The organism is Mycolicibacterium sp. 624 (assembly GCF_040548615.1).
In the GTDB taxonomy this organism is placed as follows: Bacteria; Actinomycetota; Actinomycetes; order Mycobacteriales; family Mycobacteriaceae; genus Mycobacterium.
The window spans coordinates 398092-455762 of the sequence record NZ_JBEPRZ010000003.1 but is presented as its reverse complement, the minus strand read 5'-3'; the positions used below and the strand labels follow the sequence as shown (position 1 = coordinate 455762).

General features: G+C 65.6%; 52 protein-coding genes and 3 pseudogenes (2 of these 55 only partly in view). 41 read left to right on the top strand and 14 right to left on the bottom strand.

Translation table 11 applies throughout. The features are described from left to right. Positions 1-88 carry the final stretch of an NAD(P)/FAD-dependent oxidoreductase gene (locus ABIA65_RS15090; RefSeq protein ID WP_354524048.1) on the top strand. It extends 1247 nt beyond the left edge of the window, so the window shows 88 of its 1335 coding nt (coding positions 1248-1335); its start codon lies beyond the left edge, outside the window; it ends in the stop codon at positions 86-88. On the opposite strand, the gene ABIA65_RS15085 is transcribed toward ABIA65_RS15090, so the two are convergent. From ABIA65_RS15085 to ABIA65_RS15070, 4 genes and pseudogenes are all read right to left on the bottom strand, one after another. Next, positions 81-1163, bottom strand: a complete 1083-nt coding sequence (locus ABIA65_RS15085; RefSeq protein ID WP_354524047.1) for an AraC family transcriptional regulator ligand-binding domain-containing protein — start codon at positions 1161-1163, stop codon at positions 81-83. The genes ABIA65_RS15090 and ABIA65_RS15085 overlap by 8 nt on opposite strands. Positions 1164-1169: 6 nt before the next feature. Next, positions 1170-2114 carry a TetR/AcrR family transcriptional regulator gene (locus ABIA65_RS15080; RefSeq protein ID WP_354524223.1) on the bottom strand — a complete coding sequence of 315 codons (945 nt, stop codon included), beginning with the start codon at positions 2112-2114 and terminating at the stop codon, positions 1170-1172. A 60-nt stretch (positions 2115-2174) separates the two neighbouring features. Further along, positions 2175-2366 (bottom strand): annotated as a pseudogene (locus tag ABIA65_RS15075) (helix-turn-helix domain-containing protein); the annotation flags it as partial. 104 nt (positions 2367-2470) lie between these two features. Further along, complete coding sequence (locus ABIA65_RS15070) at positions 2471-4303, bottom strand: acyl-CoA dehydrogenase (RefSeq protein ID WP_354524046.1); 1833 nt, start codon at positions 4301-4303, stop codon at positions 2471-2473. A gap of 1240 nt (positions 4304-5543) precedes the next feature. Between ABIA65_RS15070 and ABIA65_RS15065 the strand changes: the two are divergent. Continuing rightward, positions 5544-5651 (top strand): annotated as a pseudogene (locus ABIA65_RS15065) (site-specific integrase); the annotation flags it as partial. Further along, positions 5647-5894: pseudogene (locus ABIA65_RS15060) on the top strand (hypothetical protein); the annotation flags it as partial. The pseudogenes ABIA65_RS15065 and ABIA65_RS15060, both read left to right, overlap by 5 nt. A 22-nt stretch (positions 5895-5916) precedes the next feature. On the opposite strand, the gene ABIA65_RS15055 reads toward ABIA65_RS15060, so the two are convergent. Beyond that, entirely contained in the window at positions 5917-6819 is a 903-nt protein-coding gene (locus ABIA65_RS15055; protein ID WP_354524045.1) for an amidohydrolase family protein, read from the bottom strand. Between the two features lie 224 nt (positions 6820-7043). Here ABIA65_RS15055 and soxR point away from each other — a divergent pair, with 224 nt between their 5' ends. Further along, positions 7044-7499, top strand: coding sequence for a redox-sensitive transcriptional activator SoxR (gene soxR / locus ABIA65_RS15050; protein ID WP_124713975.1), 456 nt, complete (start codon positions 7044-7046; stop codon positions 7497-7499). A gap of 136 nt (positions 7500-7635) precedes the next feature. Here soxR and ABIA65_RS15045 read toward each other — a convergent pair whose 3' ends face one another. Then, positions 7636-8025, bottom strand: a complete 390-nt coding sequence (locus ABIA65_RS15045) for a CGNR zinc finger domain-containing protein (protein ID WP_354524044.1) — start codon at positions 8023-8025, stop codon at positions 7636-7638. 173 nt (positions 8026-8198) lie between these two features. Here ABIA65_RS15045 and ABIA65_RS15040 point away from each other — a divergent pair, with 173 nt between their 5' ends. The 4 genes from ABIA65_RS15040 to ABIA65_RS15025 all read left to right on the top strand — a co-directional run bounded on the left by ABIA65_RS15040 (position 8199) and on the right by ABIA65_RS15025 (position 10473). Then, positions 8199-8750 carry a YaeQ family protein gene (locus ABIA65_RS15040; RefSeq protein ID WP_354524043.1) on the top strand — a complete coding sequence of 184 codons (552 nt, stop codon included), beginning with the start codon at positions 8199-8201 and terminating at the stop codon, positions 8748-8750. A 332-nt stretch (positions 8751-9082) separates the two neighbouring features. Next, positions 9083-9238, top strand: coding sequence for a hypothetical protein (locus tag ABIA65_RS15035; protein ID WP_354524042.1), 156 nt, complete (start codon positions 9083-9085; stop codon positions 9236-9238). Beyond that, positions 9235-9933, top strand: coding sequence for an AAA family ATPase (locus tag ABIA65_RS15030; protein ID WP_354524041.1), 699 nt, complete (start codon positions 9235-9237; stop codon positions 9931-9933). Before ABIA65_RS15035 ends, ABIA65_RS15030 begins: the two co-directional genes overlap by 4 nt. Before the next feature lie 210 nt (positions 9934-10143). Further along, the gene (locus tag ABIA65_RS15025; protein ID WP_354524040.1) at positions 10144-10473 is read left to right on the top strand and encodes a hypothetical protein; all 330 of its coding nucleotides are present in this window, start codon (positions 10144-10146) and stop codon (positions 10471-10473) included. 708 nt (positions 10474-11181) lie between these two features. Here the strand turns inward: ABIA65_RS15025 and allB are convergent. Continuing rightward, positions 11182-12549, bottom strand: a complete 1368-nt coding sequence (gene allB / locus ABIA65_RS15020) for an allantoinase AllB (protein WP_354524039.1) — start codon at positions 12547-12549, stop codon at positions 11182-11184. Positions 12550-12771: 222 nt separating this feature from the next. Here allB and ABIA65_RS15015 point away from each other — a divergent pair, with 222 nt between their 5' ends. Both ABIA65_RS15015 and ABIA65_RS15010 read left to right on the top strand, forming a co-directional pair. Continuing rightward, positions 12772-14277 carry an NCS1 family nucleobase:cation symporter-1 gene (locus tag ABIA65_RS15015; protein WP_354524038.1) on the top strand — a complete coding sequence of 502 codons (1506 nt, stop codon included), beginning with the start codon at positions 12772-12774 and terminating at the stop codon, positions 14275-14277. An 11-nt stretch (positions 14278-14288) separates the two neighbouring features. Then, complete coding sequence (locus ABIA65_RS15010; RefSeq protein WP_354524037.1) at positions 14289-15011, top strand: aspartate/glutamate racemase family protein; 723 nt, start codon at positions 14289-14291, stop codon at positions 15009-15011. A gap of 52 nt (positions 15012-15063) precedes the next feature. On the opposite strand, the gene ABIA65_RS15005 is transcribed toward ABIA65_RS15010, so the two are convergent. Together ABIA65_RS15005 and ABIA65_RS15000 are read right to left on the bottom strand one after the other, a co-directional pair. Then, the gene (locus ABIA65_RS15005; protein WP_354524036.1) at positions 15064-15879 is read right to left on the bottom strand and encodes a bifunctional allantoicase/(S)-ureidoglycine aminohydrolase; all 816 of its coding nucleotides are present in this window, start codon (positions 15877-15879) and stop codon (positions 15064-15066) included. After that, positions 15876-17153 carry a DUF6986 family protein gene (locus ABIA65_RS15000; protein WP_354524035.1) on the bottom strand — a complete coding sequence of 426 codons (1278 nt, stop codon included), beginning with the start codon at positions 17151-17153 and terminating at the stop codon, positions 15876-15878. Before ABIA65_RS15000 ends, ABIA65_RS15005 begins: the two co-directional genes overlap by 4 nt. 177 nt (positions 17154-17330) lie before the next feature. Here ABIA65_RS15000 and ABIA65_RS14995 point away from each other — a divergent pair, with 177 nt between their 5' ends. The 4 genes from ABIA65_RS14995 to ABIA65_RS14980 all read left to right on the top strand — a co-directional run bounded on the left by ABIA65_RS14995 (position 17331) and on the right by ABIA65_RS14980 (position 22067). Beyond that, positions 17331-18092, top strand: a complete 762-nt coding sequence (locus tag ABIA65_RS14995; protein ID WP_241405370.1) for an IclR family transcriptional regulator — start codon at positions 17331-17333, stop codon at positions 18090-18092. Between the two features lie 24 nt (positions 18093-18116). Continuing rightward, on the top strand, positions 18117-19364 hold the full coding sequence (locus ABIA65_RS14990) for a serine hydrolase domain-containing protein (RefSeq protein WP_241405369.1): 1248 nt from the start codon (positions 18117-18119) through the stop codon (positions 19362-19364). A 111-nt stretch (positions 19365-19475) separates the two neighbouring features. After that, positions 19476-21161 carry a GMC family oxidoreductase gene (locus ABIA65_RS14985; protein WP_354524222.1) on the top strand — a complete coding sequence of 562 codons (1686 nt, stop codon included), beginning with the start codon at positions 19476-19478 and terminating at the stop codon, positions 21159-21161. Positions 21162-21257: 96 nt separating this feature from the next. Then, entirely contained in the window at positions 21258-22067 is an 810-nt protein-coding gene (locus ABIA65_RS14980) for an LLM class F420-dependent oxidoreductase (RefSeq protein WP_354524034.1), read from the top strand. Between the two features lie 141 nt (positions 22068-22208). On the opposite strand, the gene ABIA65_RS14975 is transcribed toward ABIA65_RS14980, so the two are convergent. Beyond that, the gene (locus tag ABIA65_RS14975) at positions 22209-22859 is read right to left on the bottom strand and encodes a TIGR03086 family metal-binding protein (protein ID WP_354524033.1); all 651 of its coding nucleotides are present in this window, start codon (positions 22857-22859) and stop codon (positions 22209-22211) included. 63 nt (positions 22860-22922) lie between these two features. Between ABIA65_RS14975 and ABIA65_RS14970 the strand changes: the two genes are divergently transcribed. The 3 genes from ABIA65_RS14970 to ABIA65_RS14960 all read left to right on the top strand — a co-directional run bounded on the left by ABIA65_RS14970 (position 22923) and on the right by ABIA65_RS14960 (position 25683). After that, a complete protein-coding gene (locus tag ABIA65_RS14970; RefSeq protein WP_354524032.1) occupies positions 22923-23870 on the top strand; it encodes a helix-turn-helix transcriptional regulator in 948 nt (315 codons plus the stop codon). Between the two features lie 280 nt (positions 23871-24150). After that, entirely contained in the window at positions 24151-24618 is a 468-nt protein-coding gene (locus tag ABIA65_RS14965; protein WP_354524031.1) for a DUF805 domain-containing protein, read from the top strand. Positions 24619-24672: 54 nt separating this feature from the next. Beyond that, positions 24673-25683 carry an alpha/beta fold hydrolase gene (locus ABIA65_RS14960; protein ID WP_354524030.1) on the top strand — a complete coding sequence of 337 codons (1011 nt, stop codon included), beginning with the start codon at positions 24673-24675 and terminating at the stop codon, positions 25681-25683. Positions 25684-25870: 187 nt separating this feature from the next. Here the strand turns inward: ABIA65_RS14960 and ABIA65_RS14955 are convergent, their stop codons facing one another. Together ABIA65_RS14955 and ABIA65_RS14950 are read right to left on the bottom strand one after the other, a co-directional pair. Then, positions 25871-26152: a hypothetical protein gene (locus ABIA65_RS14955; protein WP_241405359.1), complete on the bottom strand. Its 282-nt coding sequence runs from the start codon at positions 26150-26152 to the stop codon at positions 25871-25873. Positions 26153-26312: 160 nt separating this feature from the next. Next, positions 26313-27260, bottom strand: coding sequence for an alpha/beta hydrolase (locus ABIA65_RS14950; protein ID WP_354524029.1), 948 nt, complete (start codon positions 27258-27260; stop codon positions 26313-26315). Positions 27261-27338: 78 nt separating this feature from the next. Here ABIA65_RS14950 and ABIA65_RS14945 point away from each other — a divergent pair, with 78 nt between their 5' ends. From ABIA65_RS14945 to ABIA65_RS14920, 6 genes are all read left to right on the top strand, one after another. After that, positions 27339-28028 (top strand): maleylpyruvate isomerase family mycothiol-dependent enzyme, encoded by a 690-nt coding sequence (locus ABIA65_RS14945; protein ID WP_354524028.1) that lies wholly within the window; start codon positions 27339-27341, stop codon positions 28026-28028. Between the two features lie 760 nt (positions 28029-28788). Further along, entirely contained in the window at positions 28789-30171 is a 1383-nt protein-coding gene (locus ABIA65_RS14940) for an LLM class flavin-dependent oxidoreductase (protein ID WP_354524027.1), read from the top strand. Further along, positions 30168-30953, top strand: coding sequence for a methionine ABC transporter ATP-binding protein (locus ABIA65_RS14935; protein WP_354524026.1), 786 nt, complete (start codon positions 30168-30170; stop codon positions 30951-30953). The genes ABIA65_RS14940 and ABIA65_RS14935 overlap by 4 nt, the downstream gene beginning before the upstream one ends. Next, a complete protein-coding gene (locus ABIA65_RS14930) occupies positions 30946-31614 on the top strand; it encodes a methionine ABC transporter permease (protein WP_354524025.1) in 669 nt (222 codons plus the stop codon). The genes ABIA65_RS14935 and ABIA65_RS14930 overlap by 8 nt, the downstream gene beginning before the upstream one ends. 33 nt (positions 31615-31647) lie before the next feature. Further along, positions 31648-32475 carry a MetQ/NlpA family ABC transporter substrate-binding protein gene (locus ABIA65_RS14925; protein WP_354524024.1) on the top strand — a complete coding sequence of 276 codons (828 nt, stop codon included), beginning with the start codon at positions 31648-31650 and terminating at the stop codon, positions 32473-32475. 36 nt (positions 32476-32511) lie between these two features. Continuing rightward, positions 32512-33732, top strand: a complete 1221-nt coding sequence (locus ABIA65_RS14920) for an acyl-CoA dehydrogenase family protein (RefSeq protein ID WP_354524023.1) — start codon at positions 32512-32514, stop codon at positions 33730-33732. A 230-nt stretch (positions 33733-33962) separates the two neighbouring features. On the opposite strand, the gene ABIA65_RS14915 is transcribed toward ABIA65_RS14920, so the two are convergent. Further along, complete coding sequence (locus tag ABIA65_RS14915) at positions 33963-35234, bottom strand: eCIS core domain-containing protein (RefSeq protein ID WP_241405351.1); 1272 nt, start codon at positions 35232-35234, stop codon at positions 33963-33965. 989 nt (positions 35235-36223) lie between these two features. Beyond that, positions 36224-36433 (bottom strand): hypothetical protein, encoded by a 210-nt coding sequence (locus ABIA65_RS14910; protein WP_241405350.1) that lies wholly within the window; start codon positions 36431-36433, stop codon positions 36224-36226. A gap of 232 nt (positions 36434-36665) precedes the next feature. Between ABIA65_RS14910 and ABIA65_RS14905 the strand changes: the two genes are divergently transcribed. The 18 genes from ABIA65_RS14905 to ABIA65_RS14820 all read left to right on the top strand — a co-directional run. Continuing rightward, positions 36666-37355: an AfsR/SARP family transcriptional regulator gene (locus ABIA65_RS14905; RefSeq protein WP_241405349.1), complete on the top strand. Its 690-nt coding sequence runs from the start codon at positions 36666-36668 to the stop codon at positions 37353-37355. Positions 37356-37467: 112 nt separating this feature from the next. Then, positions 37468-39438 carry a phage tail sheath C-terminal domain-containing protein gene (locus tag ABIA65_RS14900; RefSeq protein WP_354524022.1) on the top strand — a complete coding sequence of 657 codons (1971 nt, stop codon included), beginning with the start codon at positions 37468-37470 and terminating at the stop codon, positions 39436-39438. A 3-nt stretch (positions 39439-39441) separates the two neighbouring features. Next, positions 39442-39954, top strand: coding sequence for a phage tail protein (locus tag ABIA65_RS14895; protein ID WP_241405347.1), 513 nt, complete (start codon positions 39442-39444; stop codon positions 39952-39954). Between the two features lies 1 nt (position 39955). Beyond that, positions 39956-40780, top strand: a complete 825-nt coding sequence (locus tag ABIA65_RS14890) for a hypothetical protein (protein ID WP_354524021.1) — start codon at positions 39956-39958, stop codon at positions 40778-40780. A gap of 10 nt (positions 40781-40790) precedes the next feature. After that, the gene (locus ABIA65_RS14885) at positions 40791-41588 is read left to right on the top strand and encodes a hypothetical protein (protein ID WP_354524020.1); all 798 of its coding nucleotides are present in this window, start codon (positions 40791-40793) and stop codon (positions 41586-41588) included. Continuing rightward, positions 41585-42790: a Pvc16 family protein gene (locus ABIA65_RS14880; RefSeq protein WP_354524019.1), complete on the top strand. Its 1206-nt coding sequence runs from the start codon at positions 41585-41587 to the stop codon at positions 42788-42790. Before ABIA65_RS14885 ends, ABIA65_RS14880 begins: the two co-directional genes overlap by 4 nt. After that, positions 42790-44712 carry an ATP-binding protein gene (locus ABIA65_RS14875; RefSeq protein ID WP_354524018.1) on the top strand — a complete coding sequence of 641 codons (1923 nt, stop codon included), beginning with the start codon at positions 42790-42792 and terminating at the stop codon, positions 44710-44712. The genes ABIA65_RS14880 and ABIA65_RS14875 overlap by 1 nt, the downstream gene beginning before the upstream one ends. After that, a complete protein-coding gene (locus ABIA65_RS14870; RefSeq protein ID WP_354524017.1) occupies positions 44709-44951 on the top strand; it encodes a hypothetical protein in 243 nt (80 codons plus the stop codon). The genes ABIA65_RS14875 and ABIA65_RS14870 overlap by 4 nt, the downstream gene beginning before the upstream one ends. Beyond that, positions 44948-45580 (top strand): hypothetical protein, encoded by a 633-nt coding sequence (locus tag ABIA65_RS14865; protein WP_354524016.1) that lies wholly within the window; start codon positions 44948-44950, stop codon positions 45578-45580. Before ABIA65_RS14870 ends, ABIA65_RS14865 begins: the two co-directional genes overlap by 4 nt. Before the next feature lie 32 nt (positions 45581-45612). Beyond that, positions 45613-45918, top strand: coding sequence for a hypothetical protein (locus ABIA65_RS14860; protein ID WP_241405340.1), 306 nt, complete (start codon positions 45613-45615; stop codon positions 45916-45918). Continuing rightward, on the top strand, positions 45915-47039 hold the full coding sequence (locus tag ABIA65_RS14855; protein ID WP_354524015.1) for a phage late control D family protein: 1125 nt from the start codon (positions 45915-45917) through the stop codon (positions 47037-47039). The genes ABIA65_RS14860 and ABIA65_RS14855 overlap by 4 nt, the downstream gene beginning before the upstream one ends. Positions 47040-47067: 28 nt before the next feature. Then, positions 47068-47775 (top strand): phage baseplate assembly protein V, encoded by a 708-nt coding sequence (locus ABIA65_RS14850; RefSeq protein ID WP_354524014.1) that lies wholly within the window; start codon positions 47068-47070, stop codon positions 47773-47775. Position 47776: 1 nt separating this feature from the next. Further along, positions 47777-48076, top strand: a complete 300-nt coding sequence (locus ABIA65_RS14845) for a hypothetical protein (protein WP_241405337.1) — start codon at positions 47777-47779, stop codon at positions 48074-48076. Then, the gene (locus ABIA65_RS14840; RefSeq protein WP_354524013.1) at positions 48073-48522 is read left to right on the top strand and encodes a GPW/gp25 family protein; all 450 of its coding nucleotides are present in this window, start codon (positions 48073-48075) and stop codon (positions 48520-48522) included. The genes ABIA65_RS14845 and ABIA65_RS14840 overlap by 4 nt, the downstream gene beginning before the upstream one ends. After that, on the top strand, positions 48523-51192 hold the full coding sequence (locus tag ABIA65_RS14835; protein ID WP_354524012.1) for a baseplate J/gp47 family protein: 2670 nt from the start codon (positions 48523-48525) through the stop codon (positions 51190-51192). Then, positions 51189-53837 (top strand): baseplate J/gp47 family protein, encoded by a 2649-nt coding sequence (locus ABIA65_RS14830; protein ID WP_354524011.1) that lies wholly within the window; start codon positions 51189-51191, stop codon positions 53835-53837. Before ABIA65_RS14835 ends, ABIA65_RS14830 begins: the two co-directional genes overlap by 4 nt. Beyond that, positions 53834-56314: a hypothetical protein gene (locus ABIA65_RS14825; RefSeq protein WP_354524010.1), complete on the top strand. Its 2481-nt coding sequence runs from the start codon at positions 53834-53836 to the stop codon at positions 56312-56314. The genes ABIA65_RS14830 and ABIA65_RS14825 overlap by 4 nt, the downstream gene beginning before the upstream one ends. A 14-nt stretch (positions 56315-56328) precedes the next feature. Beyond that, positions 56329-57671 carry the 5' end (the start) of a DUF6519 domain-containing protein gene (locus tag ABIA65_RS14820; protein WP_354524009.1) on the top strand. The gene runs 2122 nt beyond the window's last position, so 1343 of the gene's 3465 nt are visible here — the first part of the coding sequence; the start codon lies at positions 56329-56331; the stop codon falls past the right edge of the window.

Sequence of the window (57671 nt, the reverse complement as noted above, 5' to 3'; positions counted from 1 at the left end):
AGTGCACGCCTCGACCGCCGCGCTGAGTGTCGCGGACTACCTCACTGATCGGCGAGCATGTCCACGTAAACGGGAAGACGTCAGCTGATGATGCCCGGTCGGCTGCCGGACGAGGCGTCGGTGCGTTCGGCGCTGGGCGTGCGTCCGGTCCAGCGCCGATAGGCGCGCCGGAACTCGCGCACATCGCTGTAACCCACCTCGGCCGCCACGCCGATGATCGGCATCGACGACAAACGTAAGAGATGAGCTGCCCGCTGACAACGAACCTTGTCGCGCACCTCACCGAACGTCCTGCGCTCCCGCGCCAACCGTCTGTGCAATGTCCGCTCGCTCATGGCAAGGCGGGCCGCAATCGCGGCCATCGTCAGCGGCCGCTGCAGATTCTCCCGCAGCACATCCTCTACCTGTGCCGCGATCCCGACCTGCCGCCTGTCTGCGCACGCCAGTTTCTCCACTCCGTCCATCGCGGCGGCGAGCTGTGTCCGGTTTCCGGTGGAGATGACGTGATTACGCAACGTCCCCTCGAACCGGATCCTGGTGGCCGCCGTACCGAAGAGCACCGGGCAGCGGAAGAAGTCCTGATACGCGTCGGCGTACAACGGTGCGGTATAGCAGAACTCGACCTGTATGGGTCCGGCATGCATGCCCAGCACCGATCGCGTCAATGTCACGATGGCGGAGCTCGCTTCTTCGGCCATGAACTGCAGCAGGTCGGGGACCGGCCACCGTTCGCGCAACTCGAACGTGATGTCGTTCGGAGAGAAATTGGCCTCGACGTCGAGCAGGCTGCCGGCCGCACGATGCAAGCGCGTCCCGACATCGATCGCCTCGGCGACATCCCGGCACGAGTGGATGGCGAAGCCAAGTAATCCCCATGACGCAACGGCGTTTCGGCTGCCAAGGTGCAGTCCGAGCGGTCCCGGCGGAAGGTCTCGAAAGGCTCGCCGCAGGTGCACGATGATCTGACGGTATGACAGTCGCGTCTCGGGGAGTTCGAGCTGGCGGCGGGACAGCCCGGTTCCCGCGAACCACGCTTCGGTGTCCACGCCGTGGTCTTCTGCCACCTCGACGAGAGCAAGGATGACGCTGGGCGCGATGGTGGCCGCGTGCAACGTAGGATCTGCGCCCAGGCCACCCTGGCCATCCGCGGCGACAGGCGACATTGCTGCTCAGTTCTCCTGGTGCGAGAGCAGCATGTGCCCCACGACGCCGCTGATGGCGTCGACGGATTGCGCGGCGGTCCGCAGCCGGTCTACCTGAGACACGGCGTTTATGATCGTCAGCGCGGCATGCACTTTCAAGCGTGCCTGCGCGGGGTCCGTCGAAGGGTCACGCTGCTGGATCAGATGGGTCCATTCGTTGACATAGTCGCGCTGGGCAGTCAATGCGGCTTGGCGGTGGGGCTCGGCGAGGTTGCGGATCTCGGTCATCAGGATGGCCACGAGATCAGGATGCGCGACGGCGAAGCTGGTGTAGGAAGTGATGAGGCCACGCAACCCGTCGGTGGGAGTGCTGGCTCTGGAGAGCACTTCTGCGAGCTGTAGCTGCAGGTAGCCTGCGCCGCGCTGAAGTGCCCGGCCCAACAGTTCGGACTTGCTGGTGAAGTGGTTGTAGATGTTGGGTCCCGACATGCCCAGCGCATCCCCGATGTCCTCGTTACCGACACCGGAATAGCGGTGCTGTGCAAACAATCTGGTCGCCTGGATGAGCAGGGCCTCTCGCCTGGACAGGGGTTCGAGGCCCGCCACCGGCTCTTTCGGGGCAGTAGCAATAGCCAGTCCGGGTGCGACTGGCGATGACATCACACGCTCGAGCAGTGCGACGAGCAACGACCGATAGACGCCGCGGTCGACAGTCACCGCATGAAAGGATGCGCTGAGCAGGACCCCGAGGAGGGACCACGCGAGCAGCTCGCTGGCGGTCGTTTCGAGTTCGGGCCGAACTCGTCGGCAATTGCTCGCCAGTTGTTCGATCATGCGGTAGACGTCGCGGTCAATGGATTTCTGCTCATCGGCGGGAAGATGTCGCATCTCTCGCAGCCACAGCAGGCCGAGATCGGGGTGATCCACTGCCAAATCGGCCAATGCGGTGAGTGCGTTGTCGTCGAACTGCAAATTCAGTGCGTCGACAGCCGCTGTCGCGGGCCTCAGTCCTGCCCGGATTACCTCGGACAGCAACTGCTGCTTGTTGCTGAAGTGCCGGTACAGGGCAGACGGTCCGACATCGACCGCGTCGCCGATATCCCGCAGTGAGACATGCTCGTAACCCTTTGCTCGGATCAGTTCCGCGGCGGCGCTCAGGATGCTGTCGCGCTTGTCGACCCGCCGGGCTCCGCGCCGTGGTGGCGATGATGAGGTCGCTGGCACGTGACCTTCCTACGAGGAGCGCTCCAGGCGAGCGAGCGGCCGGTGATTGTGTTCATGATGGCATCGACTTGGCCGCGCCGGTGGAAAACGCCCGCCGCTCGGTTTCAGAAGGCGGACTCGTCGAGTTCCATGATGTCGTTGTCGATGTGCTCGATCACCACGCGCGTGCTGGTCAGCAGCGGCAGGAAGTTCTTGGCGAAGAAGGACGCGACCGCGACCTTGCCCTCGTAGAATGACTTCTCCGGACCGGTGGCGCCCGCGTCGAGCTTCTCGATGGCGACGGCGGCCTGGCGCTGCAGCAGCCAGCCGATCATCAGATCCCCGACGCTCATCAGGAACCGCACCGAGCCCAGGCCCACCTTGTAGACGCTCTTTAAATCCTCCTGCGCGGCCATCAGGTAGCCGGTAAGCGAGGCCGCCATCCCTTGGATGTCGATCAGGGCGGTCGCCAGCAGCTCGCGTTCGGTCTTGAGGCGGCCGTTGCCGGATTCGTTCTTGACGAAGGTGTCGATCTGGCCGGCCACGTGCGCCAGCGCGACGCCCTTGTTCCGGATGATCTTGCGGAAGAAGAAGTCCTGCGCCTGGATCGCGGTGGTGCCCTCGTAGAGCGAGTCGATCTTGGCGTCGCGGATGTACTGCTCGATCGGGTAGTCCTGCAGGAAGCCCGAGCCGCCGAAGGTCTGCAGGCTCTCGGTCAGCTTGGCATAGCACTGCTCCGACCCTGCGCCTTTGACGACTGGCAGCAGCAAGTCATTGACCTGCCGAGCCAGGGCGGGCTCGACGCCGTGCACACCGGCAGCGACCTCCGCGTCTTGGAAGGTGGCGGTGTACAGGTAGAGGGCGCGCAGGCCCTCGGCGTACGCCTTCTGGGTCATCAGGCTGCGACGCACGTCCGGGTGGCGGACGATCGGGACCCGCGGGGCCTTCTTATTGGTCATCTCTGCCATGTCGGCGCCCTGGATCCGTTGTCCGGCGTAGTCCAGCGCGTTGAGATACCCGGTCGACAACGTCGCGATAGCCTTGGTGCCCACCAACATTCGCGCATGCTCAATCACGTCGAACATTTGCGCGATGCCGTCGTGCACCTCACCGACCAGCCAGCCCTTGGCCGGCACGCCGTGTTGGCCGAACGTGAGCTCACAGGTCGCCGAAGCCTTCAACCCCATTTTGTGCTCGACGTTGGTGACGAAGACACCATTGCGCTCGCCGGGTTCGCCAGTGCGGGAATCGAAATGGAACTTCGGCACGAAAAACAGCGAGAGCCCCTTCGTTCCGGGGCCCGCACCTTCGGGACGCGCGAGCACGAGGTGGACGATGTTCTCGAACAGCTCACCGGAGTCCGCGGAGGTGATGAACCGCTTCACACCGTCGATGTGCCACGAACCGTCCTCCTGCTTGACGGCTCTCGTGCGGCCGGCGCCCACGTCGGAACCGGCATCCGGCTCGGTGAGCACCATCGTTGAACTCCAGCCGCGGGTGGCCGCGAACCTGGCCCACTCCTTCTGCTCCTGGGTCGCAAGCTTGAACACGATGCTCGCCGAACCGGCACCGCCGAGATAGAAGAACAGCGCAGGATTGGCTCCCAGCATCATCTCTCGCAGCGCCCACACCACGACTTTCGGCATGGGCAGGCCGCCAAGTTCTTCTTCGATGCCGAGCTTGTCCCAGCCACCGTCGAGCAGGGCTCGCGCCGAGGTCCGCAACGGCTCGGGCAATGTCACCGCATGAGTCGCCGGATCGAAGGTCGGGGGGCGCCGATCCGCGATCTGGAACGACGCAGCTAGCGGTCCCTCCGAAAGTTGGGCGACTTCGGCGAGCAGTTCGCGGATATCCGCGGAATCGAGGTCGTAGTGGCCGGCGAGGCCCGTCCCTGGCAGGTCGAGGAATTCCAACAGGTTGAATTCAAGGTCCCTCAGCGGGGACTTGTAGTGGTTCATTGGTCCTCCATCCTCGGACCCGTCCGATTCCCGCCATTCGCGGTTCACACAGTCTCGTGGTCGCCGGGTAGGTGCAGAGTGCATCACAAATAACCTCCTAACACAACTAATGCGTCATTACCGCACGTCAGCAGGATTGTGTGAATCGTCAATAACCTGACATCCATGTCGGTGATCGGGGCGTTAGCGCTCCAACTGCGTCGCAACCGTGTGGGTCGAGAGCGCGGGGCCTACCGAGATCGCTTCCGACCCCACATCACCCGGGGCTCAGCCGGAGTTACCCAGTGAACGCAACGCCCGCGGCATCAATCCGTGCGCGACAAGTTTGCGGCGCTGGTCGGGTTCGGGATCGAGATCGCGTTGCTAGAGGAATGCAACGTGGACAGTTCGATCGGTGTTTCCAGGGACCTGAGATCTGCGAGGAACTGATCAAGATCAAGTGGGCGCCGGCGCCACGGATACTCATTGGTGAATTCGACGAACCGGCGGATGAGGCTGCATCGGGCCGTGATGGTGCTCGTTGCGAGACCCCGGCCAGCATCTGAGCGCGCCACCGGTCGACCATGGCCGTCAAGACCGCCTCATCGGCCCGCAGCAGCGATACATCGCCACGCTGGAGGACCCGAGGAATGAACCCCGGCAGCACCTCAGCCATGCGCACGCCCGAGCGCGACGTCGTGCAATAACCCGGAGGGCCACAACATAATTCGTCACTGTGACGAATCGATGGTGAACGGAACCGGAAGGGGCGTGGGGGCGGCAGCGGTCGATCACGCTATCGCCATCGCGCCATTAGCAGCCGGCGACGCGATTGCCGCCCTTGGGCTGGTGTCTGCCGCGAACTGACGGCAATGGAACGCCTTCGTGGATCACCTAACAACTGAATCAAGCACTAAGTGATCGAAATACACGGCGACCTCGGCGTACTGACAACATATGTGCACTCGGCCGGGCGGAGTCTAGGCAGTCAACCGACGCGCTGAGCAGCGCCGATCATTCAATCAGCATGTGGTGTGAGCACTTTCGTTAGATGCAACGCGCAAGCTAAAGTGCCGATAAGCCACATTATGTCAACTTAAGTACGCCGTTTTCATCTGATGAATCACGGGCGTTCCGAATGGCCCTCGCCCGACGCTTGAGGTCGATGTGGCCAAAGCGCTTCGACGCCAACGAGTAGAGCCTCCGTTCGGTCCGGCTGCCGCGACACGCGCTGACGAACGCGCGTTTCGCGGTGGACCTACACTCCTACGGCGTGCGATTCAACGAATTGCGGCACCTGCAGACCGTCGACTTCTCCCGCAACCCGCACGCACCGGAGTTCGGCCGCTACGGCGTCGTGAAGGTCCGCGGCAGGATCCGGCGGCCACGTCGATCACCTGCGCAGCCTGCTGCAGCACCACGGACTGCTCCCCCAACGCGATGAACACTTGGCGCGCTTCGAAGTCTGGCTGGCCGCCAAACTCGACGCCATCGACTCGCCGACTGTCCGCACACCCGTCGAGCAATTCGCGACCTGGCACCACCTGAAACGCCTGCGCAGTGAATCTAACCCGGTCAATTCTCCGACGGGCCAAAGCGTTCGGCCAAACAGGGGGCGATCGTCGTAGAGGGTGTCAGCGGCGGATCTCGGCCCGGATTCGATCCCAGGTACCGGTGGCGATCTTGTCGCGCACGTCATCGGTCAGTTCGGCCTGGGTCAGGAAATTTCGTGCCGCCCCGCTACTGGTTGGCACGTAGGGGAAGTCGGCGGCGAACATGACACGGTCATCGCCGACGACCTCCAACGCCCACTTCAGGTATCGATGGCTAAAGATGCCGCCGGGGGTCAGGAACGCGTTATGGCAGACATAGTCGGTGATAGTGCGTTCCAGACGAGCCACCGCGGCGATGCCATCGATCCGGTCCAGGTAGAACGGCAACATCTCTCCCCAATGACCCAAGATGATTTGCAAATCGGGGAAGCGATCGAACACTCCGGCCAGCACCAGACGAAGGAACTGCAACCCGGCGTCGTAGTGCCAACCCATCCCGTAAGTGGCTAGTCCGGTGCCGACATGGTCGCTCAAGCCCCCGTAGTAGGCCTGCCGAACCGGTGGCGGCGGGGTCTGCGGATGCAGGTATAGCGGCGCCCGCAACGCCTCAGCAGCCTCGAACAGAGGCCAGAATTGCTGATGATCAATGGATTGCCCCTGGACACGGCCAAAGATCAGGGCGCCCTCGAAACCTAGTTCCCGCACCGCACGGTCCAATTCGGCCGCAGCCTGTTCGGGACGTTGTGGCGCCAAGGTCGCAAACGCTTGAAATCGCTGCGGGTGGCGAGACACGGTGTCGGCAATCTCATCGTTGACCGCGGTCTGCAAAGCGACGGCATCGACCGCCGGTAGGTCGAAGAGCCCCGGCGTGGTCAACGACAACACCTGCACGTCGATGCCGGCGTCATCCATGAGCGCCAGCCGCTGTTCGCCCAGGGATGCGAGATTGCGACCCAGGCCCGATGCAGGGTCGAACGATGCCATCGGATCGCGGCCTCGATCGGGCAGGCGCTGCCACGCCGAGGCGACTGACGGCAGGACGTAGTGCTCCTCGAGCGCGCTGATCTTCACGATCTGGTCGCCACTACCGTCGGACCGCTTGTTGCGAGGCTCCCCTGAACGGTACGGCGGTCTCGCGCTGCCGAATCGATACTCATGACGGGTAGGCTATGACTTCAAGTCCAGTTGAAGTCAAGGAAGAGAAGCCGTTGTCGTACAAACCAACCGACATGCTCACCGTCGGTGAGGTAGCCCAACGCGCTGGAATCGCCACTAGCGCAGTGCGTTTCTACGAAGACCAAGGCCTCATCACTTCAGTGCGCACACTCGGGAACCAACGCCGCTATCCCCGTCACGTATTGCGCCGCATCAGCATCATCCAAGCCGCCCGCCGGTTCGGCGTCACCTTGGCCGAGGTCTCCGCCGTCTTCACCGACCTGCCCGACAACCGAATGCCAAGCAAGGCCGACTGGAACCGAATCTCGCGTCACTGGCACGCTCAACTCCAAGCGCGACGCCTCGAGATCGAACACCTCGAAGCAGAACTCACCGGATGCATCGGATGCGGCTGCCTGTCACTGGCAACCTGCCGCATCGTCAATCACGACGACGAACTCGCCCGACAAGGCCCCGGCCCCCGACGACTCATCAGCGCCGCCGACTGACTCGCGCCAAGCTGCCAAAGGGCACGCGTCAACAACGTGTCGTGCCGCAACAGTTGTTGCGGGTCATGACGTTGTTGACGGCGGCGGGGCACGCTGGGTGAGCCTTGTTCTATGGCGTTCGCGTCGTGGCTCGGTGTCAGCGAACGGCGTCGCGGTTGGCGCAGTGGTAGGTGCAGTATCTCTGCGTTCCCGGTCGACTGAAGTCCACAAAAGCGTGTGCACAGTCTTCGGCTGCGCAGCGGTGGATGCGATGCATTCCGCGTTCGGTGAGGTATTGGGCCGCAGCGGCGCTGGTCGCACCGGCCAGGGTGGCGGCGAAGCCCGCGTGGGGATCGCGGTAGTGGAGGTGCCAGCCACTTCCGTCGTGATTGGTAATCGACGGACTGACCGTGAAGCGTGCCAGCATCTCGTTGAGAGCGTCGACTCGGTTGATTTCGGTGGTGGCATCGACGACCCGCGCCCACTCATGGAGGAAGGCCTGCACGTCACGCAGGTCGGCGCCGGTGGCGCGACGCTGGGCTGGCATCCCTAGCTGAGTCCACCGGTCCTCCAATTCCGCGGGTGTCGACGCGCGGTAGTTGTCCCTGGTCAGAGAAGTTGGTCCACACTCAAGACGATCTATCAAATGGAGCGCGGCGGCCTGACCACTCAAAGCGGCCCGACTGCTCCGGGAAACACCACCTGGGTGGACACTATGACGTGGCCCTTTCTGCAACAGTGTTCAAAGTCGAACTTGGCGTCTCTGATGTCGATCACGGTTACTACGCCGATCACGCGCTGACCGTGGCCCGCCATCCCAGTGAGACCGATGAGCGGATGGTGGTGCGGTTGTTGGCGTTTGGGCTGCGCGCACACCGGCTCAGCGACGTCGACGGTGAGTTGGCGTTCGGGGCCGGCCTGTCCACCCCGGGGGTCCCGGACCTGCGGCTCGCCGACTATACGGGCCGCGTCCTGGAGTGGATCAACGTCGGCCAGCCTGATGAACGCGTCTTGGGCAAGGTGGCCAGCCAGGCCGATCAGGTGCTGTTGTTCCCGTTTGCCGCCGGCGTGGCCACGTGGTGGCGCACCGTCGGCCCAAAAGTGGCGGCATGGAAGAACCTGTCGGTGGTGCAGATACCGCACGCACCGGTGCAGCAACTGGCCCAGACTGTCGATCGACGGGTCTCGGCGCAGGTGATGGTGATCGAAGGTCAGGTGACGATGACCGTAGGCGGAGTCGACGTTACCTTCACGCCCGAGCCATTGGAGTGAACGTCTGAGCCCGAGGTGCTAGTCGATGGCGTTAGTGCCCAGTTCTGGAATATATCGATCATTGAAGCTCCCCCGGACTTGGATCCCCGGCAGTCGCCATTGACCGCAGTCATCAGCAAACTGGCGAACGGCCGCCTGGCGGGCCAGGCGTCCTATGGGTATCGATCCGGTTGCCAGGACCGCTCCCCCGGCATCCGGTCACACCAACATCCGACAACGGACAGAATACGGCGGAATCGAATACGCAGGGTTGTCAGTAAACCACCGCATATTGCATCAGATGAATCATCACCCCCTTGTCCGGTCCCGCTTTTGTTGCGAAAGTTGCTGGCATGACAACCTTCGTCATAGAGGCGCCGATGGCCATCGACCTCGCAAGGCGCGGCGCGATCATTCCATCTGAGCACAGCCTGGCGGCTGCCGCGGCGCGTGCATTCGTTGAAACCGTATCGCCTGCCGAGGTCTTGAAGCCTGCAGGAGCGCGATGAGAATCGCCGTCAGCGGTACGCACAGCATGGGCAAGTCCACCCTCGTACGGGACTTTCATGATCTGCACCCCGCGTTCCGGGTCGAAGACGAGCCTTACCGCTATCTCGCGGCCGAAGGTGAACGCATCCACTTTGCGGAACGCGCAAGCCAGCGCTGCAACACCCTGATGACACAGCACGCGATTGCTCGCATCAACGATGCGCGGCAAACGCAACCCGACGTTGACATCATCTGCGATCGCAGCTGTCTTGATTTCATTCCCTACTCGGAGTACGCGGGGGCGATGGGCGGCAAGGAAGGTGTACCTGAAATCGAAAGGCGCAGAACGTTAGAGGTTCGCGCTGACATGCAGGAAAAGAGCGATCTACAGTTTCCTTCGGATATCACCTCCGCCTACATTGAGGAGCTTTGGACGGCTGTTCTCGACAGCGGGGCTCTGCAGAGCTACGACCTGATCGTGTTTCTTCCCCTTACCGGCGACCCAGCGATCGACCCGGCGATGGAAGACGACGGGATTCGTTCGGTGGAATCCTTCTACCGGAACTGGATTGATCGTGCCTTCAAGAGGTTGTACCGCGAGGAGTTACCGAGGCGCTCTCCCCTGGCCTGCCACGTTGTCGAACTCGCCGGCAACCGGCACGAACGGGTTAGCGCGCTGGAGCGAATCATCGAAGGGCGTCTCGACCGCGGGTAATTGAGGACTACGGCTAGGGTGATCGATGGCGAGTGCAGATCCCGTGCGCGTGAGGAATCCTAGATGTACGTAAAGGCAGTACTCGAGTACAACGGTGGCGAGCTTCGAACTGTGATAGGCGGGGTGCGTACCGATATCGGCGATTTTCGAAGGCCCTTACTTGGGCGGGATGGCCGGGATCGGTGGGGATTATCAATGTGGAGACTCGGTATGTTCCCCGGCGGCAAAAACTACGATGAGATGACGGCCGAAGAAATATCTGAGGCGAGTTCAACCTACATTCAATCGGGTGGCTCGGCAGAACGTTTGTCCGTCGAGATTCGACGACGGGAAGGGAATCGCTACCGCCAGTACGTCGTTGGTCATTTTGGCCCGAGCGGCGAGCTGACAACAGAGCGGATTCTTTTAGGTCCGCACGAACCGCTGGTCGTTCGCTCATCCGAGGTGTTCGACGCCGACGAGGCCGCACAGTTGTTCCTGTCCTGGTTCAAAGTTGGCGCCATCCCAGACGGCTACTCGTTGAGAGAACTCAATATCTGACACAAGTTTGAACTGGCTCCAACCCCTTGCGGCAGCGAGAATGCGGCGGCATCAAATACGGCGGGTTTCGCAGTCGCACCTTCCTGGCGGCGGCACCCCGACGAACTCAACCGGGCGCTTGCCGCCCACCGGCCTGACTGAAGAATGGCGGTCGTAAACCGCCCGGACGCCGTTCACCGGTTTCCCGGCCTTCATCGCCTCGCCCACTGCCGGTGATGCAGACCAGCCACACCGGCCCAACCTGTGCCGATGAATGGTTTCGCACTAACGGGGTTTGAGGACGCGCGTCATCGGGCAAGATCAACCTATGCGAAATCTTGTTGGCCGTTCGACCATCGCCGTTCTTGCCGCCGCTCCGATTGCCGCCTTGTCGCTGTTCGGGGCCGGGATCGGTTCCGCAGAGCCCCTAAACTGCATCAACGGACAGTTCTGGGATCCGATCACCAACACCTGCCAGACGCCGCGTCCGGCGGGCGACTGTGCGCCCGGTGAGTACTGGAACGCCTTGTCAAATGTCTGCCGGCCCCTGGGTCAACTCTAGCCCGCTTCACTGCGCGACCCTAGGTCAAAGATCTCTATGCCACCGTGATTGCGCTGTATCACAAGTGGTTTAACGGGTTTCACGGCGGGTTACCAGAAACAGTCGCCGTTTTCATCTGATGAATCATGGGCGTTCTGAGCGGCCCCTACCGCGAGCCTCGCCTTGTGCTACACGCCGCCGCGGCGCAGCATCCGCCCCTGCGCGGTCTGGAAGTCAATCTTCTTGCCGCGCAACCAGGTACTCGTCACGACACCGGCGAGTGCCCGTCCGTCGTACGGGCTGATCGGGTTCTTGTGGTGCAGCTTGTGCACGTCGACGACCTGCGCAGACTCGGGCTCGAAGATCGCGAAATCGGCGTCGTAGCCGAGCGCGATCTTGCCCTTGTTGTTCAATCCGGCGAGTGCTGCGGGTTTGGCCGCCATCCACTCGAGCACCTGCGTGAGTTCTATACCGCGACGCTTGGCCTCGGTCCAGATCAACGACAGGCCGAGCTGAAGCGACGCGACGCCGCCCCATGCAACGCCGAAGTCACCGTTCTCGACGTCCTTCAGGTCGATCGTCGACGGTGAGTGGTCAGAGACGATGCAGTCGATCGTGCCATCGAGCAGGCCCTGCCACAGAAGTTCCCGATTCGACGCCTCACGGATCGGCGGACAGCACTTGAATGCGGTCGCGCCGTTCGGGATTTCCTCGGCCAGCAGGGTCAAGTAGTGCGGGCAGGTCTCGACGGTGATCTTGACGCCGTCGCGTTTCGCGGTGGCGAGCATCGGCAGTGCGTCCGACGACGACAGGTGCAGAATGTGAGCACGGACGCCGGTCCACCGAGCGCGTTCGATAACCTCCGCGATCGCCACGTTCTCGGCGCCGCGCGGCCGTGACGCGAGGAAGCGTTCGTATTGGTTGCCCTCCGCCGAGGGTGCTCGGTCGATGGCGCGGGAGTCCTCGGCGTGCACGATCATCATGGAGTCGAAGCCGGCCAGCACGGCCATGTCCTTCTCCATCTCATCCGCGTCGAGATGCGGGAACTCGTCGACGCCAGAGTGCAGTAGGAAGCACTTGAAGCCGAACACGCCATCGTCGTGCAGGCCGCGCAGATCGTCGGTGTTGCCGGGGATCGCGCCGCCCCAGAAGCCGACGTCGATGTGTGTCTTGCCCGATGCCGCCGCACGCTTGGCGTTGAGTGCTTCGACATTGACCGTCGGCGGAATCGAGTTCAGCGGCATGTCGATCAGCGTGGTCACACCGCCCGCCGCCGCTGCGCGGGTAGCGGAGTCGAACCCCTCCCACTCGGTGCGGCCCGGCTCGTTGACGTGCACGTGCGTATCGACCAAGCCTGGGATCATGACCTGCTCGTCGGCGAGTTCGACGATCTCCGCGCCGATGAGGGCGCTGCCCAGCGGCTCGATCGCGACGACGCGACCGTCGCGGATACCGATCTCGCGGGCAACGATTCCCGCTGTCGTCAGTGTGCGCTCGCCACGGACCACCAGGTCGAACTCGGGTTGGTTGGACCGCTCCCCTGCGTCGGTGGTCATCGGCAGCCCTTCATTGCTACGAGCATAATTCCTCATCGTGGAAATGAAACTCCATACCGTTCGACTCTAGATGTGAGCGTTGACACAGTCAATCGCGCCAAAAGCTTGACAGCCGGTGTGTGGATGCGACTTACTTACTGAATCCGTGGAATATAACTTCCGCACAGTGGAATGTTTGCGGCGGCGTTGAGCGTCGTCGCTCCGACCGTGACAGGCGTATCCATGACCACAGAGTCCACCGGGCTAATTGGCGACTCCAACCGTACCGATGCAGCCCCGTTCGCCGACGTGAGTCCGCATCTGTACAACCCCGATCTCGCGCCCACAAAGCGCGAAGGTCGACGATGGAGTGCGTACAACATCTTCACCCTGTGGGCCAACGACGTGCACAGCCTGGGCAACTATTCGTTCGCCATCGGATTGTTCGCCCTCGGCCTCGGCGGGTGGCAGATCCTCCTGGCGCTCGGACTCGGCGGCATCTTCCTCTTCCTGCTGCTCAACCTGTCCGGGTTCATGGGTGAGAAGACCGGCGTCCCGTTCCCGGTGATGAGCCGCATCGCGTTCGGCATCCGCGGCGCACAGATTCCCGCTCTCATCCGCGGCGCGGTCGCGATCGCCTGGTTCGGCATCCAGACCTACCTGGCGTCCGTGGTGCTGCGCATCTTGATCATCGCGCTCGCGCCATCGGCGGCGACCCTCGACACGAACAGCGTCCTGGGGTTGTCGACGCTCGGCTGGATCTCGTTCGTCGCGCTGTGGGTCGTCCAGGTGATCATCGTCAGCTATGGCATGGAGATGATCCGCAAGTACGAGGCGTTCGCCGGCCCGGTCATTCTATTCACGATGATCGCGCTCGCGATCTGGATGCTCAACAATGCCGACTGGACCATCGCGTGGACGACGCCCGATTCGCTGACCGGCGTCGACATGTGGCTGAAGATCATCGGTGGCGCCAGTCTGTGGGTCGCGATCTACGGCACGTTCGTCCTTAACTTCTGCGATTTCACCCGCAACGCGACGTCGAAACGGGCGATCGTGCGAGGCAACTTCTGGGGCATTCCGCTCAACATGCTGGTGTTCGGCGCCATCGTCATCACGCTGGCCGGCGCCCAGTTCCGCATCGACGGACGCATCATCGAGGCTCCCGCCGACATCGTCCAGGAAGTGCCGAACACCCTGCTACTGGTGCTCGCGGCACTCGCGCTGCTGATCCTGACCATCGCCGTGAACCTGATGGCCAACTTCGTCGCCCCGATCTACGCGCTCAACAACCTGTTCCCCAAGCACCTGAACTTCCGTCGCGCAGCATTCATCTCGGCCGTCATCGGCCTGGTGATCCTGCCGTGGAACCTGTACAACTCCCCTGCCGTCATCAACTACTTCCTGGGCGGACTCGGCGCCATTCTCGGTCCGCTGTTCGGCATCATCATGGCCGACTACTGGCTGGTGCGTCGTTCCAAGATCAACGTCCTGGCCCTGTTCACGATCGATGCGGACGGCGAATACCACTACGCCAAGGGCGTGAACGTGCGGGCCGTGATCGCCCTGGTGATCACGGCGGTGGTGGCCCTGCTGCTGGCGTTCGTCCCGGTGTTCGCGATCGTCTCGGAGTTCTCCTGGTTCATCGGCGCCGGACTCGGTGCGATCGTGTACCTGGCGGTTGCAGACCGCCGTGGACCGTTCAACGATGTCTCCGGCGAGCCCATCGCCGTGGCCAGCACGCACTAGTAGGGACCGCCATGAGAATCCTCGTAGCCAACGTCAACACGACGGTCTCGATGACCGAGGCGATCGCCGAGTCGGCGCGCGGTGTCGCGTCCCGGGGCACCGAGATCGTCGGGATCACACCGCGTTTCGGCGCCGACTCGTGCGAAGGTAACTTCGAGAGTTATCTCGCGGCCATCGCCGTCATGGACGCGATCACGTCCTACCCCGAGCCGTTCGACGCGGTGATCCAGGCCGGTTACGGCGAGCACGGTCGGGAAGGCCTACAGGAGTTGCTCGACGTCCCGGTGGTCGACATCACCGAGGCGGCCGCGTCGACGGCGATGTATCTCGGACACAAGTACTCGGTCGTCACCACGCTCGACCGCACCGTCCCGCTGATCGAAGACCGGCTCAAGCTGGCGGGTCTGGACGCTCGGTGCGCGTCGGTGCGGGCGTCCGGCCTCGGCGTGCTCGAACTCGAGTCGGATCCGGATCGGGCCGTCGACGCGATCGTCCGCCAGGCGCGTGAGGCCGTCGAGAACGATCACGCCGAAGTGATCTGTCTCGGCTGCGGCGGCATGGCCGAACTCGAGGCGAAGGTGACGGCCGCGACGGGCGTCCCGATCGTCGACGGAGTCCGCGCGGCGGTCACCATCGCCGAAGGTCTGGTCCGGATGGGTCTGACCACGTCGAAGGTGCGTACCTATGCGACCCCGCGCAAGAAGAAGGTCACCGGCTGGCCATTCCAGTTGTAGGCCAACGACTTAGACGAGACCGGGCACCTATCCAGGCGCCCGGTCCGTCGTCTCAGAGCATGATCTGGCGGTTGACGTCCTTGTACAGCAGGTAACGGAAGTTCGACGGCCCGCCCGCGTAGCAGGCCTGCGGGCAGAAGGCGCGCAGGGAGAGGAAGTCGCCTTCCTGAACCTCCACCCAGTCTCCGTTGAGGTGGTAGACGGCCTTGCCTTCGAGCATCAGCAGGCCGTGTTCCATCACGTGGGTCTCGGCGAACGGAATTGTCGCGCCGGGCTCGAAGGTGACGACGTTGACGTGCATGTCGTACCCGAGGTCCTGCGGGTCGAGCATGCGTGTCGTGCGCCATTTGTTGTCGGTCCCGGGCATGGCTGACGGTGCGATGTCCTGCTCGTTGCCGAACTTGACCGACACCGGGTGGCCGGCGATTGCCTCATAGCGCTTGCGGATCCACACGAACGTCGCGTCGGCGCCGCCGTTGTTGTGGGCCGACCAGTCGGTGCCCGCGGGAAGGTAGGCGAAGCCGCCCTCGGTGAGTGTCTGCGATTGACCTGCCGCGTCGACCGTGAGCGAACCGGAGGTGACGAACAGGAAGCTCTGCACCTCGGGCTGCGGTTCGGGTCGCTGCGCCCCGCCGCCCGGCTTGACCTCGACGATCGCCTGGAAATACGTCGTCGCACCACCCGCGACCGGTCGGTTGATGATCCATGCGCGGGTATCGGTCCACTCCGGGAACACCGAGGTGACGATGTCCGAGAGGACGCCGCGCGGGATCACCGTGTAGGCCTCGGTGACGATGGCGCGGTCGGTCAGCAGATCGGTCTGCGGGGGCAGGCCGCCGCGGGGCGTGTAGTACGACGCAGTGGTCACTGGTGGCTCCTGGTTGGGCGGCCGAGCGCGATGTCGCGCACGGTGGACATGGAGAGATCGGTGGCGGTCTCGATCTCATCGACGGTGAGGGCGCCGCACACGCTGCCACGATGAATCACGTTGGCGAGGGCGCGGGCGGTGGCCGGCTCGTCCATGACGGTCGAGTCGAGCCGGTGGACGTAGTTGCGCAGGCGTGTCGCGGCGGGCGCGAAGGCACCACGGTAGAACGCGTAGGTCGCCAGGTATCGGGTGACGAGTTGGGCGGGATGCATGTCCCAGCCCTGGTAGATGCCGCGTTCCAGGTGGCGCCGGACGAGGCGCGCGTGCAGCTTCCACGCCATGGCGACGTTGTCGGGGTCGCCCACCGGCAGGATGTTGGTCGAGCCATCGGACAGGTGAACACCGGTGCCTGCCACGGCTAGTTGCATGACGTTCTTGGCGTGGTCTGCCGCCGGGTGCTCCATCGACTGGTATGCAGCGGCGATCCCGAGGGAGGCCGAGTAGTCGTAGGTCCCGTAGTGCAGCGAGCTGACGCGGCCCTGGCCGGCGTGGATGAACTGGGCAACGGGTGCGCGGCCATCGGCGCCGAGGATCGCCTGCGGTGTTTCGACCTGCACTTCGAAGCGGATGCGGCCGGCCGGCAGTCCGTTCGCACGCTCGAGCGCGCTCGCGACGACGACCATCGCCTCAACCTGGTCGACGGAGGTCACCTTGGGGAGGGTGAGGGTGAGGCCGTCGGGCAGACCGCCGGAGTCGAGGAGTCCGCTGACGAACATGTCGAGCGTGCGCAGTCCGCGCGCACGGGTGCCTGCTTCGAAGCATTTGAAGCGGGTGCCGACGAACGGCGTCGAGGTGCCTGCGTCGAGCGCGATCCGCAGCGCGGCGATCGCCTGTGCGACGTCGGCGTCCTCCGTCGCATCGTCGAAGGTACCGTAGCCGTCCTCGAAGTCGATGCGGAGGTCTTCGATCGGCTCGGTGGTCAGCTTGTTCTGGACGAGGGCTGCCAGCGTCTCGGGCGCACAGTCGGTTCCTCTGCTCGCACCGACGAGTGCAGCCACCGCGTCGAGCCCGCCCGCGTCCTTGGCGGCTCCGAGAGCGGTCGATCCCCAGTCAGCGGGCATCGTCGCCGAGTACCGGTTGCCCGGGACGTAGACGGTGTGGATCGGCTGCCGACGGCCGTCATCACCGGGGTATTGGTGCACCAGTTGTGCGTCGGCGGCCGAGAGGCGGCGATCGACGTCGGCCAGCACCGCATCGTCGAGGCGTCGTGTCACAGGTATCCCCTCCCCTGTCCGGAAGTTTCCTGAAAACAGAATTCCACATTGTGGAGTTTAGCGCGAGGCTATCGGCGCATCATCTCTCGATCTTCCAAGGAGCATTTTGTTCCATATTGCGGAAACTATCTTGCGCATGTTTGATGGAACGACAATCGTCGACCGGGGGTGGACTGTATGGCGGAGAAGTCGGGCGGCGTGCAGTCGGTGGAGCGCGCGTTCGAGTTGATGGAATTGATCGGACGTGCCGGAGGAGAGTGCTCGCTGACGGAGTTGTCGGCAGAGTCTCCGTTGCCGCCACCGACAATTCACCGTCTCCTGCGCACACTGGTCGGAATCGGCTATGTGCGGCAACTGCCCAATCGCCGCTACGCACTGGGGCCGAGATTGATTCGGCTCGGTGAAGTGGCGAATCGCCAGTTGGGCGCGGTCGCCGCCCCGGTGCTGCAGTCGTTGGTCGACGAACTGTCGGAGACGGCAAGTCTCGCAGTGCTCGACGGCGACATGGTGATCTACGCCGGACAGGTTCTGCCTCCGAAGCTGATGCGGGCGAACAGTGAGGTCGGCAAGCGCGTCGGGCTGCACACAACCGGCGTGGGCAAGGCGGTTTTGGGTGAGCTGGATGATGCGCGCATTCTGAAACTGGTCACGCAGTCCGGATTTCCCGCACCGACCGAGAACAGTGCGTCGACCCTTTCTGCGGTGTTCGCGAACGTCGAGCGCGTGCGCGTCGACGGCTATGCGATCGACAACGAGGAGTTCGAGATCGGTGTTCGCTCCGTCGCGATGGCGGTGCCCGGCGCTCCGACGCCAATGGCAATCGGCATCTCCGGGCCCTCGGCTCATGTCAGTGCGGAGTTGATCGCTCGAGCTGTTCCCGCACTGAAGAAGGCGACCGGCGTGATCTCGGAAGCCCTGATCGGGGCGAAGGAGCGGTAACCCTCAGCCTGTGCAATCCGTGCTTTGAACCGGAAAGCCCTGCCTAAGAAACTCATTCGCCGTGTCTCCGGGATCTGCACCCGTCCAATACTAGAACGTGTTCTAATTCGGTGTATGTCCAGTTCAGCGGCGGGGCATGCTGACCCCGCGTTTGCGGAAGTGAAAGCCGTCTTTGAAGCCGGTTTGTCCAACGGCGACGACCTCGGCGCCGCGGTGGCGGTATTCGTCGACGGTCGTCCGGTGGTGGATCTGTGGGGAGGCATCGCCGACAGACGGACCGGACGGCCATGGACGCGCGACACCGCTTGTCCGACCTTTTCCTGCACCAAGGGTGTGACGGCGACCGCGGCTCTCATGGTCGCCCAGCAACGCGGCCACGGTGTCGACGAACCGGTGAGCGCCTGGTGGCCGGAATTCGCACAACACGACAAGCACGAGACCACGCTGAGCGACCTGATGGCCCACCGTGCCGGGTTGCCCGTTTTGGAGCGCCCGGTTTCGGTGGCCGAAGCCGCGGATCCCGCGGCGATGGCCGACCTGTTGGCGCGCCAATGCCCGCTCTGGCAGCCCGGGACCGAACATGGGTATCACGCTTTGACTTTCGGATGGCTGGTCGGCGAATTCGTGCGCCGCAATACCGGTATGACAGTCGGCGAGTTCACCCGGCGCCACTTGGGCGATGGGCTGCTCATCGGCGCTTCCGGTACGGCGGTGCGCGACGTTGCCCGGATCAGTTCGCCACCGCCCGAGCAGCGTGTCTGGAGCGTCGAGAACGCGCCGCCGATACCCGACGACACAGTCGCCGAGATGGTGGCCGCGATCGCCGACGCAGAATCGCTGTTCCTCCGGGCATCATCGAATCCCGTTGCATCCTATAATGATCCAGAAGTACTGGCGGCCGGCTGGCCCGGGGCTGGCCTCGTCACCACCGCTCGTGATCTGGCCAAATTCTATGGCGACCTGATCGGCGGAACCCTGGTCGGCCCGGGTCCTCTGCGGGAAGCGATCACAGAACGCGTACGCGGCCGCGACCGGGTGCTGCGGTTGGAAAGCGCATTCGGCCTCGGCTACATGCTGCCGTCGCAGAACTTCGTGGTGCCCGAACCCGCGCAATCGTCTGTCTTCGGTCACCCGGGGGCCGGTGGCTCGGTGGGACTGGCAGATCTCGAACACAAGGTCGCTTTCGCCTTCGTGCCCAATCTGCGCCGTGACTGGCTGGCCGGCGATCGCCGTGCCTATCGGCTCATCGCCGCGGTGTACGACGCGCTGTGACACCGCGACGCAACTGACACGCGCGGTGCTCCATCCCCCGTACCGCCTCTCCCCCAAACTCAATCGCGGCGCGCGTGCGATGGTGGACGGCATGGAGGAACGATGCCGGAAATGAGCCCCGTCGCCGAGTTCGACTTCGTCATCGTGGGAGCAGGCAGTGCCGGCTGCCTGCTCGCCAACCGGCTCAGCGCCAACCCCGATCACCGTGTGCTCTTGATTGAGGCCGGCGGCGAAGACAACTGGTTCTGGATCAAGGTGCCGGTGGGTTACCTGTACACAATTGCCAACCCCCGCACCGACTGGTGCTTCACGACCGAGGCCGACCCAGGTCTGGCCGGTCGCAGCATCCACTACGCGCGGGGCCGCGTGATCGGCGGCAGCTCGTCGATCAACGCCATGATCCATATGCGCGGACAGGCCAGCGATTACGACCTGTGGGCCCAGGCCACCGGTGACGAGCGATGGCGTTGGGGTGGCCCGAACGGCTCCGGCGAGACACTGGCGATCTACAAACAGTTGGAGGACTACTTCGGCGGGGCCGACGACTGGCACGGCGCCGGTGGCGAGATCCCTGTCGAGCGGCCGCGGGTGCGCTGGAAGATCTTGGATGCCTGGCAGGCCGCCGCTGCCCAGGTGGGCATTGCCCCGATCGACGAGTTCAACCGCGGTGACAACGCCGGCAGTGCGTACTTTCATGTCAACCAACGGCGTGGCCGTCGCTGGTCGATGGCCGATGCCTTCCTGCATCCCGTCGCCCAACGACCAAATCTCACCATCTACACCCACACCCAGGCCTTGCAGCTGCTGACGGATGACCAGGTCCAGGAGGATCAGCGTCGCGGGGCCTGGATCACAGCTCAGCGCCGCGCCACCGGTGTGCGGCTGCTCAAGGACGGCCAGATCATCGACGTCCGGGCCCGCCGGGAGGTGATCCTGAGCGCCGGAGCGATTGGGTCGCCGCAGCTTATGCAGGCATCAGGCCTGGGCCCGGCCGGGCTGCTCACCCAGCATCAGGTGCCGGTGGCCGTCGATCTGCCGGGAGTGGGCGAAAACCTCCAGGACCACCTGCAGCTGCGCACGGTCTACCGGGTGCGGGGCGCCCGGACCGTCAACACCCTGTACCGGAATTGGATCACCCGTGCAGGCATGGGACTTCAGTACCTGCTGATGCGCTCAGGACCCATGACCATGCCGCCCTCCACGCTGGGAGCCTTCGCCAAAAGCGATCCCGCGTTGGCCAGTCCCGATTTGGAGTGGCATGTGCAGCCCTTGTCGTTGGCCAAGTTCGGCGAACCGCTACATCCTTTCGGAGCGATCACTCCGTCGGTCTGCAATCTGCGCCCCAGCTCGCGGGGTCATGTGCGCATAGCTGGCGCAGATCCGCTGACCTACCCGAAGATCTCCTGCAACTACCTGTCCACGGACGCCGATCGGCAAGCCGCCGTGCGCGGCCTCCGGATGACCCGGCAGATCATGGCGGCGCCGTCCCTGGCCCGCTACCGCCCAGAGGAGTTGCTGCCCGGCCCGCAACTGGTGAGCGACGAAGACTTGCAGCAGGCGGCTCGTGAACTGGGTACCACCATCTTCCATCCGGTGGGCACCTGCGCGATGGGAGCCTTTGACACCCGCGGTCTGCCGCGGTCGGCCGCCACGGTGCTCGACACCGACTGTCGCGTGTACCGCGTCGCCGGCCTTCGAGTGGCTGATGCTTCGGCGATGCCCACCATCACTTCCGGGAACACCAACGCGCCGGTCATGCTGATCGCAGAACGCACAGCGCGGGCGATCCTGGGTTGAGTCGCTCAATACCGAGTGGTCCCCCATATCCGGAATAAACTCCGCGCCCGGCGAACTTGGCTTAAGAGTCGATCCTTCCCCGACTCAGGAGCATCCATGACCCGTCCCGTCCGCGTCGCCGTGCAGATCCAGCCCGGCGGCACGCCCGATTACCGCACATGGCGCGATGCCGTCTTGGCCGCCGACGACCTCGGCGTCGACGTGATCTTCGGCTACGACCACTTCCATCGCCCGGCCATGGAGGCCATCGTCGACGGCAAGCCCGTGATGTTCGATGAGCAGCCCGACGTCGCGAACTTCGAGGGCTGGACCGCGCTCGCATCGTGGGGCGAGATCACCTCACACGCCGAGATCGGGCTCCTCGTCACCGGCGTCGGCTACCGCAATGCGGACCTGCTCGCTGACATGGCGCGCACCGTCGACCACATCAGCGGCGGCCGGCTCATCCTCGGCCTCGGCGCGGGGTGGTACGAAAAGGACTACACCACCTACGGTTACGAATTCGGCACCTTCGGCTCCCGCTTCGATCTGTTCGACGACAGCTTGATTCGCATCGAGAACCGGCTCGCTGCGCTGATTCCGCCGCCCGTGCGCAAGCTACCGATCCTCATCGGCGGCACGGGGCCCAAGCGCTCGCTGCCCGCCGTTGCCCGACACGCCGACATCTGGCACGCGTTCCAGGACCTCGACGCCTTCCGCAGGTCCAGCGACCGCGTCGATGAGCTGGCAGCGACGTTCGGCCGCAACGGCGCCGACATCGAACGCTCGACGCTCTGGGAGAACGCCGACAGTGCCGACGCCTTCCGCGAGGCAGGAGTCACGTTGTTCCAGACCGAACTCACCGCCGATGACGGTTTCGACCTCACGTCGCTCAAGCAGGTGCTCATATGGCGGGACAACGGGTGAGGCCGCGATGCCCGCGCATCAGATTGACTAGGCTAAACGGCCTTGATGGCAAGGGATTTGGGTAGATTCCGGCAGGGCGTCCTTCCGTACGTCGAGTAAGTCGTGCAGGTTCTCCTGACACTGCGACGTCTGTCCGTTGTTTCAGGATCCGTGCAGCGGATCTCGGCCGTTCCAGGCGATGAGACGGTCGATGGCGGGGGCGTCGTCGGGGATCGGGACGGCCTCGGCGAACGGGACGGAGACCTCGTCGAGGCCCATCGCGGCCGAGATCTCCTCGTAGAGAGCTCTGCGGTTCTCGGAGGGCAGGATCTTGTGTGCCGCCTGCAGCGCTGCGGCGATCACCGAGGCGTCCCAGTCGGGCTGCTGATCGGTCGCCACCGCAAGGTCCCACGTGTGGACGGTCAGCTCGGAGAAGTAGGACGCCAGGACCTCGGCGCCGCTGCCTTGGATCCACGGCAGTGCCATGGGTCGTTCAAGCAAGGTGTCATCGCCCCAGGCATCGGCGGCTCGTCTCGCTGCCTCCCGCCACGCATTGGGCCAGCGATCGTCGGGGACCGGGGTCTCGGTGATTGCGAAGGGATCCTCACCGTTGCCGAGCGCGGCAACGCGGCCAAGCACGCCGATGAGATGAGCAAGCAGCGCTCGCACGTCCATGTCTGAGCATGGCGTCGGGTCGGTGAGTCGCTCTGGCCGGATACCGGCAATGACGACTCCGCCGGTGGCGATGGCGCGGTCCAGAATTGGCCGGGGATCCTTGAGGTGGTCGGTGGCGGAACCGGTAGGTGTGATCATGGCGCCATTGTGCCGACCTAAACCGGTCACCTAATGGCCAGTTTGATGTGAAAATGTGGTGGCATGCGGGCGGACCGTCTAGTAGCCATCCTGCTTCTGATGCAGCGACGCGAGCAGGTCACAGCATCGGAGGTCGCGCTGGAGTTGGAGGTGTCCGAGCGCACCGCCCGCCGCGACCTCGAAGCGTTGAGTGTCGCCGGGGTGCCCGTGTACTCCGTGCAGGGCCGAGGGGGCGGGTGGCGTCTCGTGGGCGGCGCTCGCACCGACCTCTCAGGGCTGACTGCGAGCGAGGCTCGCGCCCTGTTTCTGGTGGCCGGACCCGCCTCGACGGCAACCCCGGGCGTGAAGACCGCTCTGCGCAAGCTCGTACGTGCGCTGCCCGAGTCCTTCCGGGAGCAGGCCGAGGCCGCCGCGACATCAGTTGTCGTAGACCCACGACACTGGGGATCCAGCCAGGTCGAGCCCCGGCCGCCCCGGCTTCTCGACGAACTTCAAGAGGCGGTGATCCGCGGCGTCCAGGTACGGCTCGGCTACATCGACCGCAAAGGCTCCGAGACCGAACGGACCGTCCACCCACTGGGCATCGTCGCCAAGGGCCCGACGTGGTACTTGGTCTCCGATACGGAGGCCGGTCGACGGACTTTCCGGATCGACCGTGTCTTGACGGTCGAGTTGACCGACGATCCCGTTCAACGACCCGAGGGATTCGACCTTGCCGAGAGCTGGCGCGAGATCGCCGACGAGGTCGACCGAAAGCGCACCCCCCTCGAGGCCCAGGCCGTGTGCGCTCCCGACGGACTCGGCCTGCTCCGGTCGATGCTCGGGGGCCGCCTCGAAGTTGGTGGTTCCACGCCCGACGGTCGGATTGAGATCGTGATCCGCGGCCACAGCGAGTACGCCCTCGCGGGCGAACTTGCCGGCCTCATCGAATGGCTTGAGGTCACCGGCCCGCAGGGCGTGCGCGACCACCTCGCCTCGATCGGCGGCGCGCTTGTAGCGCGGTACACCTGAGCTGGCCGCGACCGAGTTCGCGGCAGTCAGGGTCGTCCTGTGCTGGGCCACCCACCGACGCCGATCGCGCCGAACTGAAGCGATTCCCCACTGTCGTCGAGGCCGAGTGGACACTCAGGGTCTGCGCACCCGCGCGCATCAGGCGCTGAGATTTCATTTCACATTGCGTGCATAGCTTGGCAAAAGCGGTGCTAGCGTCCCCGTTGACTCAGCCGTCAACGCGTGGGACCGCGAAATCCACACGGTCCCCGCACAACCGAATAATCCAACAGAGGAACCAATGACTCAAGGCGACGGAACCCCGTTCGACACGCAGCCCGAGTGGCCGTCCGAACCTGTTGGCGCAACCGATCCAGGCGATCTCACGCTTCCCTTGTACGGAGCGACATTCGGTCAGGCAGTGTCGCGGTTCTACGGCAGCTACGCCCGCTTCTCCGGGCGCGCGTCCCGCAGTGAGTTCTGGTGGGTCATGTTGGCGCTCACAGTGGTCGGCTTTCTCTGCGGGGCGTTCGTCGGCGCGGCCGGAGAATCCAGTGCACTCGAACTCATCGCCATGGTGATCATGGTGCTATTCCTGCTGGGGTGCGCGATTCCAGGCTGGGCACTCTTGGTCCGCAGGCTCCACGACGCCAACTTGTCAGGGTGGATGTCCCTGCTAGCCGTGTTGCCCTACGTCGGGATCGTGATCCAAATCGTCTTCGGCCTACTGCCCTCCAAGCAGCTCGGGGAACGTTTCGACCGCCGTTGAGGACTGTTGTTCCTCCGCCCCGGCGGCGCTGCGCGAATGAGAAGTTAAGCTGGCGTGGAGGATCAAGCTCCTTGCACTCCCCCCGGCGAATGCGCCTGCGTCGAGGCGAGCGGTGAGCCAAGTGTTGATGTGGCGATGAGCGGCCTCGGCCATCGGGGAGGAGTCTTCTTGTTAGGTTCGGCTGACGGTGGATTCAGGAGCGCCGATGCACGACGGGGCTATTTGGCGGCGTATGACGAGTTACGGGCGTTGAGTCCGCGGCCGGATGTCGTGCACGATGTTCCAACGAAGTTCGGCACCGTTCGGGTGTATCAGCACGGGCCAGACCGTGGTGTGCCCGTCGTGCTGGTACACGGATTTTTCCTGACCTCGGCCATGTGGTGGGGCCAAGTCGTCGGCCTGGCAAAAGATTTCACTGTCTATGCGATGGATATGTTGGGCCAGCCTGGAGCCAGTGTTCAGTCGAAGCCGATGTTTACCGCAGCAGACTCCGCGCGCTGCATTGATGCGGTTTTGGAGGGGCTGGGGCTACGAGATGTGCATCTGGTTGGGCATTCCTATGGTGGTTGGCTTGCCACCCATACCGCGGCGCGGGCGCCCCACCGGTTGGCGACGGTGACGCTGGTCGACCCGGCCAGCACCGTGGCTCGAACCTCTGCCAGGTTCTGGCGATGTCTTGCGCACCTGTTGTGCCGCCCGCGTTCCGCGCGAGCCGGACGCGCCGCGGCATGGATTGCGGGTCACCCCGCGCCGGGTAGTTCCATCGATATGCTCGCCGGACTGTTTGTGGCCGGATTCGCTGCCTTCGCGCCACCCCTGCGAACACCGCCGCTGCGTTTCGTCAGCGATCGCCTGCTGCGTTCTGTGCATCTTCCGGTCCAAGTTCTTCTGGCCGGCAACACTGTTCACGACTCAACTAAAGGGCTTCGACGGATGCAGTCGGTGGTGCCGACATGGCGGTATCACCTGTGGCCCAACGCCTCACATGCGTTGCCGACTGAGGTCCCCGATGAGGTGAATGCTCGTATCCGTGAGTTCGCGATCGAACACCGTAAAGATGTTTAACGGGTGCGGCCTTTGATGGTGCCCAGCTTGCGGTGTGTCGTATTCGGTCCGCGCAGTCTGGACAATCCGGTACAGCCAGAACACAGATCGACGGCGTGCTGCACCGATCTGACGTTGGAACCCATCCCCGACAACCTCGGCGATCGCCTACCGGTCCGCGGATGGCACAGGCCAGCTAGACCGGAGGTTAGCCACCATTGGTGACGGGGTTCGACGTCAGCGTGAGGAAGCCGCCGTTGACCCAGACGCCCCAGCGGCCGCCCCAGGCGGAGTTCCACACCACGGGCTGTCCGACGAAGAAATCGGCGGGTTTCCGCGGGGCCCAGTCTGGCGGCACCTCGCCTTGCGCTGGCGCCGGTGGCGGCGGAGGCGGCTCAGCCCCGGCCAGAGGAGTGCCTATGCCGAGAACGGCCGCGGTTAGCCCGCCTGCAACCGCGACGGCCGGCAGGATCTTCGTGACCAAGTTCATGAGCATGACTCCTGCGTTGAGACTGTATCCAGATACTTAGGAGACTTAATCATATTACAGACCGGCCCGACCTCGGGGGGATACCCGTGGACACGCCGGTCTATCTGGATGGGTGGGCGTATTTGCCACAATGTTGGCCTGGTTGAGCTGAGCGCGCACGCTAAACCGACCAAGAAGTCGGCTGGGTCTGTGGCAGCCCAGCGTCGAGGCGAGCGGTGAGCCAAGTGTTGATGTGTCGATGAGCGGCCTGCGCCATCGGAGTCGGGTGGCCCGTGAATCCATGGGGAGATTCTGGGTAGATGCGCAGATCGATGTCGGCCCCGGCTGTCGACAGTCGCATGGCCATGGCCAGGTTATCTTCCAAGAGGATGTCGTCGGCGCCGACGACGATGAGTGTCGGGGGCAGGCCCGCGAGGTCGGCGTAGATCGGTGAGATGTCGGGGTGCGTCCGGTCTGGCGCGGTGCCCGCGTAGGCGTCGAGGAAGTACTCTTCGGCGATCTGTCGTCCGGCCGGTGTCTGAGCCGCGAGGTCGTAGGTGCCGAATTGCAGGACAGCGGAACCGAACGCGGTGACGCCCCGATCGCGCAGACGCAGAAGCGTGACCATTGCCAGCGTCGCGCCCGCGGAGAAACCGCTGACCGCGAGGTTCGTGGTGCCAAAGCGACGCTCGGCGTTGTCGACGAGCCAGAGGGCTGCGGTCTCGCAGTCGTCGGGTGCGCAGGGCCAAGGATGCTCAGGGGCAAGCCGGTAGTCCACGCTCACGACCGCGACCCCAAGCGAGTCGGCGAGACGCCGGTTCGAGGAATCACTGCCTGCGGCCGACCCCATGTAGAACCCGCCACCATGGATCTCGAGAAGGACGCCCTTCACGGCCTTGGCTTCCGGCAGGTGGACCCGCACCGGCACGCTTCTCCCATCCGCGTTCGCGAGCTCGGCAACCGTCGACAGGTCCGACTCGGTGGAAGGCGCCGCGTTGGCTCGGAATTCGCGAAGCTCCGCCCAGCTGCTCGGGCCTCGGCCGGCCGCACGCCTCGCGTAGAAGGCGCGTGACTCATCGGCAAGAGTTCCCAAGTCGGGATCGATCAGAGAGGCCAAGCCGAAATGCACAACTAGCACCATAGGAACTGAAGTGGCATTCCGGCCGAGACGCGCCGCTACCGGCGCAATCCAACGAATCCTCGAAACGTGACGATCACCTTCGACGGTGCAGTGACAATGTTGGGCATGACGATTGCGGAGGACGCCCAGACCGAACGGGCGGCACTCGCGGAGTCGTTGATCGACGCGGGTGCGTCGGCCCGAACGGCGTGCGGTGAGTGGACTGCACTGGACCTTGCGGCCCACCTGGCGGGTGAGGAACGCAACGGTGGTGTCTCGACCTTCATCGCTAGATCCCTGGTGGCACACGGTGTTTCAGTGAGGGGCACACCGAAGATGGTCGACACCGCCCTGCGTCTGGAGCGCCGGCACGGTTTTGCGGCACTGATCGACCGGTTGCGTCGGCCCATGCCGCGACTGCTGCTACGGCCGCGGGTGGCGCCACTGACTCTGTTTGAGTACTGGACCCATCACGACGATCTCATCGGCTTCAGCACAGGAGCCCACGCCGTGCCGGCAACACTCGCGGAGGTCGTTCCCCTGCTGCTGCGCTATCAGCTCAAGCAACTGCCCGCGAGTGTCCGGGTGGCGGTCGGTACCAGCGACGGCAGCCACAGGTGGTCGGTCGGGCCCAACTCGGCCCCAGAGGTGCTAGTCGGCGGTGCTCCTCCGGACCTGATCCGATGGCTGTCCGGGCGTCGAACGCAAGGCGAAATCACCATGACCGGACCTGACGCCCCCGTGCAGGCACTACGCGCATTCGCGGGTCAAGTGTGACTTTCGGGAACCTCTTTTGCATGGACCGCACGCTTACCGCTCCGCGGATGGCGCAGGCCAGCTAGACCGGAGGTTAGCCACCATTGGTGACGGGGTTCGACGTCAGCGTGAGGAAGCCGCCGTTGACCCAGACGCCCCAGCGGCCGCCCCAGGCGGAGTTCCACACCACGGGCTGTCCCACGAAGAAATCGGCGGGTTTCCGCGGGGCCCAGTCTGGCACTCCTGCGTTGAGACTGTATCCAGATACTTAGGACGCTTATTCATATTGCAGACCGGCCCGACCTCGGGGGGATACACGCGGACACGCGATGGCAACGCGCGGCGCGCGCATCCCCCTCGATGCCGGCTGTGGATCCAGCCTGACCCCTGCTTGTGCGCTTGCACACTCTGATGTGCAACGAGTGCGGTGTTGTCCGACTCCCTAGAATCGTGACGATTCCAAGCCTGACGCAACGATTCCCTGTGCGACATGGTGTTCCAGTCAACGGATCCGCAGGCGAACGCCGCGGGTTTGTTCGGTGAACTCCATACGGCAGAGGTTCGACAACGGGAGGTTAGGCATGCTGTCACGCCACGGCGTCGACGTCCGCGTGCCTGCGAGGGATTGTCGATACTGCCAAACCGCTGACGACCCGAACCCGGCGTGATCCTCAGTCGGGACTGACGTCGGCGAGAACTCAGGCGGTAACCGGGCGCGCCCGGTGCCGTCACACCGATGCATTCTCCCATCCCTGCAAGTATCGAAGCGAGATCCACAAGCATGACTTCCCAGCGGTCGAAACGCCTGCTGCTCAATGGTTTCACGATGGCCACGGTCGGTCACATCTCACCTGGGCTGTGGCGTCACCCTGATGACAGCGCATCGCAGTACTCGACCTTGGGCTATTGGACCAGCCTGGCGCGACTCTTGGAGTCAGGCGGGTTTGACGCGTTGTTCATCGCCGACGTGCTCGGACCCATTGAGGTCTATGGCGGGAATCCGGACTCCGCGTTGCGCAATGGAACCCAAATGCCGGTCAGTGACCCGGTTCTGGCCATATCGGCGATGGCCGCTGTGACTGAGCACCTCGGCTTCGGTGTCACTGCGTCGACCTCGTACGCCCAGCCGTATCTACTGGCACGAACCTTCTCGACGCTCGACCAGCTCACCGACGGCAGAATCGCGTGGAACGTGGTGACCTCGATGGTGGACAGCGCCGCGCGGAACCTCGGGATGGAGCGCCAGCTCGAGCACGACGTCCGCTACGACCGCGCTCAGGAGTTCCTCGAGGTCACCTACAAGCTGTGGGAGGGCTCCTGGGAAGACGACGCGGTGATTCGCGATCGAGTTGGTGGTGTCTACACCGACCCGGCGAAGGTGCACCGCATAGACCACGTCGGCGAGTACTTCTCTGTTGCAGGACCCCATCTGTGCGAACCGACGCCGCAGCGCACACCCGTCATCTTCCAGGCCGGCGCATCGTCCCGTGGCCAGGAGTTCGCCGCTCGCAATGCCGAACTCGTGTTTCTGGGCGGACGCGACGCCGAAGAGATCGGTCGCAGCGTGACAGCGATCAAGAAGCGTGCGGCGGATCTCGGCCGCGATCCCGACGGTCTGAAGTTCGTCACATCAGTCGGTGTGGTGACGGCCGCCGACGACGCCGCTGCGGAATCGAAGTACGCCGACTATCTGCAGTATTCGACCCCGGAAGGTGCCTTGACGCTGTTCTCGGCCTTCACCGGACACGACTGGTCGAACCACGATCTGAATGAGGTGGTCAGCCGTACCGACACCAACGCCTCGCAGTCGACGCTGGCCAGCGGGCGTGGTCGAACGCTGGGTGATATCACTGCCGCCATGGCCGTGGCGGGTCTGCACCCCACCATCGTCGGCGGTCCCGGCACTGTCGCCGACCAGCTGGAGGCGCTGGCCGATGAGGCCGATCTGGACGGCTTCAACATCGCGCACGCGGTGGTACCGGGCACCTACGTCGACTTCATCACCCACGTCGTACCGGAACTGCGTCGCCGTGGCCGTGTTCGAGATGGTTACGTACCCGGCACCCTGCGCGAGAAACTGAGTGAATCGGGCTCGCCCGCCGTAGCCGACGACCATCCCGCGTCAGACTTCCGCGCCTGGCACCGCCCGGGGACGAAGTCATGACCGCCGAGCCCATCGTCAGTTTGAGCAATGTGACGAAGACCTACCACCAGCGCGGCCAGGACGAGCTGACCGCACTGGACGATGTCAGCCTGCAGATCGGCCGGGGCACCGTCCACGGCATCGCCGGATTCAGTGGTGCCGGAAAGTCGACCCTCCTGCGCAGCATCAACCTGCTCGAACGACCCGATCGGGGCACGGTCGTGGTCAACGGTGAGGATCTGACGGCGCTGCCCGAACGCACACTGCGTCAGCGCCGGCGCAACGTCGGCATGATCTTTCAGGAGTTCAACCTGCTGGCCAATCGCACCGTTGTCGAAAACGTGGAACTGCCACTGCGATTGGCGAAGGTAGACAAGAAGGCCCGTCGGGAGCGTGCGCTGGCCACGCTGGCATCCGTCGGGCTGACCGAGAAGGCGCAGTCGTATCCAGAGCGGCTCAGTGGCGGCCAGAAGCAGCGTGTCGGCATCGCCCGGGCCCTGGTGACCGCCCCCGACATCCTGCTGTGCGACGAGGCCACTTCGGCGCTGGACCCGCGCACCACCGATGGGATCTTGGAACTGCTGGCGGGAATCAACCAAGAACGCGGGATCACCGTTGTGGTGGTCACGCACGAAGTGCACGTCATCAACGCGCTTTGCGACCGCATCTCCGTGATGGAATCCGGCCGCATCGCGGAGAACTTCGAGTTGGGCACACCCATCGCCCCGCGATCCCCGATCGCACGGTACCTATTCGGACTCGCCGACCGACCCTCGCGCGGCTGGGAGGTCACCGATGCTTGAGAAGGTCCAGTCGGTGCTGCCGGAGATCGGCCTGGCCACCGCCCAAACCGCATACATGCTCGCGTTGACCTTGTTCATTGCCCTCGTGTTCGGTGGCGCACTGGGAATCTGGCTCTATGTCGTGCGGCCCGACTCACTGGCGCCGAACCGAACGCTGTACGTCGTGCTCGACGGGCTGGTCAACCTCGTCAGATCATTCCCCTTCCTAATCCTGCTGATCTCGGTCATACCCTTGACCCGATTCGTGGTGGGCACCAGCATCGGCACCACGGCAGTGGTCGTGCCACTTAGCATCAGCGCCATCCCGGAGTTCGCTCGGCTGGTCGAGCAGGCCCTCCTGGATGTGCGGCGAGGCGTGGTGGAGGCCGGTCAGGCCTTCGGGGCCAGCCGACTCCAACTCATCCAGCACATCCTGCTGGTCGAAGCGCGGCCAGGGCTGATCAACGCCTTCACCATCCTCAGCGTTCTGTATCTCTCGGCGACCACGGTGGCCGGACTGGTCGGTGGCGGCGGGCTGGGCAACTTCGCGATCACCTTCGGCTACTACCGCTACGAGCCACTGGTGATGGCTGTCACCGTGTTGGTCATCATCATCTGGGTGCAGCTCATCCAGATGACCGGCACATTCTTCGTTCGTCGGGCCGACAAGCGCCGTCGCTGACCGGTCAGTGTTCCCCTAACCACAAGGAAAACAATGAAATTCAGGAATGTTGCCGCTGCCACCCTCATCGCCATCATGGTGCCCTCCATGGCGGCGTGCTCGGAGGTGACCGGTGTCGGCGCCGAGAGCAACGACAAGACAATCAAGTTCGTCTCCACGAACATCGCGCTGTATCAGGACACCACCAAGGTTCTCGCGGAGGAGGTCGAAAAGCGCGGATACACTTTGGATTACGAGTTCATCACTGACGGACCGTCACTCAACTCGTCAGTGGAGAACGGCGAGGCCGACGCTACCTACCACCAGCACCAGGCGTACCTGGACTACTACGACCGGCAGTTCCACGGTGACCTCGTGACCGCGTTCGACGCCTTCGTCGACCCCAGCGGGCTGTTCTCGAAGAAGTACAAGTCCATTCAGGACCTTCCCGACGGTGCCGTGGTGACTGCGCACATCGAGCCAGCCAACTACTACCGACCGTTCCTGATGCTCCAGGACGCCGGACTGATCAAGTTGCGGCCTGGGGTCGACCCGTTGTCTATCACCGAGAAGGACATCATCGAGAATCCCCGCAACATCAAGATCAAGGGTCTTGACTATGCGCTGCTTCCCAAGGCGTTAGACGACGCCGACGCCGGTTTCCTCTATGCGTCGCAGGCCGCCGATATCGGTGTGGACTTCGGGAGCGCGTTGGTCGCCGAGTCTCCGCAGAATCAGTCACCTGATGTCATCGCAGTGAAGAACGGCCAGCAGGACTCCGAGAAGATTCGGGTGCTCAAGGAGTCGTACCAGACCGATGCCATGAAAGAGCAGCTGGTGAAGTCGTTCGGCGGGAAGACCGTGGTCATTCCGGCCTGGTGACACACCGGAGCCGACGAGCCAGGAAGGGGCTACTCCATGTCCACACCCGCCGGTACCGCGCCCGGTTCAACAGAGCACGCCGCTCGAACCGTGAGAGACAAGCTGAGATCAACTGCTGCTCAGCGTGACCGCGCACGAGAAGATCCAGTCGAAGAGATCGGCTGGCTCCGCGATGCCGGACTGCTCGCGCTCTTCGTCCCTGTGGAGTTTGGCGGTGGCGGCGCCTCCTGGTCACAGGTGGCAGGAACAGTCCGAACCATCGCAGAGGCCGACTCGTCGATCGCGCACGTCCTGCTCTATCACTACTTCGGGAGCCTTGCGGGCACGCGCGGTGAGAACGGTTTCGTCGGAGCGCGGCGTGCACGCAGCATCGCCGAACGCCACCTCTTCCACGGCACCATCGCTCAGGCGGCCTATCCCCCGTTGATTCTGGCCACCCAAACGGCCGACGGCTTTCGCCTGAACGGCTCGAAACCCTTCACCAGCGGCGCTGCTCTCGGCGATGTTCTGGTGGTGTGGACGGTCTTCGACACTGGGACGACACTTCGCGGTTCGGACGTGTCGGGGCAGATCGCCACGTTTCATGTCGAGCGGGACGCACCCGGGCTGTCATTCGGCGGAGACTGGGACAACGTCGGTCAGCGTCTGACGGTGAGTGGTTCGGCCACTCTCGCCGATGTGGCGGTGAGCAGTGATGATGTCATCGGGTACGGCTACGGAGCGGTCGAGTCGACCGCCGCCGACAACCTCGACGTGCTCTTGATGTACGCCGGCTTCGCCAACATCTTCACCGGCCTGGCGGTCGGCGCCCTCGATGAGGCCGCCGATTACACGCGCGGCCGCTCGCGCCCGTGGGTGGAATCCGGGCATCGCAGCGCCACCGACGACCCGCTGGTCCTGGAGAGGTACGGCCAGCTCTGGACTCAGGTGCAGTCTGCGGTGGCACTGACAACCGAGGCGAACACTGCTGTCGATCGCGTGCGAGAGTATGGCGCCAACCTGACGTGGGCCCAACGTGCGGAAGCCGTGACTCTGATCAATGCCGCGAGGCTGCACGCCAGCGAAGTGGCCCTGAGCGTCTCGAGTCGGTTATACGAAGTGACCGGCGCCAGATCCTCGTCTTCGGCCGTGGGACTGGATCGGTTCTGGCGCAACGCCAGGACGCTGAGTCTGCATGATCCTCTGCCCCACAAACAGGTTCAAATCGGGAGCTACGTGCTAAACGGCACCGAGCCGGTCCCCGGGTTCTACTCGTGAGTGGGCCGTCGGGTTCGACGAACAAACCGCCGATCTCACTGCCCAGCATGCCGAGCAGGCCGACGACAGTGCCGTTCTCGGTGCGACTCTCAAACGGCAGGAAAAGGGCGGAATCGAATAAGGCGGGTTACCAGTAGCGAGGCCTGCCAGTAACGTCGCGGCATGTCGCTGTCTGGTATCAGTACAGTTGGCATTTTGCGCAATCTATCTGGCAGTCGTTTATGCACGCGCTACAGGGTGATCACTTTGGTCAGCACCTTTGTGAAGATCGAACCGGGCACCAATCCTTCTATCAATTCATAGCCATAGCCAAGCGACTCGAGATAGGCACCCCATTGCGCATTGACCACGGTGTGGAAAGCGACCCGGGCCGTCTTTGCCCCAACCTGCCGCGCGGCCGCGATCGCCGCTTGCTCGAAGGCAGCGTTGACCAGTCGTCCCTGGCCTGCCACCCGTGACACATTCACGATGGCGTCCCGTTCGATAAGCAACTCCGTTCCTCGAAGGGTGGCGCGCACACCCGAGAAACCGACGCCCTCGACAGTGATGTCCTCGGCCACTCCCGTTCGCAGAAGCCGGATAAAGAGCGCTAACAGCGTCGATTGTGCACGCGACAAGACTCCTGCCGCCGCGGCGCCGCCGCCTGCCGCTTCTTCAGCTACCGTTGCTGCCCTGCTCGTAGCTCCCGCAATCGACTGAACGAAGCCGTAGATCATTAGCGAGTAATTCAGGACGGTCAGAAAATGCACCATGCCTTTGGCGATTGCGTCTGTGTTCTTGACATATTCGGCCTCGGCGCCCCGCAAGGCTTCGCACAACCGCGGAGCGGAAATGGAATTTAGTTCGGTCGGCACGATCCGGCCGCTGCCAGCATCGTGGGTGAAGCGGATTTTCCGGCTGGTCGCGGCTATCACGTCGACGAACGAGGCGCCTCCGGACGTCTTCACCTGCGTCCCCCGTGGCACAAACTCCAAAGAACCGACTGCGCCCTGCTGATTCACCGTCACGTGAACCGAGCGCGCGGTGCGATAGTCGACAGCCTCGAGCGGCGCGTGGATCTGGCCGGGCACTAGACCGAGGTCGAGCTGCTTATTGTCGGTATAGATAAGGCGCGCCAGTTCCGCGCCGTAGAACTCTATGCGCGCGATGCCGTTCTCGAAGTAATTGGGGTCGGCCATGATTTGTGTGACGGGCGTCTGGGGAAGGTCGACCTCCGCGATGTCACGCCGGACGATGGTCGAGCTGGCGCCGGCTGAATCACCTTGCGCGACATGCGCCAATTCGTGTGCCAGCAGACGATTCCCGCTGTGCGTGCCGGGCGCATACTGGCCCTCGGCGAAGGCGATATGCGGCCCGACCGTAAAGGCATGCGCCCCGAAGGCGCGAGCAGCCCTAGCCGCTGCCGGATCATTATGCACACGAACATCAACGAAGCTTCGGCCGAACCGGGGCTCGAAGAATGCACGCGAAGCTTGGTCCATAGGACGGCCAGGTTCATTCATCACTCCGTCGAGAACGGTCCGCCCGACGTTTCTGTAGGAGGGAGGCGTCACTGGTGTCCCTCGGGCCACTGGCTCGCTCGCGCCGGTAATGCGATCCGTCGTTCGCATTACGCGGTCTGCAACTCGGTCGGCGTCATGTTCGAGCGGATCATCGACCCGTCCGAGGGCCAGCTTGAAGAGTACTGGGAATGGCAAGGGCAGTAGGGCGTCTGGGGTTTCCCCTCGATCCGTAGGCCCCCGCTCGGGCGCAAGAACGGGAACCTCGCTGATGTCCGATGCTGTCGCTTGTACGGCCCGTGCGGCTGGGCCTCCGCTAGACCGATGCGTCACCGCAGCCGTTGTCTTCTTGGTTGAATGTGCGACTGCCTTCGACGGTGGCTTTGCGATGCGTGGCGCGAACATGACTCCCCTTCTCCATCGCCCAAGTGGGCAACGAATTCCGTCCCTGCCAGTTGCGATGGATAGAGCCTATCGAGTTGTGGAGCGGCCCGTCGATCTTCGCATTTGCAGACTGGCACTGCGCGAGGGAACGTGGCGGTCGTTTCATGCGCCGGACTCCGTGGGGATCGGCCTTCTCCGCCTCGAACACTGCAAGGCCCCCGGCCGGGTGGCGCCGGTCCCATGAACAGGCGCGAGTAGGCGCTGGGTTGATTGGTCCCAACCCTTCGCTGCAGAAAGAGAATCGGGTCAGTCGTCGGTCGCCTTGATTCTGCAGAAACCCGATTGGGACACCAGATCGACCGGGATGCGACGCCCGACCCGGGATCGACGGCTTCGCGGGTTGCCAGTGTTTGTCGCGATCGTGTCCGTGCGGGGTCCGAATTCCGTTGCACGGCCTGATGTGCAGGATTAGCCATGCTCGCGCCATCCTCGGCTCGACCCAATCCAGCGTGTCTTTTCGCGGGGCCCTAGCGCGTGCGTGGGACGCAAATTCTCTCCACTCTGCAAGGTAGCCACGGCGCTGTGGTGGGTATTCGACGCTGCTTCCTTCATGGCAACCGCTCCAAACGCTCGAAAGCCCGCGTCACCGCGGCACAGACCTCCTCGACCGACGTCGCATACTCGTCTCGTCCAGAGTCCAGCCGGCCGCCATTGATGTGGTCGCTGCCGATGATGATGCGCGCGCGTAACGCATCTCTCTCGTACCACGCGCGAATCACTACGACCAGCGTTTCCGACGTCGGATCTTTGCTGGGCACGGATCGAGGATGAACACGACAGATCAATCAGCTGTCATACGACAATCAGCGGACCGTGATCACGTGCATCGATCCTGATACTGACCGTTGACGATGTGTTGACGAACCGCACTTCACACTGGAGATTAGGTACCACGTGGGGGCGCACGAGGGGGCGATAGTGGCGACGCGATCGAAGCATGCAACTGCGACTGTTATGGCAATGCAAGTATGTGTTCTCGGGGGGTTCGAAGTGCGACGCGAGCGCGAATTGGTCGCGCTCCCATTAAACGCACAGCGGTTGGTCGGATTCCTCGTCGTACGCGAACGACCACAATTGCGGCTGACGGTCGCCGCGTCGCTGTGGCAGGACACGACCCAGGCACGGGCGGCGGCTAACCTGCGCACCGCGCTTTGGAAAATTCGGCAGGAGTGCGGAAACCTGGTCCGCGCCGACCGAAACTACCTCTCTTTGGACGAGACGACAACGGTCGACTTGGCACAACTCCTGGCACAAGCCCGACGCCTGATCGATCCCGATGAAGTGCTCACACCTGCCGATGTCAGCACCCGCGGTTTGATCGGCGACCTACTCCCCGACTTCGACGAGGAGTGGATCCGGTTCGAACAGGAACGTCTGCGGCAGTTGCGTATTCACGCACTTGAATCACTGTGCCGGCGTCTCTCCGCGTGGGGGCGGCACGCCGAAGCCATCGACGCGGGACAGGCCGCCGTCGCTGCCGAGCCGCTTCGCGAGAGCGCCCAGCACGCCTTGATCGCCGCCCATCTTGCCGAGGGCAACGTCTGTGAAGCCAAGCGCCAGTTCGGTTTGTACCGTGATCTGTTGTGGGAGAGCCTTCGCCTCATCCCCTCTATCGCGCTCAACGAACTCGTCACACGCACACGTGACGCGCAAAGCAACGATGCGTTGACGCACCGCTGACTGCTGATCGGCAAGATTCCCGACACGCACTTCTCTAGCCCGGCCAGAACGCGGGCGCGGGAGGTGTTGTGTCGATCTCGTTGCGACACCCCGTCTCTCCCGAGGAGGGCATATGCCCATAGCTCCTACCTACCCCGGTGTCTACATCCAGGAACTGCCGAGCCAGTTCCGCGCGATCACCGGCGTCGCCACCTCGGTCGCGGCGTTCATCGACTGGTTTCCCAGAGGTCCGCTCAACGAGGCGATACAGGTCAACTCCTGGGCGGACGTCGAGCGCACCTTCGGAGGCCTCCACACCCGCAGCGAGGCGAGCTATGCACTCGATCAGTTCTTCGCCAACGGCGGCTCGACCGCGTGGGTGGTGCGGGTGAGCAACGCGGTGACGCCCGACATAGCCGCCACCATCGGCGTGCGCTCTGGGAACACCGGTGGCGCAAAGGTGCTCACCCTCACAGCACGCGAGCCAGGCGAGCAGGGCAATTCCATTCGGGCCATCATCGAGCCCGGTTCCACTACGACGACGTTCAACCTCGTGGTGCGCGAGGTCCTCATCGCCGAAGGCCGCCAGACCGTGTTGCGCGAGGAGCGCTACAACGAACTCAGCAAGACGGCGGCTGACGCAAACTTCGTCGACACGGTGCTCGACAATCACGGCGCAATGGTCAGCGGCGTGAGCCAGGGCACGGCGGCAGCCCTCCCCTCGCCATCGGGCACCATGAGCGGTGTTGTGCCTGGGGTCGCCACGCTGCCAGCCAACCACGTCATGGACGTCGAACTCATCGTCGCAGGCGGGCCAGATGAACGTGAATTAGACTTGGGTGCCGATGTTTTCGCCAGTATCGATGACTTAGCCGCACGGCTACAGGGCGCCCTTCGCGGCGCGATTCCGAAGGGCAATTTCGATCCCGCCAGAGTCGAGTTCACCCAGGCGACCGTGCAGATCACAGCTAATGGCGACCGCTTGCAGGTCCTGGCAGGTACCGGAGCCACGACCGATGTGCGCTTCTCGTTCACGGGTCCGCTGGCAACACCTGCGGCGCTGGGGCTGGCCCCGACGGCGAACGAGAACATTGCGGCCTACCAGCTAGGCGAAGGGGCCGCACGCGCCCAGATCGCGGGCATCGTCGGTGTCGATGGCGATCTCCCCCGCGTCCAAGACCTCGTCGGGCAGGAGGCGGTCAACCCGGCCACCGGGATGTACGCACTCAATCTGGCCGACACGATCAACCTGCTGTGCGTGCCGCGCATCTCACGGTTCGAGAAGCTCGCGAAGCCAACGGAGAACTTCGTCGATGCCCAGTTCGATGCGGCCGTCGCCGCGTTCACGCTGTACTGCCAGCGGCGCCGCGCAATGCTGCTTCTCGACACACCCGATACCGCGCCCAGCCCGACGGCCATCAAGTCGTTCATGACCAAGAACTCCGTCGTGCGGGACCCGAATGTCGCGCTGTTCTATCCCCGCCTGACCATCGGCGACCCGCTCCGCGACTATCTGGACCGCAGCATCGGCGCATCGGGGGCGATCGCCGGGATCTGCGCACGCACCGACGCCAACCGCGGCGTGTGGAAGGCCCCTGCGGGCACAGAGGCGCTGGTGCGTGGCATCACCCGACTGGAGACCAAGCTCACCGACGCCGAGAACGGGATCCTCAACCCGGTCGGCATCAACTGCCTGCGCACGTTCGACCTCTACGGTCACGTCAACTGGGGTGGGCGCACCCTGGTGGGTGTCGATGCGGCGCCCAACCAGTGGAAGTACATCCCCGTCCGGCGGCTCGCGCTCTTCCTCGAAGAAACGCTGTACCGATCGACACTGTGGGTGATCCACGAGCCGAACGACGAGCCGCTGTGGGCCCAGATCCGGCTCTCGGTCGGCGCGTTCATGAACGACCTGTTCCAGAAGGGGGCGTTCCAAGGGCGCACGAAGCAGGAGGCCTACTTCGTGCACTGCGACAGCACCACCACGACGCCGCTCGATCAGGAACGCGGCATCGTCAACCTCACTGTCGGCTTCGCACCACTGAAGCCCGCCGAGTTCCTCATCATCTCGATTCAGCAGATCCCGCCGCAAGTGGAGGTGTGAGCCGTGGCCCAGTTCACCGTCAACCCGACCCGCTTCGACCCGTACAAGAACTTCAAGTTCAAGGTGAAGTGGGACGGCAAGTACGTCGCCGGCATCAGCAAGGTGACCGCCCTGAGGCGAACGAGCGAACTCGTCGAGCACCGCGAGGGCGGGCAGCCGTCGACAAGCCGAAAATCACCCGGCCGCACCAAGTATGAGGCCATCACCCTCGAACGGGGCGTCACCCACGACCCCGAGTTCGAGGCATGGGCCAACCGGGTCTGGAATCTCAGCGGTGGCCTCGGAGCGGAGGTGTCGCTGAAGAACTTCCGCAAGGACCTGCGCATCGAGCTCTTCAACGAGGCCGGCCAAGTGGTGATCGCGTACAACGTGCGCCGCGCGTGGGTCAGCGAGTACCAGGCGATGCCCGACCTCGACGCGAACGCGAACGCCGTGGCGCTCGAGCATCTCAAGCTCGAGCACGAAGGTTGGGAGCGAGATCTGGATGTGCCCGAGCCCGCCGAGTTCGGAACCTGAGTTGAGCGACGTCAGCCTGTCCGGTCGAAGTCGCATCGGGGGGAAGCAGGTACGCGGCGCCGAGTTCCGGGACCTCGCAGGCAACGACGAGCTCGCGGCGCGCGCCGACGCGGACGGGCTCACCGTCGAGTTCGCGACGCGCCTGCTCGCCTCATGCATCCTGACCCTCCGCACCGACGGTGGCGAGTTGCCGGCCAGCAGTGACCACGTGCGCGCGCTTACGGCAGGCGACCGCGAGACAGTCCTGCTCGCGCTGCGCCGGGCGGCCTACGGCGACCGCCTCGATCTGCTCGTCACCTGCCCCGACGTGACGTGCGGCGCGATCATGGATGCCGCCCTGACCGTCTCGGACCTGTTGCACGGCCCAATCAAGTCCCCGACCAGTCGAGACTTCGACGGCGCTGGTGTCCGCCCGGTGACGGGTGATGACCTGCACGCGGTCGCCGCACTCGCGCTGGACGACCCGGAGGCGGCCGTGCGCAGACTCGCCGCGCGGTGCACGGGACGCGACGACGACGGCGCGACCCTCACAGCCGACGAGCTCGCCGCGGTCGAGAGCGCTTTGGAAGCGCTCGACCCGCACGCCGAGCACGAGCTCGTGCTGGGGTGCCCCGAGTGCGATCTCGCGTTCACGTCGTCGATCGACGCCGGCGAGTTGCTTCGTCAGGAGATGACGGCCTCGATCACCGAACTCGACGTGAGCGTCCACCTGATGGCGTCCACCTACCACTGGTGTGAACGCGACATCATGGCCCTGCCCATCATCCGCCGCCGGCGGTACCTGCGGGTGCTGACCGACGCGGTCGCGACGTCGGTCAGCCACTGACATGGGCAGCGTGCTCTCATCGCTGGCGCGGCGGGCGTCGGCGTCACCCACCGTCGGCGGCCCGGGCCGAATCGGGCGCGCACGCACACCCGACAACCTGACATTCGCCCTGCCGGCGCGCGCGGTCGATGACGAGGAGTCGACGGGCGACATTCCCGCCGAACCATCAATTGCACCACCCACTCTCACGCCGAGTCCGGGCCCCGCCGCGCCGACACACGACACCGCCCCCGGACCGTCGTCACGACCGGCCGCGACACCCGCACTACGCATCTGGGCGCCGCACGCCGCTACCGGTGCGCCGCAACGGGTCGCGGCGCCGGAGCCGGCACGCGGTTCGACACCGACGCCGCCGACCGTCCGCGAGGTCGCGGTCGCCGCCGAGGACGGCCTCCCGGCTGTCACGCGGGCTGCGGCCACGGTGCCACAAGTTGTTCCTCCCCCGGCATCTCAGTCCGAGGCAGCACCGGACCGAGTGTCTGAGAACCGAGCCGACGCCTCCGCCGCCGCGACGACCGCGACTACGCGGTCGGCCGCGACGATTGCGCACCCGACACCTCGACCCCCGCAGCCGCCCACCGTCGTCTCCTCCCCACGGCTGGCCGTCTTGCCCTCGCCACCGGCTGCGGCCCCAGCCACCCCGCGGACCATCGACGTCCGCATCGGTCGTGTCGAGATCACGCCCGAGCGCGAGGCGCCGACTCCGACTCGGAGCGCACCCGTTCGGACATCCGAGACGGCGCGCGACCCGTTCGCGCGTGACAGTGCGGCTCGCTCCTGGAGCGACCGCTCAGGGAGTTGGGGATGAGCAACGCGCTCGCCATCGCATCGGTGACCGCCATGCTGCGGCACCGGCTCGAGAGCGCGTTCACCGAGGCGGCACTCGCCTTCCCGACAGGTGTCCAGGGCGCGAATGCGTTCGTGCAACGACCCGGCGGCGCGCACGCGGCGGCGACCGCGGGAGCCGACATCACGCTGTACCGGACCTCCCCGCATCCGCAGTGGCGCAACTGCGACCTGCCCACCCGCGCCGGCACCGGAATACCCACGGAGAAGCCACTGCTCGGGCTCATGCTGCGTTACATCGTGACGACATTCGGGGCGACGCAGGAACTCGAAGCCGAGCAGCTACTCGGCATCGTCGTCACCCACCTGCACACGAACGCAACGCTCACGCGCGCCGAGATCCTGACCGTCAAGGCCGCACTCCCCCAGGCCTTCCTCGCCGACACCGATCTCGACACCCAACCCGAACTCGTCAAGTTCACCGTCCTCGCCATGGAGGACGAGGACATGAACCGGGTGTGGTCGATGATGCCGGACGGAACCTTCGCACCGGCCGTTCTGGTCGAGGCTTCGGTGGTGTTCGTTCAACCCAAGATTCGCGTCTCGGCACCGCTTCCGGTTCTCGAACGCGGGCTCACCGTCGTACCGTCACGACAGCCGCTGATCGTGCGCATCGAAGCCGAGTCCGGCGGACCCTTCGCACCGATCCACGCCGGGCAGCCCGTCATCATCCGAGGGCTTCGCCTCGACGCACCAAAGCTGCGAGTGGAGATCGACGGCGTCGACGTGCCGCCCGCGTCGGTCACCGGGTTGGACGACGAACGGATTCGATTCGTCGTGCCCGCCACCACACTCGCAGGTGCACGTGGCGTGCGGGTTCTCCACGATCTGCCGGGTGTGCCTCCCGTGCTCGGCGCCGTGTCCGGCGTCGTGCCGATGATTGTGCGTCCGCAGGTCACGGCCACCGCGAAGGTCGCCGGAAGGGTCAGGGTGAACGTCGCGCCCACGATCGGCGTTCACCAGGCTCTCGAGGTGCTCCTCTCCAACGCGGCAACAACCATCGCGTTGCCTGGCGTGCTGGCGACCCCGAACCGGATCGATGCGCAATTGGCCGGTGTGGCGGCGGGTACCTACGTGGTGCGCGCCCGCATCGACGGCGTCGAGTCCGTCCCGACGTCGTCGATTCCCGGCGGCCTGATCGACACTCCGAGTCAGGTGGTGTGATGAACGCCGACGGTGCGTACGTCCGGGATCGGGTGGGCGAACTCCTCTCCCGGCTTCTCGGGCGGGAATCGGCCCCGGTGCCCGCCATGCCCGAGTCCGCCCTCGATCGGCTGACCAACACGTGCGCGCTCTCCGCGGCGGACTGCGACCTACTTCTGCTTCTAGCCGGGCTGGCCATCGATGCATCGATCGCGCCGGAACTCGGCCTCGACGGCTGCTGCCACGGTGCGGCGACACTCGCCCAACTCGCGGACCGGATACCCGACGCCCAGTGGAGCGCGCTGGCACCGACCGCGCCGCTGCGCCGGTGGCACCTCGTCGAGCTGACCTCCGAACGCATCCTCGACGGCTGGGCCCGCATTGACGAGCGGACGCTGCTCGGCATCCTCGGCGTGTACACGCTCGATCCTGTGCTTGACGCGCTCGCCGACCCCCTGAACCCGGTCGACGCGACGGCGGAGTCACCGCGTCGCCTGGCCGCTGTCGAGCGGGTGCTCGACGTGTGGCGCGGGTGGGACGGCGAGGGCTCGGTGCCCGTGGTGCTGATCAGCGGTGCCGACGCGACCGCGGCTGCGGTGGATGCGGCGCGGCAGGCGGGATTTCAGGCCCTGGCGTTCCGTGCGACCAGCCTGCCGACCGGGGCTCGCGAGCAGGCCGAGGTTGCTGCGCTTCTCGAACGCGAGTCCGCGCTCGGCCCGATCGCGGCGATCCTGACGATGACCGATATCGCGGCCGAGGGGGCGGCGTGGAACATCGCGCGACGCTGCCAGGTGCCGTTGCTCATCGCCGCGCGCGGTCTCCCGGCGGTCGTCGACCTGCCGGGTCGGGTGATCGTGCACGTCGAACTCCCCACCGAGACCGTCGCCGAGCGCACCGAGGTGTGGCGGCGCGAACTCGGTAGCACGCTCGCCGCGCAGTGCAACGGGGCCACCGAGGTGGTGGCTCACCGATTCATCCTCGGCGAGGCACAGATTCAGACCGCGGCCGCAGAGGTTCGCAGCACCTGGAACGACAACGACGCCGAGCCGACGCGGATCCTGTGGCGTGCGGCCCGCCGCCAGGCGCGGCCCGATCTCGACGAGCTCGCGACCCGCGTCTCGACCACGGCCGAGTGGGACAGCCTCATCCTGCCCAAGGCGCAGAAGGTGATGCTGCGCGAACTCATCGCACACGTGCGGCACGCCCATCTCGTGCAGGACCAGTGGGGATTCGCGCGCAACGGCGCCTGTGGACCCGGCGTCACCGCGATGTTCCACGGCCCCAGCGGAGTCGGCAAGACACTGGCCGCGCGGGTCGTCGCAGGAGAGCTCGACCTCGATCTGTATCGCGTCGACCTCGCGCAGACTGTGTCGAAGTACATCGGCGAGACCGAGAAGAATCTCGCCCGCATCTTCGATGCCGCGGATGCGGGCGCCGCGATTCTCGTCTTCGACGAGGCCGACGCCATCTTCGGAAAGCGCTCAGAGGTCAAGAACGCCAACGATCGGTTCGCCAATATCGAGGTCGCATACCTGCTGCAACGCCTCGAGAGCTACCGCGGCCTGGCCATCCTGACAACCAATCTGCCCGACAACCTCGATCCCGCATTCACGCGTCGCCTCCGCACGTCCATCGCCTTCCCGTTCCCGGACGTCGCTGCCAGGGAACAGATGTGGTCGCACGCGTTCCCCGCCGCGGCGCCGACGGCCAACCTCGACATCGACGCCCTCGCCCGGCTGTCGGTGAGCGGCGGCAGCATCGCCAACATCGCACTTGGTGCCGCGGTGCTGGCCGCCGACGCGGGTACCGCGATCACGATGGACAACCTCCTCGGCGCGGCGCAGTCGGAGTACGCCAAGCTGCATCGCACCTTCGGCGCGGCCGAGTTGAACGGTTGGGCCACGCAACAGGTTTCGAACACCGAGCCGCGGAGGGCGGGATGAGCGCGCCGCATGATGTCCGCATTGTCATCGATAACCTCGCGCTGCCGAATCAAGGTGACGGCGACGCATTCGCGTCCGCGGTGGCAGCCGAACTCACGCGACTGCTCGCCGCATCCGGGGGGAACCCTCAAATCGAATCGAGTCGCGACACGCACCGCGTGCACGTCGATTCGGCGAGCGTCTCGCCGGAGGACATCGCCGCCGTCCTGGCGGGCATCGTGCTGGGGGCCGAGTCATGACGCTGATGAAGGGCGCGTTCGTCGTCTTCCAGACTCGAATCCCGGTACCGACGGACATCATCGTCTTCCAGTTCAACACCGAGTCGCTGCAGCGAAGGTTCGTGCCTCCGAGGGACAACCAGACCGCAGGCGAGAAGGGCGGCGGACGGCAGACCGCCCAGAGCGGCCCGCCGACGGAGAGTCTGACGGTGTCGATCGACCTCGACGCGGCCGACCTCCTGGAGAAGGCGGAGGCGGTCACCACCGCAGTCGGCCTACACCCGGCGATCGCGAAACTGGAGTTGTTGATGTATCCGGCGTCGTCGGTCCTTCTGCTCAACAAGGGTCTCGCGCTGGCCGGCATCGCCATGCAGGTTCCCGTCATCACCCCGACCGTGTTGTTCGTGTGGGGAACCACGCGGCTGCTGCCTGTCCGGGTGACCTCGGTGACGGTGACCGAGCAGCAGTTCGATAACCGGCTGAATCCGATCAACGCGAAGGTCGAGGTCGGGCTGACGGTACTCAAGTCCGAGGAGATGGACGAGCCGTTCGCCACTCTGGCCACCGTCACTCAGGTTGCCAAGGAAGGTCTTTCACGCATCGGGACGGTGCAGAGCGCCGCCGACATCACCGCACTGTTGCCGTTCTGAGCGGCCCGACGACCCGATAAGGAGACCATCGCATGTTCGACCAGACATCGCGGTACGCCGGTCTGCCGGTTGCCGTCATCGTCGACAGCCAGGGCCGGGAGCGCGCCTATGTGTCGGCCCGCGAGGTGCCACCGGCGGTGACGCCGCGCGCCGAGGACGTGGTGCACGTCGTCGGCGGCGACGAACGCCAGGACCGCATCGCCTGGCAGTACCTCGGCGAACCCACCCTGTACTGGCAGCTCGCCGATGCCAATGGCGTCGTGCACCCCGACGAGCTCACCGCGACGGTGGGACGGCGGCTCTTCATTCCCCTCGACGGCAGGCAGGGGCGACGATGACCGGCGGCGTGTCGACGATGCTCTCCCTGGGCAAGATGCCCGCTCCCGGGGTGATGATCGATGCGCTGCAGGAGGTCGTGGTCGAAACGGCGCTCGACGTCGCAGGCGCGTTCTCGTTGACGTTCGGGCTCGCACCCACCGAGGGCGGCGACTGGAGCACGTTGCTGATCGACCCGTTCAAGCCGATGATGCCGATCGGGATCCGCATCGGCACCGGCGGCGTGCCACTGCCTCTGGCGGTGCTCAACGGCTTCGCCACCGCGCAGCGGGCACGCTTCGCTGAGGGTGGGAAGAGCGTGCTGGAGATTCGCGGTATCGATATCACCGCTGTGATGAACCTCGAGGAGAAGGCGAAGGCGTGGACCGGTCTGCCTGACGGAGCGATCGCCGCGGCGCTGTTCGGCCAGTACGCGGTGGTGCCGAAGGTGACGATGACACCACCGCGGGTCGTGGAGCCGATGGGATCGACGGTGCAGCGCGGCACCGACATTCGCTTCCTGCGCCGTCTGGCCCGGCGCAACGGCTTCGACTGCTACGTGCAACCCGAACCGATAACCGGCCTGGACACCGGCTACTTCGGTCCGCCGACGACCACCGGTGTCGCGTCGGCGGTGATCAACGTCAACATGGGATCACTGACCAACGTGCGCGACCTTGAGGTCCGCTACGACATGGCGCGGCCCACGCTGGCGATGGCACTCGGTCTCGACACCGCGACCAAGGCGCCGGGTGTCGGTGTCGCGCCGGTGTCGAAGCTCGTGCCGATGGGTATCGAGCCCGCGACGCTGCGGGCCGTGGCGGGCGCGGGTGTCGCCGGGTCCATGCCCATGATTCGCCTCGCCGAGACCGGCGGGGCCACCGCCGCGGAGTTGCAGCCGTCGGCACAGGCAACCGTCGACCGCGCCAGCTTCGCGCTCACCGTGGAGGGCACCACCGACGAGTCTGTGGGTGTCCTGCGACCTGGCGCGTTGATCGCGGTACGCGGCATCGGTCGCCTGTTCAACGGGCTCTACCAGACGACCAGATGCCGAATATCGGTGGTAGACGGTCGCTTCGAGCAGCGGTTCACCGCCCGCCGAAATGCCGTGACCATGACCGGAACCGAGTTCGTCGCGGTGTAGTCGCGACATCGACCAGACGAGGAGCGTGATGACCGACCAACAAGTGCAACAACTGCTCGACCGTCAACTCGACAAGTTCTACGGCAAGTACCGCGGTCTGGTCACCGACAACCAGGACCCGACCAAGCGAGGACGGGTCCAGGCCTTGGTCCCCGAGGTGCTGGGCACCGAACACACCACGTGGGCCGAGCCGTGCACACCGTACGGCGGCACCACCTCGGGCTTCTACGCGATCCCGCCGCTGGGCGCCGGGGTGTGGATCGAGTTCGAGGCCGGTGACGTCTCCCGTCCGGTGTGGGTGGGCTGCTGGTGGGCGACCGGTGAGACGCCGCCGGGACCCGGTGCCGCACTACCGGATCCGTTCACCAAGGTGCTGCGCACCGAGACCGGGCTGCACGCCGCGCTCGACGACACCGGACAGTCGATCGTGCTCTCCGACATCGCAGGCGTGAACATCATGTCGATCAAGGTGCTGGAGGGCACGATCGAGATCAAGGCGCTCGCGCAGGTCGTCCTCGACGCACCCCTGATCAAGCACGGCGGCGGCGCCACCCATCCCGCGGTGTTCGGCGACCAACTCATGGCCTACCTGGCGCAACTGGTCACCACGTTCAACTCTCATGTGCACCCGGGAGAGTTGGCGCTCGGCCTCCTCCCGGTGACGCCGGCGCCGCCGGTGCCCCCTGCCGCGCCGCCCACACCGGCCCTGATCTCGTTACAGAATCTGGTGCAGTGAAATGGCGTCGCTGAAGCCGGGCGCTCTCGGCTCACCCTCCGACCAGTCGACACCCAACGAGTTCGTCGCGTCCATGGCAGCCGCGATCGAAGATGCCTTTTGGAAATCGCTACCAGGCAAAGACGCGGACAAGTTCGACCGTTCCACGAATACCCAAAGCGACCGCGACCGCCGCCGTCTCTTCGTCGCCATCGCCCAGGGGGTGACGGAACACCTGCGCGCCAACGCCGCTGCCCTGCGGGTGACGGCCGACGTGCCGCTGCCCCCCAACACCCACATCGAGATCGACGTGACGACATGACCGACCCCGGTGTCACGATCGTCACCGGCGCCTTCGCGGGTGGGCCACGGGCCGACCTGACGGTTCCGCCCGCGGCGCGCTACCTCGACGAGCCGATGCGGATCGACGGAAGCGGCAGGACCACCCTCGCCACCAACGACGAACACGTCCGCGACCTCATCCGCGCGGTGCTCTTCACCGAGCCGTTCGAACGGCCGAATCGTCCCGACTTCGGTTGCGCCCTAAAGACCATGGTGTTTCTGCCCAGCCATGAGGTGCTCGCCAGCGCCACCAAGGCACTGGTGCAGGGTGCGCTGCAGAAGTGGCTGGAGCTGGAGATCATCGTCATCGATGTCGCCGTCGAAGCTGTCGACGCCGAACTGCGCGTCACCATCGTCTATCAACGCCGCAGCGACGGCGGCCAGCGCCGGGAGACGTTCCGCGGCCGCTACGGGCAGGTGGGCTGAATGGGCACCATCAACACCCTCATCGCCGGCGACCTCGACTGCGCGGACCTGCAGCAGCGGCGCAGCGACCTACTGGCCCATCCCAACCCCACTCGCAACGGCATCGAGTACGTCGAGATCGATCCCGGCGACCACCGGATCGTCACCGTCACGTTCCTGCGTCCAGTGCCGGTGACGGCGTACGGCCTTCCCGCAACGCCCAGTCTCGCGGTGTTCACCGGCGGCGTCCGGGTCACCGGCATCCATGTCCTCACCGCGACCCGGCTGGCGCCCGATCGCATCCAGCTCGTCACCGACAAGGCCGGCGACCACTCCCCCTACGTGCTCACCCTCGCCCACCCCGATCTCGATCCCCCGCTGTCCCAGGTGCTGGTCTCATTCGTCGCGCCGTGCCCGACGGAGGTCGACTGCCGCACCGAGGACGACTGTCCCCCCGAACTTCTCGACGAACCGCTGATCGACTATCTGGCCAAGGACTTCACCAGTCTGCGTCGAATGCTGCTTGACGTCGCCGCCACCCGCCACCCCTCGTTCACCGACGGCAACGTCGCCGACCTGGCTTACACGCTCGTCGAGGCACTCGCCTACGAGGGTGACCGACTCGCGTACTTCCAGGACGCCATCGCGACCGAGGCCTATCTCGACACCGCGCGACAACGTCGCTCCATCCGTCGACATGCGCGACTCGTCGACTACCAGTTGCATGAGGGTCGCAATGCCTGGGCGCCAATCGCGTTCACCGTGAACAGCACCGGAGTCGTGCCGATGCGGACCCCGGTGCTCACCCGGGTCGGTGCTCCGCTGACGCCTGGCACGCCGCCACCCGGCCCGCTCATCGACTCAAAGTGGACCGATCCGACCGCCGCCGACACATTCGAGCGCACCCCGGCTCTGAGCGACGTCATCGTGTTCGAGACCAGCCACCCGGTCAAGTGCTCGCCACGCAACAACGAGATCCAGATCCACACCTGGGGCAACGACGAGTGCGTGCTCGCCGGCGGCACCACCGAGGCATACCTCTACAGCGTTGACCGCGTCGGTGCGGGCGGCGTCGCCCGTACGCCGGTCCTGGCCGATGGCGACTTCGTCGTGTTCGAGCACGCCCGGGGCAGCGACGGGCTCGGCCTGCCCGTCGATGCCGACTCGACGAAGCGGACGTTGGTGCGCATCGAGGGCCCGCCGCAACCCACGACCGACGAGCTCTACTCCAAATCGCTTGACGAGACATTTGACCCGGTTTCCGGTGTCGCACAATGGGAGCTGAAGCGGTGGACCGCCGGACCGGTGCTGCCCCTGCTTCGTGTGCGGTGGCGACGCCAGGACGCGCTGCCGTTCCCCCTGTGCCTGAGCACGCGCACCGAGGACGGCCGCCGGCTGCGGTCGATCACCGTGGGACGCGGCAACATCGCACTCGCCGACCACGGCCGGACCGTGCGCGAGGACGTCACGCCGATCGTGCCCGATCGCATCCCGGTGACGGTCCGACTGCCCCGGGGGCCCCTGACCCAGGCGATGCCGGCGGCAGACACCGCGACCGACGCGAGCGGACTTCCCACCACCGAACGCACCGACCTGTCCGGCACTGCGCACGACGCGGTGCCCGCTGTGAACGTCGTCGTCAAGACCTCCGCCGGTACCGACGTCTACGTCGCCGTCCCCGATCTGCTCGACTCAACGCCGTTCGACCTCGCACTGGTCGCCGAGCCCAGCGGATCGGTCGCCGGGGACACCGACGCCACCCGCAGCGGCGGGCGCAGCGATGCCGGCGCGATCGTGCGCTTCGGCGACGGCACCTATGGCGCGTCGGCGACGAGCCCCGACCCCGCCAATCCGGCGAGCTACAAGGCCGTGTACCGGATCGGAAACGGACTTGGTGGACTCGTCGGCAGCGACACCCTCGTGCACTACAGCGTGCAGCCTTCCGGCGGCGCCCTGCCGACGATCACCGCCGTCCGCAACCCCCTGCCCGCCACCGCCGGTGTCGATCCCGAGGCGGTGGAGCACGCTCGCCACGCGGCGCCGGTGGCCTTCGCCGTCGACCAGCGCAGGGCCGTCACCGAAACCGATTACGCGGATGCGCTGCTGCGCCTGCCGTCAGTGCAGAGCGCCGTGGCGCGCTTTCGCTGGACCGGCAGTTGGTTGACCGTCTTCGCCAGCGTCGATCCGGCAAGCTCGGAGGATCTGGTCGACCTCAGCGACGGACGTAGCGCGCTCAGCCCGGCGCTCCAACTCGAGGTGCGTACACAGCTGAACCGCTTCCGACTCACCGATTACGACATCGAGCTGCGTGCACCCGAGTTCGTTCCACTCGACATCGCAATCGATCTGTGCGTGCTGCCGGGTCAGTTTCGTGCCGACGTTGTCGCCGACGTCCGCAGGCGGATGGGAAGCGGCTGCACCGTCGACGGTCAACCGGGGTTCTTCCATCAGAGCCGGACAGTCTTCGGTGCCCCCGTGCGCCTCTCGGCGATCTATGCCGTGGTCGTCTCGGTACCCGGCGTCGACACCGTGACTGTCACCCGCTTTCGGCGCCTCGGTCAGCCCGACAACGGGGAACTGGACCGCGCGGTGATCGAACTCGGACCATCCGAGATCGCGCGCTGCGACAACGATCCCGACTTCACCGAGCACGGTGTCCTCGCGATCACCGCACACGGAGGCAAGGCATGAACGCCCCCCTGTGCTGCGGCGGCACCGGCGGTCGGTGCACGTGCGGTGCGTGCGAACAGAACTCGCACGTCAAGCGGCCCGACAATCGTCCCCGACTGCCAGCGATCGACACCCGCATCGGCACGTTCGCGTCGCTGCGCGAGCTCATGCTCGATGAGCTCGGAGCCAGAACCGAGTTGCGACACCTGTCCACCCGCGCATCCAGCGATCACGCCGTCGCGGTGCTGGAACTCACTGCGGCGCTGGCAGACGTGCTCACCTTCTACAGCGATCGCGCCGCCAACGACGCCTACCTCGGCACCGCCACCGATCGGCGTTCCGTCGAACGACTGACCCGGCTCGTCGGCTACCGACCGCGACCTGGTGTGGCGGCGATGACCTGGCTCGAGTTCACGATGGAGCCAGCCAAGTCGGCCACCGCACCCGCGGACCTCCCGGTACAGGCCACCGCCGACCCGAACGCACCGACAGTTGCACCGCCGACCTACGAGACGCTCGATGCCGCTCAGCTCGACGCCCGTTTCAACCGAATGCGCGTCGCCCTGCAGGCAGCTCCGCTGCCCGCGTTCGCGGCGGGCAGCACGCACGCCATCCTGGCTCGCGGCGCCGCGGCGCTCACGACGGCCCTGCGCGCCAACGACACCGTCCTGCTGTTCGGCACCGCCGCAGGGCAGTTGGAGCGAAAGTCCGTCGCCGCCGCGACCATTGACGTCGATCGCGTCCGCATCTCCTGGGCGACCCCGATCACCGGCACCGCAGGCGCCAGTCCCCGGTCGTGGCGCACCACCCGCAGTGTCGGTGCGTTCGGCGCGCACGCCCCGGCCACGTACAACGTCATGGTGACCGACACCACCGCCCCCGGCGGGGTGCGCTGGACCACCGCGTCGACCAACTTTCTGCTGAGCGCGGGCGCCACCACGATTCCCGTCGACGCCCCCATCGACGACGTCGCCGCCGGCACCCACCTTCTGGTCGAAACCTCAGGGCCGCCCGTACTCGTCAAGGTCACCGCGATCGGCCGTGCCGCCACCACCGTGGGCCCGCTCACCGATTCAGCGCCGACGATCAGCGTGACGCCGCCCCTGCCGGCCTACGACCTGCGCACGGTGCGACTGCATGTCCTGGCCGGACCCGAACTCGCCTGGTGGGGAAGCGAAGCCGAGACAACCTTCGTCGGTAGCGCCTACCTGCCGGTGTTCCGCACCGAGCTGCCCAACGGCACCGTCGGGGTCGAGCTGGGTCGACGAATCGAGCGCGATGCGTGGGTGTCCGGCGAGGCGCTGGACGTCGCCGAGCTCAGCGCCGGACGGGCCGCGATCCTGTCGTGGTTCGACGCCGATGCGCCCGGCGCCCCGACCCCGCAGGTGCTGCGGCTGCAACGTCAGCCCGACCTACCGGTGTTCGACGCCAATGGTTTCGCCATGCTGCGACTCGATCTGGTGTCGACGGCGGGCACTCCCGGCGCGGCCCCGGGTTGGCCCGCCGCGACCGAAGCCTGGCTGGCGATGAACGTGCTGCGCGCGAGCCACGGAGCCTCGACCGTCGAGACGGTGGGCAACGGTGACGGCACCATCCCCTTCCAACGAATGGCCCTCGCCAAGCAGCCGGTCACCCATCTGCCCGCCGAGGTTCCCGGCGGTCTCGCCTCCACCCTGCGGGTGTACGTCGACGGCGTGGCGCGAGCCGAGGTGGCGGGGCTCTACGGGCACAACGCCCACGATCCGGTGCTGACCACGGCGACGCGGCCCGACGGCGTCACCGAGATCTGCTTCGGTGACGGCGCCGACATGGCCGCGCGCGCATCGACGGGCGTCGGCAACGTCCAGGCGACATACCGGGTCGGATCCGGCCTGGCCGGACGCGTCGGCGCGGGAAGACTGAATGCCCTCCTGGCCAAACCGGCCGGGGTCCGCTCGGTCACCAACCCGTTGCCGTCGGAGGGCGGCGCCGATCCCGAGCCCGCCGACCAGGCCCGCAAGAACGCGCCGGCCAGTGTGCGTGCACTCGGACGCGGGGTGTCGCTGCGCGACCTCGCCGATCTGCTGGTCGGGACCGGCCTGGTCACCGAGGCGCAGGCGATCTGGCTGTGGAACGGCCTCGACCGGATGATTCACATCACCGTGACCGCTCCCCTCGGTGCCCCGCTCGGCGCCGACGTGCTGACCACTCTGGCCCGTTCACTGGACTCCGCACGCGACACCAGCCACGTGCTGCGCATCGCCGACTCCATCAAGGTTCCGGTCGCCGTCAGCGCGTCGGTCGTGATCGATGCGCGGGTCGAGAAGCCCGCCGCGGTGTTGACCGCCGTGGACGCGGCTGTGCGGAACCTGCTGGACTCCAACCGATCCGGGCTGGGGCGCGCGGTCGCGTCCAGTGACCTCATCGCGGGCTGCGCGGCCGTGCCCGGGGTGATCGGCGTCGATCTCGACGATCTGATGTTCGCACCGTCGGCAGCATTCGATCCGGCCGAGATGAGCCGCCGGGGTGTGCAGATCGCGCCAGACGGCACGCCGGTTCGCGTGCAGCCCCGGCTGCGGCTGTTTCGTGCGCGTCCCGACGTGACCCGCGGCGTCGTGCTGCCGGCCGAGCTGGCCGTCATCGCGCAGCCCGGCGACGTGCGCATCGTCGACGGAGGAAGGGCATGACGACTGACCCGCGTCTGGACCGACTGTGGAATCTCCTTCCCGCGCATCTTCGTTCGGGCGATCTCGAGGCCCAGCATGTGCTGCAACCGCTACTGCAGATCGCCTCACGCGTACTCAACGACGTCGAGGACGATCTCTGGCAACGCTTCGACGACCTCTTCATCGAGACGGCGGCCGACTGGGCCGTGCCCTACATCGGTGAACTGGTCGGCAACGACGCACTCTTCGACGGTGCGCGCGCCGACGCGGCCCGCACCGCCACCGGGTTGTTCACCGATCTCGCACCCCACGACCTGCGCTCCCCGATCGCCGCGCGGGTGCGCGCCGACGTCGCCCGAACCATCTACTACCGCCGGCGCAAGGGCACCCCGGCGATGTTGGAGGAACTCGCACGCAACGTCACCGGCTGGCCAGTGCACATCGTGGAGTGCTTCGAGCTGCTCGACTGGCCGCAGTTCCTCGAACACCTGCGCTCGCAGGCCGCCCTGCTCGACGTGCGCAGCACCGAGCGCTGCGAGCGCGCCGTCGGTCCGTTCAGCGATGCGGTGCGGTGTGTGGACCTCCGTGAGCCCACGTTGGGCGGAAGCCGCGGCGCCGTGGTCGCCGAGGGCGCACTGGTGCCGGTGACCAGCACCGACTCCGAGGCAGTGGTCGACCGGCGGGCAGTCGACCCCATCGCCCCGCCCTACGCGCCGAAGAATGTCGCGTTCTTCGCGTGGCGGATTCAGGCCAACCCGCTGGTCTTCGTCCCCGCCAAACCGTCTGCGGTCTGCCCGTTCGGATGGAGCTTCAGCCCGCTTGGCAATCCGGCACCACTGTTCAGCCGCTGGCTGCGGGAGGGCGATGCCGACGGTCTGGTGACGGAGTTGCAGGTGCCGCAGCCGATCCGGCGTGGCCGATTCGCCCTCGACATGGACTCCTACGTGGCGCGCCCACCCGTGCGCGCCCTGGCGACCGATTTCTACGGGAACTTCCGCGACCTACCGGGCGTCGGCCTGCCGCCCGCTCCGCAGACCTCGATCACGGTCTACCTCGATGGCGTCGCGGTCCGCCCGTGCGCGAACCCGGCTGGTGTCGGCACCGCATGTGCCCCCCGCATCCGCTGCATTCGGGTCGATGACTTCGCCACCGCGCTGCAGCCTCCAGGCAACGTCGTCGCTCTCGACGTCGTGAACGGTCGGCTCCTGCTCGGCGCGGGACTGTTGCCCAACCCGGCCGCTCCCCCGACGGTCACCGTGTCGTCGTTCGTCGGGCAGGCAGCAGGTTTCGGCGGCGGCGGATATGACCGGCGCGCCTGGATCGTCCCGGATGCTCCCCCGACAGGCGCACCGATTCAGCGCATCCACGTCGGCACCCGGCCGCGGCCCCCGAGTGTCAAGCCACTCCCGCCACAGGTTTCGGCACTCACGACCGCCGTCGCGCAATGGGTCGCCGGTGGCCGACGCCCCACCGTGATCGTTATCGACGACAGCGGCACCTACGCGCTGCCCGGCACGATCACCATGAAGAACGACAGCTGGCTGGTCATCGAGGCCGCCGACGGTGAACGCCCGCTATTGCGCACGCCGAGCACCGGGACGCGCATCGACGCCACGGTGCCTGCGGCCACCCGGGACTACCTGTCGACACTGACACTGAGCGGCGTTCTCGTCGAGGGGCACCTCGACGTGATCGGGCCCATCAACCGACTACGACTGTGGCACTCGACGCTGACCCCGGGCCGGCGGCTGCGCGAGGACGGCGAGCCGGACACCACCCGGCCGTCGATCGTCGCCTCGGCTGGGGCGGACCTCACCCAGCTGCGCGTCGAGGTCGCCTTCTCGATCCTCGGACCGATCAGCCTGCCGCCGTCCATCGACCACGTCACGATCCTCGACTCGGTTGTGGACGGCCTCGACGTCGGTGGAGCGTTGGCGGGGCCGGCGGTCGTCGGGACGGGCGGGGCCACAACCGATCTCGGGCCGCCGCTGCGCGCCGAACGCTCGACGGTGATCGGCGCAGTGCATGTTGTCAGCCTTGACGCGTCGGAGTGCATAGTCACCGGTCACGTCGAGGTGCAGCAGACCCAGCATGACTGTGTGCGGTTCAGCTATCTCCCGCTCGATTCGGTCAGCCCGCGACGGTTCCGCTGCCAGCCCGAGCTCACCGCGCGCCAAGCGGCCGACGCGGCCGTCGCCAACGCGCTCGCCGCGAACCCGCTGCTCCCCCTCGCACAGCAGCAGGCGATCGCGGCGAGCGCGCGCGCCGCCGTCGCCGCGGTTCTCGCACCGTCGTTGACTGCCCGCAGGTATGGGCGGCCCGAGTACGGCCAGCTCGCATCGTCGTGTCCGGCCGAGATCACCGAAGGTGCCGAGGACGGCAGCGAGATGGGTGCGCTCTGCCACGTCAAACAGGCCCAGCGGGAATCGAACCTACGCATCCGCCTCGCCGAGTACCTGCCGTTCGGGCTGGATCCGGCGCTGACCTACGTGACCTGACAAGGAGGCCCAGCATGGCCGGTGACCACAGCAGTTACAGTTTCCGGCCGACGAACGACTTCGTCGGCGTGTTCGAGCAGCAGGGCCGTGTCCGCCTCGACGCGAACCTCAACGAGCTCGTCGACCTGCTTGATCGCCGACTGCGCGCCACCGCGCTCGACACCCTCGGTCGTGCCGTCGTCCCCGCCGAGACCCCCGACGCGTTCCTGCTCGAAATCGCAGGCGGTGTGCTGTCTTTCGGGCCCGGCCGCGCGTACGTCGACGGCATCCAGGTCGACAATCACGGTATCGGCACACCGGTCCCGACGCTGCACTTCGACCCGCACCTCGAGGAGATGAGGGGCACCGACCCCCTTCCTTACAGCCCGCAGCCCTACCTGCCCGTACCGCCGGCGCTTCCCACCTCCGGCACCCACCTGGTGTACCTCGACGTATGGCACCGCGAGCGCACGTGGGCCGAGGACCCGACACTGCTCGACCCCGCCCTGTACGGCATCGACACCGCGGTCCGGCGGCAGGTCGTCTGGCAGGTGAAGGTGCACGAAGCCGATACGCCCGGCCTGCAGTGCGACACCCCCGACGGGCAGATCCCTGGCTGGGCCGACATCATCCGCCCGAGCGCGTCGCGGCTCACCACCGCAGCGGTCGGGGTTCCGGCGGCGTTGGACCCGTGCGATGTACCTCCGATAGGCGGCTTTCGCGGTCGCAGCAACCGCCTGTACAGCGTGGAGATTCACGACCCGGGACCGGTTGGCGTGGCGACCTTCAAGTGGAGTCGCGACAACGCCTCGCTGGCGTCGCCGGTGACGGCGATTGCCGGCGCCGACGTCAGCGTCGTGCGTCCGGGGCGTGATGCGGTGCTGCGGTTCACCATTGGCGATGTCGTCGAGGTCACCGACGACGTTCACGAACTCGACGGTCTGTCGGGTGAGATGGCAGTCGTCGCCAGCGTCGATGACACGCGCGGGGTGGTCACATTGGCGGCACCGCTGGGCGGGGTGTTCGACGTTTCCCGCGGCGCTCGCATTCGGCGATGGGACCAATCCGGCGCGTTGGTCACGGCCGATCACGTCATGCAGGTCACCGCGGGGCCGATAGTGCTCGAGGACGGCGTTCAGATCGAGTTCACCCTCGACCCGGATATCGCCGGCGGCGCGTTCCGCTCGAACGAGCGCTGGGCGTTTCGAGCGCGCGTCGCCGACGCATCGGTCGAGGTGCTCGATCACGTGCCGCCGCGCACACCCCACCACCACATCGCTCGTCTCGGGTTCGTCGACTTCACGAACGATGCCGTGCTGAGCGACTGCCGGGTGCCGTGGCCAGGTTCGGGCGACTGCGACTGCGACGACTGTGCCTG

What these genes read in the sequence shown, in the direction of transcription:
- ABIA65_RS15085 (WP_354524047.1), bottom strand. Translation starts at nt 1,163, where the DNA reads ATGTCGCCTGTCGCCGCGGATGGCCAGGGTGGCCTGGGCGCAGATCCT.
- ABIA65_RS15070 (WP_354524046.1), bottom strand. Translation starts at nt 4,303, where the DNA reads ATGAACCACTACAAGTCCCCGCTGAGGGACCTTGAATTCAACCTGTTG.
- ABIA65_RS15055 (WP_354524045.1), bottom strand. Translation starts at nt 6,819, where the DNA reads ATGGCATCGTTCGACCCTGCATCGGGCCTGGGTCGCAATCTCGCATCC.
- ABIA65_RS15045 (WP_354524044.1), bottom strand. Translation starts at nt 8,025, where the DNA reads ATGCCAGCCCAGCGTCGCGCCACCGGCGCCGACCTGCGTGACGTGCAG.
- ABIA65_RS15035 (WP_354524042.1), top strand. Translation starts at nt 9,083, where the DNA reads ATGACAACCTTCGTCATAGAGGCGCCGATGGCCATCGACCTCGCAAGG.
- ABIA65_RS15030 (WP_354524041.1), top strand. Translation starts at nt 9,235, where the DNA reads ATGAGAATCGCCGTCAGCGGTACGCACAGCATGGGCAAGTCCACCCTC.
- ABIA65_RS15025 (WP_354524040.1), top strand. Translation starts at nt 10,144, where the DNA reads ATGTTCCCCGGCGGCAAAAACTACGATGAGATGACGGCCGAAGAAATA.
- allB (WP_354524039.1), bottom strand. Translation starts at nt 12,549, where the DNA reads ATGACCACCGACGCAGGGGAGCGGTCCAACCAACCCGAGTTCGACCTG.
- ABIA65_RS15015 (WP_354524038.1), top strand. Translation starts at nt 12,772, where the DNA reads ATGACCACAGAGTCCACCGGGCTAATTGGCGACTCCAACCGTACCGAT.
- ABIA65_RS15010 (WP_354524037.1), top strand. Translation starts at nt 14,289, where the DNA reads ATGAGAATCCTCGTAGCCAACGTCAACACGACGGTCTCGATGACCGAG.
- ABIA65_RS14995 (WP_241405370.1), top strand. Translation starts at nt 17,331, where the DNA reads ATGGCGGAGAAGTCGGGCGGCGTGCAGTCGGTGGAGCGCGCGTTCGAG.
- ABIA65_RS14985 (WP_354524222.1), top strand. Translation starts at nt 19,476, where the DNA reads ATGAGCCCCGTCGCCGAGTTCGACTTCGTCATCGTGGGAGCAGGCAGT.
- ABIA65_RS14980 (WP_354524034.1), top strand. Translation starts at nt 21,258, where the DNA reads ATGACCCGTCCCGTCCGCGTCGCCGTGCAGATCCAGCCCGGCGGCACG.
- ABIA65_RS14975 (WP_354524033.1), bottom strand. Translation starts at nt 22,859, where the DNA reads ATGATCACACCTACCGGTTCCGCCACCGACCACCTCAAGGATCCCCGG.
- ABIA65_RS14970 (WP_354524032.1), top strand. Translation starts at nt 22,923, where the DNA reads ATGCGGGCGGACCGTCTAGTAGCCATCCTGCTTCTGATGCAGCGACGC.
- ABIA65_RS14965 (WP_354524031.1), top strand. Translation starts at nt 24,151, where the DNA reads ATGACTCAAGGCGACGGAACCCCGTTCGACACGCAGCCCGAGTGGCCG.
- ABIA65_RS14955 (WP_241405359.1), bottom strand. Translation starts at nt 26,152, where the DNA reads ATGAACTTGGTCACGAAGATCCTGCCGGCCGTCGCGGTTGCAGGCGGG.
- ABIA65_RS14940 (WP_354524027.1), top strand. Translation starts at nt 28,789, where the DNA reads ATGACTTCCCAGCGGTCGAAACGCCTGCTGCTCAATGGTTTCACGATG.
- ABIA65_RS14935 (WP_354524026.1), top strand. Translation starts at nt 30,168, where the DNA reads ATGACCGCCGAGCCCATCGTCAGTTTGAGCAATGTGACGAAGACCTAC.
- ABIA65_RS14930 (WP_354524025.1), top strand. Translation starts at nt 30,946, where the DNA reads ATGCTTGAGAAGGTCCAGTCGGTGCTGCCGGAGATCGGCCTGGCCACC.
- ABIA65_RS14925 (WP_354524024.1), top strand. Translation starts at nt 31,648, where the DNA reads ATGAAATTCAGGAATGTTGCCGCTGCCACCCTCATCGCCATCATGGTG.
- ABIA65_RS14920 (WP_354524023.1), top strand. Translation starts at nt 32,512, where the DNA reads ATGTCCACACCCGCCGGTACCGCGCCCGGTTCAACAGAGCACGCCGCT.
- ABIA65_RS14915 (WP_241405351.1), bottom strand. Translation starts at nt 35,234, where the DNA reads ATGAATGAACCTGGCCGTCCTATGGACCAAGCTTCGCGTGCATTCTTC.
- ABIA65_RS14900 (WP_354524022.1), top strand. Translation starts at nt 37,468, where the DNA reads ATGCCCATAGCTCCTACCTACCCCGGTGTCTACATCCAGGAACTGCCG.
- ABIA65_RS14880 (WP_354524019.1), top strand. Translation starts at nt 41,585, where the DNA reads ATGAGCAACGCGCTCGCCATCGCATCGGTGACCGCCATGCTGCGGCAC.
- ABIA65_RS14875 (WP_354524018.1), top strand. Translation starts at nt 42,790, where the DNA reads ATGAACGCCGACGGTGCGTACGTCCGGGATCGGGTGGGCGAACTCCTC.
- ABIA65_RS14870 (WP_354524017.1), top strand. Translation starts at nt 44,709, where the DNA reads ATGAGCGCGCCGCATGATGTCCGCATTGTCATCGATAACCTCGCGCTG.
- ABIA65_RS14865 (WP_354524016.1), top strand. Translation starts at nt 44,948, where the DNA reads ATGACGCTGATGAAGGGCGCGTTCGTCGTCTTCCAGACTCGAATCCCG.
- ABIA65_RS14860 (WP_241405340.1), top strand. Translation starts at nt 45,613, where the DNA reads ATGTTCGACCAGACATCGCGGTACGCCGGTCTGCCGGTTGCCGTCATC.
- ABIA65_RS14855 (WP_354524015.1), top strand. Translation starts at nt 45,915, where the DNA reads ATGACCGGCGGCGTGTCGACGATGCTCTCCCTGGGCAAGATGCCCGCT.
- ABIA65_RS14850 (WP_354524014.1), top strand. Translation starts at nt 47,068, where the DNA reads ATGACCGACCAACAAGTGCAACAACTGCTCGACCGTCAACTCGACAAG.
- ABIA65_RS14845 (WP_241405337.1), top strand. Translation starts at nt 47,777, where the DNA reads ATGGCGTCGCTGAAGCCGGGCGCTCTCGGCTCACCCTCCGACCAGTCG.
- ABIA65_RS14840 (WP_354524013.1), top strand. Translation starts at nt 48,073, where the DNA reads ATGACCGACCCCGGTGTCACGATCGTCACCGGCGCCTTCGCGGGTGGG.
- ABIA65_RS14835 (WP_354524012.1), top strand. Translation starts at nt 48,523, where the DNA reads ATGGGCACCATCAACACCCTCATCGCCGGCGACCTCGACTGCGCGGAC.
- ABIA65_RS14830 (WP_354524011.1), top strand. Translation starts at nt 51,189, where the DNA reads ATGAACGCCCCCCTGTGCTGCGGCGGCACCGGCGGTCGGTGCACGTGC.
- ABIA65_RS14825 (WP_354524010.1), top strand. Translation starts at nt 53,834, where the DNA reads ATGACGACTGACCCGCGTCTGGACCGACTGTGGAATCTCCTTCCCGCG.